This window comes from Desulfurella sp. (assembly GCF_049977265.1).
Classification (GTDB): domain Bacteria; phylum Campylobacterota_A; class Desulfurellia; order Desulfurellales; family Desulfurellaceae; genus Desulfurella.
Map to the genome: position 1 here is coordinate 1 of NZ_JBMFGQ010000007.1, position 46,655 is coordinate 46,655.

General features: G+C 31.8%; 48 protein-coding genes and 1 pseudogene. 29 read left to right on the forward strand and 20 right to left on the reverse strand.

What is annotated here, in order from left to right; genetic code table 11:
• Positions 1-2 precede the first annotated feature (2 nt).
• The 18 genes from ACP5FO_RS02495 to ACP5FO_RS02580 form a co-directional block, all read right to left on the reverse strand.
• Positions 3-1,139: an acyl-CoA dehydrogenase family protein gene (locus tag ACP5FO_RS02495; protein ID WP_159427482.1), complete on the reverse strand. Its 1,137-nt coding sequence runs from the start codon at positions 1,137-1,139 to the stop codon at positions 3-5.
• A gap of 64 nt (positions 1,140-1,203) precedes the next feature.
• Positions 1,204-1,965: a 3-hydroxybutyrate dehydrogenase gene (locus ACP5FO_RS02500; RefSeq protein WP_025391851.1), complete on the reverse strand. Its 762-nt coding sequence runs from the start codon at positions 1,963-1,965 to the stop codon at positions 1,204-1,206.
• Positions 1,966-1,978: 13 nt separating this feature from the next.
• A complete protein-coding gene (locus tag ACP5FO_RS02505) occupies positions 1,979-3,475 on the reverse strand; it encodes a sodium:solute symporter family protein (protein WP_428110847.1) in 1,497 nt (498 codons plus the stop codon).
• Between the two features lie 14 nt (positions 3,476-3,489).
• Positions 3,490-3,966: a hypothetical protein gene (locus ACP5FO_RS02510; RefSeq protein ID WP_291490564.1), complete on the reverse strand. Its 477-nt coding sequence runs from the start codon at positions 3,964-3,966 to the stop codon at positions 3,490-3,492.
• Positions 3,967-3,987: 21 nt separating this feature from the next.
• The gene (locus tag ACP5FO_RS02515; protein ID WP_428156967.1) at positions 3,988-4,764 is read right to left on the reverse strand and encodes a CoA-transferase subunit beta; all 777 of its coding nucleotides are present in this window, start codon (positions 4,762-4,764) and stop codon (positions 3,988-3,990) included.
• Complete coding sequence (locus ACP5FO_RS02520) at positions 4,761-5,744, reverse strand: CoA transferase subunit A (protein ID WP_272979151.1); 984 nt, start codon at positions 5,742-5,744, stop codon at positions 4,761-4,763. Before ACP5FO_RS02520 ends, ACP5FO_RS02515 begins: the two co-directional genes overlap by 4 nt.
• A gap of 9 nt (positions 5,745-5,753) precedes the next feature.
• Positions 5,754-7,235, reverse strand: coding sequence for a 4-hydroxyphenylacetate 3-hydroxylase N-terminal domain-containing protein (locus ACP5FO_RS02525; RefSeq protein ID WP_428156968.1), 1,482 nt, complete (start codon positions 7,233-7,235; stop codon positions 5,754-5,756).
• Positions 7,236-7,246: 11 nt separating this feature from the next.
• The gene (locus ACP5FO_RS02530) at positions 7,247-8,008 is read right to left on the reverse strand and encodes an SDR family NAD(P)-dependent oxidoreductase (protein WP_428156969.1); all 762 of its coding nucleotides are present in this window, start codon (positions 8,006-8,008) and stop codon (positions 7,247-7,249) included.
• A 12-nt stretch (positions 8,009-8,020) separates the two neighbouring features.
• Positions 8,021-9,205, reverse strand: a complete 1,185-nt coding sequence (locus tag ACP5FO_RS02535; RefSeq protein WP_428156970.1) for a thiolase domain-containing protein — start codon at positions 9,203-9,205, stop codon at positions 8,021-8,023.
• Between the two features lie 13 nt (positions 9,206-9,218).
• Positions 9,219-10,550, reverse strand: coding sequence for a short-chain fatty acid transporter (locus ACP5FO_RS02540; protein WP_428156971.1), 1,332 nt, complete (start codon positions 10,548-10,550; stop codon positions 9,219-9,221).
• A 216-nt stretch (positions 10,551-10,766) separates the two neighbouring features.
• Complete coding sequence (locus ACP5FO_RS02545) at positions 10,767-12,083, reverse strand: sigma-54 interaction domain-containing protein (protein ID WP_428110574.1); 1,317 nt, start codon at positions 12,081-12,083, stop codon at positions 10,767-10,769.
• A gap of 18 nt (positions 12,084-12,101) precedes the next feature.
• Complete coding sequence (locus ACP5FO_RS02550) at positions 12,102-12,971, reverse strand: MBL fold metallo-hydrolase (RefSeq protein ID WP_428156972.1); 870 nt, start codon at positions 12,969-12,971, stop codon at positions 12,102-12,104.
• A 25-nt stretch (positions 12,972-12,996) separates the two neighbouring features.
• Complete coding sequence (gene metG / locus ACP5FO_RS02555; protein ID WP_428156973.1) at positions 12,997-14,850, reverse strand: methionine--tRNA ligase; 1,854 nt, start codon at positions 14,848-14,850, stop codon at positions 12,997-12,999.
• Positions 14,828-15,658, reverse strand: coding sequence for a PSP1 domain-containing protein (locus ACP5FO_RS02560; RefSeq protein ID WP_428110577.1), 831 nt, complete (start codon positions 15,656-15,658; stop codon positions 14,828-14,830). The genes metG and ACP5FO_RS02560 overlap by 23 nt, the downstream gene beginning before the upstream one ends.
• Position 15,659: 1 nt before the next feature.
• The gene (locus ACP5FO_RS02565) at positions 15,660-16,256 is read right to left on the reverse strand and encodes a hypothetical protein (RefSeq protein ID WP_428110578.1); all 597 of its coding nucleotides are present in this window, start codon (positions 16,254-16,256) and stop codon (positions 15,660-15,662) included.
• The gene (tmk, locus tag ACP5FO_RS02570; protein WP_428110579.1) at positions 16,237-16,803 is read right to left on the reverse strand and encodes a dTMP kinase; all 567 of its coding nucleotides are present in this window, start codon (positions 16,801-16,803) and stop codon (positions 16,237-16,239) included. The genes ACP5FO_RS02565 and tmk overlap by 20 nt, the downstream gene beginning before the upstream one ends.
• Positions 16,804-16,807: 4 nt before the next feature.
• A complete protein-coding gene (locus ACP5FO_RS02575) occupies positions 16,808-17,773 on the reverse strand; it encodes a 3'-5' exoribonuclease YhaM family protein (RefSeq protein WP_428110580.1) in 966 nt (321 codons plus the stop codon).
• 14 nt (positions 17,774-17,787) lie between these two features.
• Positions 17,788-18,546: an SDR family NAD(P)-dependent oxidoreductase gene (locus ACP5FO_RS02580; protein WP_428110581.1), complete on the reverse strand. Its 759-nt coding sequence runs from the start codon at positions 18,544-18,546 to the stop codon at positions 17,788-17,790.
• Positions 18,547-18,666: 120 nt separating this feature from the next.
• On the opposite strand from ACP5FO_RS02580, the gene htpX reads away from it, so the two are divergent.
• A complete protein-coding gene (gene htpX / locus ACP5FO_RS02585) occupies positions 18,667-19,515 on the forward strand; it encodes a zinc metalloprotease HtpX (protein ID WP_428110582.1) in 849 nt (282 codons plus the stop codon).
• Here the strand turns inward: htpX and miaA are convergent.
• Positions 19,492-20,403 (reverse strand): tRNA (adenosine(37)-N6)-dimethylallyltransferase MiaA, encoded by a 912-nt coding sequence (miaA, locus tag ACP5FO_RS02590; protein ID WP_428156974.1) that lies wholly within the window; start codon positions 20,401-20,403, stop codon positions 19,492-19,494. The two genes, htpX and miaA, sit on opposite strands and share 24 nt — an antisense overlap.
• A gap of 232 nt (positions 20,404-20,635) precedes the next feature.
• Between miaA and ACP5FO_RS02595 the strand changes: the two genes are divergently transcribed.
• The 22 genes from ACP5FO_RS02595 (at position 20,636) to ACP5FO_RS02700 (ending at position 41,025) form a co-directional block, all read left to right on the forward strand.
• On the forward strand, positions 20,636-21,847 hold the full coding sequence (locus ACP5FO_RS02595) for an L-lactate MFS transporter (protein WP_428156975.1): 1,212 nt from the start codon (positions 20,636-20,638) through the stop codon (positions 21,845-21,847).
• 92 nt (positions 21,848-21,939) lie between these two features.
• Complete coding sequence (locus ACP5FO_RS02600; RefSeq protein WP_428156976.1) at positions 21,940-22,698, forward strand: basic amino acid ABC transporter substrate-binding protein; 759 nt, start codon at positions 21,940-21,942, stop codon at positions 22,696-22,698.
• Positions 22,699-22,767: 69 nt separating this feature from the next.
• Positions 22,768-23,445, forward strand: coding sequence for an amino acid ABC transporter permease (locus tag ACP5FO_RS02605; RefSeq protein ID WP_428109254.1), 678 nt, complete (start codon positions 22,768-22,770; stop codon positions 23,443-23,445).
• Positions 23,432-24,154, forward strand: coding sequence for an amino acid ABC transporter ATP-binding protein (locus tag ACP5FO_RS02610; RefSeq protein WP_428109247.1), 723 nt, complete (start codon positions 23,432-23,434; stop codon positions 24,152-24,154). The genes ACP5FO_RS02605 and ACP5FO_RS02610 overlap by 14 nt, the downstream gene beginning before the upstream one ends.
• Positions 24,155-25,039: a DMT family transporter gene (locus ACP5FO_RS02615; RefSeq protein ID WP_428109242.1), complete on the forward strand. Its 885-nt coding sequence runs from the start codon at positions 24,155-24,157 to the stop codon at positions 25,037-25,039. It begins immediately after the preceding gene.
• 43 nt (positions 25,040-25,082) lie between these two features.
• Complete coding sequence (locus tag ACP5FO_RS02620; RefSeq protein WP_424662832.1) at positions 25,083-25,787, forward strand: Bax inhibitor-1/YccA family protein; 705 nt, start codon at positions 25,083-25,085, stop codon at positions 25,785-25,787.
• Positions 25,788-25,857: 70 nt separating this feature from the next.
• On the forward strand, positions 25,858-26,511 hold the full coding sequence (locus ACP5FO_RS02625) for a GntR family transcriptional regulator (RefSeq protein ID WP_428109237.1): 654 nt from the start codon (positions 25,858-25,860) through the stop codon (positions 26,509-26,511).
• Complete coding sequence (locus tag ACP5FO_RS02630) at positions 26,508-27,404, forward strand: glycyl-radical enzyme activating protein (protein ID WP_428109233.1); 897 nt, start codon at positions 26,508-26,510, stop codon at positions 27,402-27,404. Before ACP5FO_RS02625 ends, ACP5FO_RS02630 begins: the two co-directional genes overlap by 4 nt.
• A 2-nt stretch (positions 27,405-27,406) precedes the next feature.
• The gene (hypD, locus tag ACP5FO_RS02635; RefSeq protein ID WP_428156977.1) at positions 27,407-29,812 is read left to right on the forward strand and encodes a trans-4-hydroxy-L-proline dehydratase; all 2,406 of its coding nucleotides are present in this window, start codon (positions 27,407-27,409) and stop codon (positions 29,810-29,812) included.
• Positions 29,805-30,686 carry a DMT family transporter gene (locus ACP5FO_RS02640; RefSeq protein ID WP_428109222.1) on the forward strand — a complete coding sequence of 294 codons (882 nt, stop codon included), beginning with the start codon at positions 29,805-29,807 and terminating at the stop codon, positions 30,684-30,686. Before hypD ends, ACP5FO_RS02640 begins: the two co-directional genes overlap by 8 nt.
• A 37-nt stretch (positions 30,687-30,723) precedes the next feature.
• Positions 30,724-31,260 (forward strand): glycine cleavage system protein R, encoded by a 537-nt coding sequence (locus ACP5FO_RS02645; RefSeq protein ID WP_428156978.1) that lies wholly within the window; start codon positions 30,724-30,726, stop codon positions 31,258-31,260.
• Positions 31,261-31,755, forward strand: a complete 495-nt coding sequence (gene def, locus ACP5FO_RS02650) for a peptide deformylase (RefSeq protein ID WP_428109212.1) — start codon at positions 31,261-31,263, stop codon at positions 31,753-31,755.
• Positions 31,745-33,721, forward strand: coding sequence for an excinuclease ABC subunit UvrB (gene uvrB, locus ACP5FO_RS02655; RefSeq protein WP_428156979.1), 1,977 nt, complete (start codon positions 31,745-31,747; stop codon positions 33,719-33,721). Before def ends, uvrB begins: the two co-directional genes overlap by 11 nt.
• Positions 33,722-33,746: 25 nt before the next feature.
• On the forward strand, positions 33,747-34,469 hold the full coding sequence (locus ACP5FO_RS02660; protein ID WP_428109203.1) for an ATP-binding cassette domain-containing protein: 723 nt from the start codon (positions 33,747-33,749) through the stop codon (positions 34,467-34,469).
• Positions 34,466-35,428: a SufB/SufD family protein gene (locus ACP5FO_RS02665; RefSeq protein WP_428109200.1), complete on the forward strand. Its 963-nt coding sequence runs from the start codon at positions 34,466-34,468 to the stop codon at positions 35,426-35,428. Before ACP5FO_RS02660 ends, ACP5FO_RS02665 begins: the two co-directional genes overlap by 4 nt.
• Positions 35,428-36,627, forward strand: a complete 1,200-nt coding sequence (locus ACP5FO_RS02670; RefSeq protein ID WP_428156980.1) for a hemolysin family protein — start codon at positions 35,428-35,430, stop codon at positions 36,625-36,627. Before ACP5FO_RS02665 ends, ACP5FO_RS02670 begins: the two co-directional genes overlap by 1 nt.
• Positions 36,627-36,851 carry a PP0621 family protein gene (locus ACP5FO_RS02675; RefSeq protein WP_428109189.1) on the forward strand — a complete coding sequence of 75 codons (225 nt, stop codon included), beginning with the start codon at positions 36,627-36,629 and terminating at the stop codon, positions 36,849-36,851. Before ACP5FO_RS02670 ends, ACP5FO_RS02675 begins: the two co-directional genes overlap by 1 nt.
• Positions 36,852-36,853: 2 nt before the next feature.
• On the forward strand, positions 36,854-37,501 hold the full coding sequence (gene fsa, locus ACP5FO_RS02680; protein WP_428109183.1) for a fructose-6-phosphate aldolase: 648 nt from the start codon (positions 36,854-36,856) through the stop codon (positions 37,499-37,501).
• Positions 37,485-38,060 carry an RdgB/HAM1 family non-canonical purine NTP pyrophosphatase gene (gene rdgB / locus ACP5FO_RS02685; protein WP_428109169.1) on the forward strand — a complete coding sequence of 192 codons (576 nt, stop codon included), beginning with the start codon at positions 37,485-37,487 and terminating at the stop codon, positions 38,058-38,060. The genes fsa and rdgB overlap by 17 nt, the downstream gene beginning before the upstream one ends.
• Positions 38,057-38,572 (forward strand): lipopolysaccharide transport periplasmic protein LptA, encoded by a 516-nt coding sequence (gene lptA, locus ACP5FO_RS02690; RefSeq protein ID WP_428156981.1) that lies wholly within the window; start codon positions 38,057-38,059, stop codon positions 38,570-38,572. The genes rdgB and lptA overlap by 4 nt, the downstream gene beginning before the upstream one ends.
• Positions 38,573-39,949, forward strand: a complete 1,377-nt coding sequence (gene gltX, locus ACP5FO_RS02695) for a glutamate--tRNA ligase (protein WP_428156982.1) — start codon at positions 38,573-38,575, stop codon at positions 39,947-39,949. It abuts the gene before it with no gap.
• Complete coding sequence (locus tag ACP5FO_RS02700) at positions 39,946-41,025, forward strand: glycosyltransferase family 4 protein (protein ID WP_428109156.1); 1,080 nt, start codon at positions 39,946-39,948, stop codon at positions 41,023-41,025. The genes gltX and ACP5FO_RS02700 overlap by 4 nt, the downstream gene beginning before the upstream one ends.
• On the opposite strand, the gene ACP5FO_RS02705 is transcribed toward ACP5FO_RS02700, so the two are convergent.
• A complete protein-coding gene (locus ACP5FO_RS02705; RefSeq protein ID WP_428109152.1) occupies positions 41,018-41,782 on the reverse strand; it encodes a hypothetical protein in 765 nt (254 codons plus the stop codon). The genes ACP5FO_RS02700 and ACP5FO_RS02705 overlap by 8 nt on opposite strands.
• A gap of 131 nt (positions 41,783-41,913) precedes the next feature.
• On the opposite strand from ACP5FO_RS02705, the gene ACP5FO_RS02710 reads away from it, so the two are divergent.
• The 6 genes and pseudogenes from ACP5FO_RS02710 to ACP5FO_RS02735 all read left to right on the forward strand — a co-directional run.
• Complete coding sequence (locus ACP5FO_RS02710; protein WP_428156983.1) at positions 41,914-43,530, forward strand: ArnT family glycosyltransferase; 1,617 nt, start codon at positions 41,914-41,916, stop codon at positions 43,528-43,530.
• 79 nt (positions 43,531-43,609) lie between these two features.
• Positions 43,610-43,909, forward strand: a complete 300-nt coding sequence (locus tag ACP5FO_RS02715) for a hypothetical protein (RefSeq protein WP_428156984.1) — start codon at positions 43,610-43,612, stop codon at positions 43,907-43,909.
• Positions 43,910-43,911: 2 nt separating this feature from the next.
• Positions 43,912-44,466 (forward strand): isochorismatase family protein, encoded by a 555-nt coding sequence (locus tag ACP5FO_RS02720; protein ID WP_428109141.1) that lies wholly within the window; start codon positions 43,912-43,914, stop codon positions 44,464-44,466.
• Between the two features lie 39 nt (positions 44,467-44,505).
• Positions 44,506-45,372, forward strand: coding sequence for an N-acetylneuraminate synthase family protein (locus ACP5FO_RS02725; protein ID WP_428109136.1), 867 nt, complete (start codon positions 44,506-44,508; stop codon positions 45,370-45,372).
• The gene (locus tag ACP5FO_RS02730; RefSeq protein ID WP_428112227.1) at positions 45,357-46,169 is read left to right on the forward strand and encodes a cytidylyltransferase domain-containing protein; all 813 of its coding nucleotides are present in this window, start codon (positions 45,357-45,359) and stop codon (positions 46,167-46,169) included. Before ACP5FO_RS02725 ends, ACP5FO_RS02730 begins: the two co-directional genes overlap by 16 nt.
• A gap of 28 nt (positions 46,170-46,197) precedes the next feature.
• Positions 46,198-46,655, forward strand: a pseudogene (locus tag ACP5FO_RS02735) (hypothetical protein); the annotation flags it as partial.

Here is a 46,655-nt window from a genome sequence, read left to right on the forward strand (position 1 = left end):
ATTTACCCTATTGCAGCCCTTGCAATAATAACCATCATAATATCGGATGTTCCAGCAGATGGCCCAAGTACAAAAGAATCTCTTAAGAATCTAGTGACGATAGATTCTTCAACTACGCCATAGCCACCATGTATATCTACAGCCATTTTTGCACACTTTTGAGCTGCTTCTGTAGTGTAGTATTTTGCCATTGCAAACTCTAGATCACACCTTTGGCCTTTGTCTTGCATACTGGCTGCTCTATAGCCAAGTAGTCTTGAAATCTCAAGATCCAGTTTCATCTGTGCAAGTTTATTTTGTATTGTTTGAAGGTTGCTTATAGGCTTGCCATACAATATGCGTTTTTTTGAGAAATTAACCGATTGCTCTAAAAGCGTAGAAATTATGCCAAGACCTACGCCTACCATACCCCCTCTGCCTACTTCGCCAATTGCGCTCATTGCTACCCTCATACCTTTACCTTCTTCACCAAGTAGGTTTTCTTGAGGGACTTTACAGTTTTGGAGCAAGATCTCACCTACACTGCACCCATGAAGCCCTATTTCATTCCAGTCTTTGCCCCTTTTGAAACCTTCAAAATTATCTTCAATAATGAATGTAGAAAAAGCTTTTGGGTTATTTGGGTCTTTTGCCAATACTACAAATGTATTGGCAACAGGGGCATTTGTTAGCATTATTTTTCTTCCGTTTAGTATGTAGTAATTGCCTTCTTTAGTGTAAGTTGTTTCTATGCCAGTTGGATCTGATCCGCCTGTAGTTTCAGTTACTGCTACCGTAGCGAGTTTTTCACCACTTGAAAGACCTGGAAGGTACCTTTGTTTTTGATCATCATTGCCTGATTTTAAAATAGGCTCAATGCCCAGGCCAAATATTTGAAGCATCATGGAAACACCAGGTGAAACTTTAGCTATTTCTTCTAGAGCAATAAGCCTTGCAACATAACCAAGACCTAAGCCGCCATACTCTTTTGGTATAAATACACCTGTAAGCTTTGCCTGCTTTATAGCTTCTACCACTTCTTTGTCTGCAGTTTTGTTTTGTTCCATTTCTTTTACTTTAGGTGCAATTTTGCTGGCTGTAAAGTCTGCAACTTGTTTTCTAAAATCTTCCTGTTCTTGTGTAAAAGTGAAATCAATCATAAAAACCTCCAAAAAAATACCAATAAGATTATATTTAATATAAACCTTATTGGTATCAAATCAATTAAGTAGCACTCCATCCACAATCAATTGTCATCATCGAGCCAGTTATGTAGTCGGCTGCAGGCGTACATAAAAATTTTGCTACTTCTGCTATGTCATCTGGCTCAATAAGTTTTTTTATTGCTGCTTTTTTAAGCATAATTTCTTCTATAACCTTTTCTCTTGGTATACCATGTGTTTTAGCCTGGTCATCAATCTGGTTATCAACAAGTGGTGTTCTAACATATGATGGACAAATAGAGTTTACAGTAATACCGTATGGAGCACCTTCCAAAGCTGCTACTTTTGTTAAACCAGAAAGACCGTGTTTTGCACTAATATAGGCAACTTTGAATTCTGAAGCCCTAATGCCATGCACGGAATTTATGTTTATTATTCTTCCCCATTTTTGAGCTTTCATTGAAGGCCAAACGTATTTTGTAAGTAAAAAAGGTGCAGTTAGCATCAAAGAGATTATAAAGTTCCATTTATCTTCGGGGAAATTTTCAATTGGAGATACATGTTGAATACCTGCATTATTTACAAGTATATCTACTTTGGAGTATTTTTTTAATACATAATCCACTAAGTCTTTACATCCTTTTTGTGTACTTAAATCTGACGCAAAATAATCGGCTTTTATTTTATCTGATTCCTGACTTAGTGAAGCTTGATTAATATCAGACATTATAACATTAGCACCTTCTTTTGCAAAACTTTGAGCTATAGAAAGACCTATCCCGCTTGCTGCACCCGTTACTATGCAAACTTTGTCTTTTAACATTTTTACCTCCTATTTATTCCATATGCTTAAAATAAAGTTTCATTTTTTCTGGCAAATAGTCTCCTGCAGACTGTTTTGTAAACAAAGAAACAAAAATCATTATTATAAAAACAAACATAATCATGTAAGAGTATCCAGCAATTCCGCCTGGAAGTTTTTGTTTTAACACTTGTTCATAAACTATGGATACAAAAATGCTCATAAACAGAACAATTATTTCTGAGGTGATAGCTGCTTGGGTAGATGCTTTTTGCCATTGATATCCAATAATAACTGGTAGAGATGCACCGATAAATGTTCCAAGTCCAAGCACACCTAAAAGAGCAACCATATACCCACCATATAATCCAAAAATACCAGCTCCAATAGTTAAAATAATCAGTGCCCACCTACCCCAAATTACTTCTTCTTTTTGCGATAATGTCTTTTTGAAGGATTTAGGAATATCTCTTGTTATAATTGAGGAACCTATAACTAAAAATGAACTTGAAGTAGACATAGTAGCTGCAAGAAGCCCGGCAAAAAGTATAATAGCTAAAACAGGCGGTAAATGATTAAAAAAATGAAATATGGTTTCATCAGGTACTTTAAATGGTTTAACCTGACCTGAAGCTACTAAATATAAAACTGCTGTTCCAGGCAGTATGTATAAAAGACTCATTATGCCATAACCTACTCCACCTACCAGTCCAAATGTTTTCAGGCTTTTATAACTTTTTAGAGAATATAGCTTTGTATTTACATGTGGTTGACCTATAACGCCAATTGCCAAAACAAAAACCCACGACATAGCAAGCGGTAGCATAATATTATCCGGATGCCCTATTGGATCTATAAACTGAGGTCCAAACAATTTACTTGATGCAATTGTTATGGTTGCATGACCCATCCCACCTGTGATATAATAAAACCCAATAATAATGCCTAATATGCTAAATAATTTTAAGATACCTTGTAAAAAATCAACCTTTATGCTTCCAACCATACCACCGTAAACAGTGTATATAAGAGTAAATATTAATAGCGCTATACCACCAGCTTTTACTGAAATTCCAAAAATAGAATTTAAAATGTATCCGCCGGCTAAAATTTGAGCTCCAAGGTAGGCAAATATACAGATAATTAAATTAATAGCTATCAAAAACCTTAAAGTTCTGCTTCCATATCTGACATCTCCTAAATCTGCAAATGTCTCGATATTAGTAATTACAGACATCATTCTCATTGGTTTACCATTTAGCCACATCATTAAACCGTAACTTACAGTAAAAAATATACCCATGTACATTACTGCTGATCCAAATTTGTAATTAAGACCAGGTCCACCAACAAAACCAAAACCGCTCATGCCAGTCGTTGCAGCGGCAAGACCGGCTACTAAAGCACCGAACGTTTTACTGGATGCAAAAAATTTAGCACCACTTTTATCAGCCTGTTTTTTAGCACTTATTGCCCACCATAAAACTATAAGTGAATATAATAGCGTTATAATTATCTCCGCTGTTTTCATAAAAGGTCCTCCGATTATTTAATTTCTTCTTCCGGTTTTTCTTCTTGTTCATGCTTTTTATTAAAATCCTCTACATCAGAAATAAACGCATCCCATTCTTTTTGCGAAATTACATTTTTCTCAAAAAGCACTGTGTATGAGAGAATAGTTGTAAGAAAGCCACCTAATACAAGAAAAACAACCCATAAAATAGCTGTTCCTGGGTGCATTCCAAGAAATAGAGTTTTTGGTATTGCATTATAGTAAAGCTTCCAATAGTAGAATAAGCCTAAAAAACCTCCCCAGAAAATTACCAAAAATGTTCCATAAGGATAAATCAAAAACATTTTATCTACCCTTGAGCCGGCTCCAATTAGCATAAAATTTGCTAAGAGTAGAATACTAAAAAATACTGTTAGAGTTGGTAACTTAGCAAAAAAAAGTATGGCAATGACGATAGCCAAAGCACCCTCCAGGATCCATATTGCGTCTTTTACTTTACCTTTTATCATAAAATACCCCCTTTTATAAAATTATTCAGCTTTTCTTTCTATTACAGCTTTAAATGGATCTACTTCTTCACGAAGTATTCTTAATTCTTCTTGTGTGGGTGGTTCAGTTTGTTTAGGTGTTTGCTTGATTATTAATTCAAAACCCGTGTTGTTTTTAACATCATCAATACTAACACCTGGATGAATGGATTCAAGCGTCATTCTTTTAGTTTCTTCATCAAAGCCCATAACTGCTAAGTTAGTAATAATTTTGTATGGACCTGTATTTGGTGGCAAACCTGCCTGCTCTCTAGCACCTGGTCCTGTTAGATAGCCAGGTGTAGTGATAAAGTCTATTTTGTTTGTAAATCTTCTTATTGAGTGAGGCACTACCATAACAATTCTCCATGCCATAGAAGCAAAATCGTTTGCTCCTCCTGAGCCTGGAAACCTTACCTTTGGTTTTTTGTAATCGCCGATGACTGTGGAGTTAATATTGCCATAGGAATCTATTTGGGCACCCCCCAAAAAACAGTAATCGATAAGGCCTCGTTGAATCATTTCCATTTGATCACATGTAGAGCCAGTTTGAAGAGCTTTGTGCATTGTTGTTGAATCACCAACTGATATTGGCATAGCAGGAAGTACTGGAGCAACGGCACCTGCTTCAAATGTTATCAGTATATTTGGTGCATATAGTTTTTGGGCAAGCATAACAGCAGCGCACGGTATACCTGTGCCTACAGATACGCTTGCTCCATCTTCAAATATCCTTGAGGCTACGCATATCATTAATTCTATATCGTTGTAAGTGTTCATCTTAGGCCTCCTTCTATGATTATTTGACTTTCTAAATCTTTTAGATACTCAAGCCTTCTTATGCCACCACAGTTATCCAGATACTCATAAAAATCATTGCAGTTGTATATGTTTTTATCTAAATACTCCTGGAAGGTTTTTTCGTCTTCTGCAGCTTTTAGAAATTCTCTTAAATGATCTACATCCATAAAATATTCATATGGCATATTGCATGGGTAACTCCCGTATGGTGTAACCACAACTGCATCTACCTGGTAAAATGGTATAGTGGTGTTTTGCGGGTTATCTCTAAAGAATTCTGTTGGTACAATTTTTTCTGTGGTAATAATTACCTTTTTTGAAGCTTTTGCTATATCCACATCAGCTACAAGAACACCTCGTATATAACTATTCCCATAAATATCTGCTGCATGGACATGTATAACTGCTACATCAGGATACAGTGCAGGGACAGCTAAATACTTCATGCCGGTAAATGGACACGTGACTTCTTTTGCTGCTGAGTATTTTTGCGTATCTGTTCCAAGCATTGACCTTACGGGCAAGTATGATAAACCCATGGCAGCTGCCTTATAGCGCCATCCCATTGCACCATTGGACCACTCTGTTAACTGAATTGATCCACTTTCAAAGTATTTTTTTAATACCTTTGGTGCTCCAAGTGCTTCAAATGAAATAATGTAAGATGCATCAGCTTTATTAAATGTTTTACCTGCAGCTAAAAGGTCTGTATCTACATTAGATGTAAAACATGCTGCTATTAGGTTTTTTTTCTTTGCCCTTAAAAGCTCATGTATAAAAGCTGTAGGTATTCTTACAGTACCAAAGCCACCTATAGATATATAGTCGCCTTCTTTAACAAGAGAAACTGCTTGCTTTAAATCCATGAGTTTACTTGTCATTTTTTTAGATTTTTTTCTAAAAAACTCCCGCATTTCATCTGGATGATGAAATCCCAATAGCTCACCAATGCTTTCCATATTTGCCTCCTATTTAATATCGTTTGGTTCTAAATTTAGCTCTTTTGATTCATCGTATGAGTCATCAATACCTGCAAGATAGCGGGCTAAATTTTTTCTTGTTTCAAAATCGTATTCAATGCTTAAAGCTATTGTTTCCATAATTGGCGAACCACCCCCATGAACTCCAGCTATTTCATACCACGCTGTCATAGGTGATGCCCCAACATCTTCTATAAACTTCCATAACTTTAATGAGTAATCAGCAGTTAGATTTGGATTTCTTACTATGAATTGTTCTAAAAATCCTTTTGTTTCTTCAGCAAAAAAATCTTCTTTAAATGGTAAGGTAACGCTTATACCACCTGCTATTTCCGTTAAAAGATTATATTCATGATAGATAAGTTCTCCTGTTAGTCTCCTGCCTACATTTGCATAAATCGGGTTTGGGAAAAATACACCGGATTTTGTTTTTTCGCCAAATACAGCAGCAGCAATTCCAGCTGCATATGCAAGCTCAGCCGCACCTGCATACTCTGTTAGTTTTTCTTTTACATGAGGTACTTTTTCTATATTGTTAGCTTGTGCTGCCAAAGAAGCTGCGCCGCATAAGATGTCGGAAACTGCAGGTTTACACCCAGAATAACTATGCCTGTGGGAATCTGCAAAAAGCAACGCAAGCCTTCTGCCAAATTCCCACTCACCACACATAAACACTCTTTCTTTTGGTACGAATGTATTGTCAAATACAATAACAGAATCCGATACACCATATGTACAAAAAGGTGGTGCATTTTTATCATCTTTGTCTCTAAGCCATACGGGTCTTGTTATTAGATGCATATTATCCCAATCTCCAGGCAAGGCAAAAGCTACGGCAAAATCCCTATCGTCTGCTTTAAGTGCACGCGTGGGGATTACTATTATCTCGTCTGCGTAAGCTGCTTGTGTAACAGACATTTTGAAACCGCTAACTATTATTCCATCTTTTCTTTCTTCTACTATATGAACATAATGGTCTTTGTTTTGTTGTTCGTTGGGTCTTTTTAATCTGTCACCTTTTGAGTCCGTCTGGGCACAACAACCAACAAGGTCATTTTCCTGGTAATCCTTTAAATAATTCATAAATCTTTCATGGTAGTTTGTACCTTTTGCTTCATCTATTTCTTTTGTGCAAATAGCTAAAGCATTTATGGCATCATGCCCCATACAGCGCTGAATACAACCACCTACTCTCCTTGCGGCAAGCCTTATTAGCTTTTGTTTTTGCATCAAATCGTATGGGTTTTGAGGCAGGTAAGCCCAGCGGTTTACTTCTTTATTTATTAGATTTGAATGAGCCGTTGCTACATTTTTCCATTTTTCATCTTGAGCTAAATCAAATGTCACTCCAAGTACATTAAGGCCAGGTCTGAGCCTGGGGTCATCCCTTGTAACCTTTTTGCCACCTATGTATACATTGGGTTTCATAGAAAATAATTTTTCAAAGTATTGTTCTTTTGTTCTAAGCATTAAAGCCTCCTTTAGATAATTGTTTGGGCGCCATCTATAATAATTTCTGCGCCTGTTAAAAAGCCAGGAGCGCTTGCCAGATAAATAAATGTACTTTCAAGTTCACTTAATTCTCCAACCCTTTTTACTGGTATGCGCTCTTTTATGTATTCTTTTCCTTTTTGTGTATTAAAAAATGATTTATTTATGTCTGTTAAAAAATATCCGGGACAAACTACATTGACCTGGATATTGTATTTTACAAGTTCTAATGCTAGGACTTTACTAAAGTGTATAATAGCTGCTTTACTTGTGCAGTAACCACTCATGTATGGTGTTGCAAGTTTTCCCAAGATCGAAGCAATGTTAATAATTTTGCCACTATTTTGGGCAACCATTATTTTTGCGACTTGTTGGGATACAAAAAATGTTCCTTTGAAATCTATATTGAATACTTCATCAAATTCAGACTCGCTTAGCTCAATCACAGGTTTTTGAACGCCAGAAATGCCCGCTGCATTGATAAGTATATCGATTCTTCCAAACTCTTCTTTTACTTTGTTTACAGCATTTTTTACACTTTCCAAATCGCTTACATCCATCTTTACTGCAAGACAATTAATACCAAATATGGATCTTAACTCTTTTGCTTTTTGTAGACACAATTCATAGTTTCTTGCAGCAATTACTATATTTGCTTTTGCTTTTGCAAGAGCTATACTTGCAGTGTAGCCAATGCCCCTATAGCCTCCAGTTACTAAAGCATATTTGCCTTTCAAATCAATCTCGTACATACAACACCCTCTTTAGGATATTCTTTTAAATACTGTTGCAAAATTGCTTGCAGCAGATCCACCAATATTGAATGTTAGTCCTATTTTTGGATTATTTAACTGAAAGCCAAGTGCTTTACCAGTAAGCTGTCTTGTTGCAATAACAGCCATTGATACGCCAGTTGCACCAACTGGATGTCCTTTGGCTTTAAGACCACCGGATAAGTTTATAGGTATTTTTCCATCTTTATAAACAATACCTTCTTCTAAAGCTTTGTATCCTTCTTTATCCGATGTTATGCCAAGGGCTTCGTATGCCAATATTTCTGCAATTGTAAAACAGTCATGAACTTCGGCAAAGTCTATATCGTTTAGCGTTATTTTTGCTTTTTCATAAGCCCTTTTTATTGCAACTTTGCCTGCTGTAAATTCATAGTTAGGCCTTTTGGATAAAGATAGGTAATCGCAGGCAGACTCCAGAGCTGCTATTTCTACAATTTCATGTTTTATTGATCTAGCATTTTCTATATTGGTCATAACTACAGCAGCTGCGCCGTCTGTTATTAGAGAACAATCAAAAAGCCTTAAAGGATCAGCTATTATCGGATTTTTGCTATCTGGCATATTGAGGATATCTTCATAAGAAATATCAAGTGGCATTTGTGCAAGCGGGTTTAAAAGTGCATTTTTGTGGTTTTTTGATGAAACCTTTGCAAACATCTGTCTTAATTGTTCATTGCTAAAACCAAAATGAGCTTGATAGCCTTTTGCATACTCGGCAAAAAGTCCTGGGAAAGTCATACCCATCTGACCTTCTTGTGGCCAGTAAGATCCTTTTGCTAAAACTTCTGTTATACCTTTTGTATTTAGTGATGTCATTTTTTCTGCACCAATAACCAAGGCAAATTTTACTCTGCCAGATTCGATTGCGTTTATGGCTTGCAGTATTGCAGCAGAGCCGCTTGCGCAGGCACTTTCAACTTTAACACACGTTTTAAACCTTATAGACTCGTCTATTTCTACACTAACAGGACCAAGGTGGCCCTGATTGTTAAAATCAAGGCTACCATAGTTTGCAATCCATATAGCATCTATTTCTTTTGCGTCTATTTGTGCATCTTTTATAGCGTTTTTACCTGAACTTACTATAAGCTCATAAATGTTTTCTGGCAACTTGCCGAATTTTGTATGAGAAGTACCAATAATACATACACTCATGTTTCTCCTCCTTTTAACCGACTATTATTAACATAGAGCCAAAAATAATTGTTCCAATAAATAAAGCTAAAGTACAATAGCCCATTATATCTTTTGCACCAAGCCTGGCTATAGCTAGTATAGGTAATGCCCAAAATGGCTGCATCATATTTGCTACCTGTTCGCCGTAAGCTATTCCCATCGCTGTTAAGGCTTGAGAAGAGCCAAGGGTTTGTGCAGCAGGCACCATAATAGGTGCTTGTACTACCCAGTGTCCTCCACCAGATGGTATAAATAAACTAATGATTATGGATGAAATAAATGACCAGAAAGGTAAAGTGTGAGCTGTAGAAAAACTTACAAACCATCCTGCCATAACAGCTGCAAGACCACTGCCAGTTATAAGTCCCATAATGCCACCATATAGAGGATATTGCAAGATTAATGGGCCAGTAACTTTGGCTGCATTATTAAAAGTTTTTACATAAACGATGGGTTTCCAGTGGAGAATAAGTCCAACTAAAAACATTATGAATATAAATTTATTTATATCTAATTTAAACCCAAATTTAAAAAGATAGATCAAACCAATTAAAAATACTATAACGTTAAGTATCCAGGCATTTTCAAGTTTGGAGGCAAAAGTGTTATCTTTTTTAACTTCTTTTGCTTGTTCTAACTCTTTATCTTGTGCTTCAAGTATTGATTTATCAATTATTTTGAGGTCTTTTTTTGGTTGTGTAAAGTATATTACAAAAGAAAGAATAATCACCGTAATTACAGTAGCTATTAAGTTATACCAGGCAAAAACAGTTTGCGATAAACCAACGATTACATGTGTATGTTGCTCAATTATATTCATCGGGTTGCCTTTTGATGCAATAACTAATGCAATTGAACTTGATAGGCCTCCTGCCCATACTATAAAACCTATGTAAGCACTAGCAACCAGGTACCCAAAATCTGCTTTTTCCACTCTTTTGGCTATTTCTCTGGCTAATATTGCTCCCGTAATTAACCCTAATCCCCAATTAATAAAAGAAGCTATTGCTGCAATCAAAAATATCATTACTGCAGCATTTGCTTGATCTTTGGGTATGCCAGCTAAAAAAGTTAAAAATTTTTTAATAATTTTTGTTTCAGCTAGAGTATATCCAGTTACTAATATGAGTACCATTTGCAAACCAAATGTTAATATAGCCCACAAACCTTTGTACCAATCCTCAACCATTTTTATAAATGGCGTTGGCGTAAGCAACAATGCCATAACAAAAGACAATAAAGTTAAAACGATAACAAATAAAAATGGATCTGGCATATACTTTTGCATAAGTTTTACAAAAAAGTTTGAAATTTTACCTAACATATAAACCCCCCTTTAAAATTTTGTTCGATATTAACTAAAGCAAAAACCGTTCCTAATTATTTAACTATATGTTTTCATTATATTGTTAATATTTTATAAAAAGTAATTTATAATTTAAATCTTAAAAAATGGCAATATTCTAAATATTTTGAATCAATACTTAGAATTTTATTTTTTATATAGCATAAACTTTGATTTATTTTTGTATAATTTGATTCACTTTTGAATCGATATATTATGTTGTTTTAGTTTTCTTACAATTGTAGGTTGCGATACGCCAAACTTTTTGGCAAGCTCACGCGTATTTTTGCAAGTTGGTAAAAGATTAAGCAAAAGCTCTTTTTCATAGTTTTTTAGTATGAATTTTGGGTTTACATCGTATTGTTGAATATCTTCTATTGAAGTATAGTCTGTTCTGGTTATTATGTTTTTGGTTGTTGTTACAAGAAGTTTTTCAATAACATTTTCTAATTCTCTTACATTACCTTTCCATGGAAGTGACTTAAATAAATCAATTAGCTCGGAATCGAGCTGCTTATTAAAGTTGTATTTACTGTTTATCCTGGAAGCTACATAATTAACAAGAGGCTCTATATCATCTTTTCTTTGTCTAAGTGGCGGTATATGTATTGGTATAACGTTCAGTCGATAGTATAGATCCTCTCTAAAAAGTTTATTTGATATCATATCTTTTAAGTTCCTATTGGTTGCAGCAATTATTCTTACATCAACATTAACAATTCTAGGAGAGCCAACTCGCGTGAATTGTCTATCCTGCAAAACCTGCAGTAGTTTTGCCTGGACATTTAAAGGCAATTCTCCAATTTCATCTAAAAATATTGTTCCTTTTTGAGCTGCTTCAAAAAAGCCTTTTTTGCCTTTAGGGTTAGCACCTGTAAAGGCTCCACCTTCATACCCAAAAAGCTCTGTTTCAATTAGATTTTCTGGGATGCTTGCACAATTTACTTTTACAAAAGGATAATTTTTGCGTGGGCTTGCATCGTGAATGAATTTTGCTATAACCTCTTTTCCAACACCAGATTCACCTGTAATTAACACAGTGGAATCAACATTTGCAACCCTTAGTGCAAAGTCTACAATATTTACCATCTGAGAGCTAAATGCAATAATCTGATTATTGTTATTTTGTTTGCTGTCATAATCAATGTCACCCATATAGTGCACTTCACTTAAATCATAAACTGTATTTACTACGTATTTCAAATTTCCACTTTGGTCAAAAAAAGGTTTGCCTCTAGCTAAAAGTTTTCTATTTGTTTTTGTAATATAAGAAACCGCAGCAGGTTTTTTTGTTTTTATAACTAGTAGTGTTGCAGATGCTGTAAAGTACTTTTGTTTTACTAACTCTTCAAGTGTTTTCCCCACAAGTTCTTTAGCTTTTATTAAAGACATTTCTTCAAATGCTTTGTTTACGTACAGTGTTTTGCCTTTTTCATCTGTAAAATAAATTCCCACAGATAAATTATCCATTATTATATCTTTTGTTGTGCTATTTAAAATAATATCAATCATTTACTTTAAATTTTTAGATTAAAATTCTACAATATCAGAATTTCCTACATACAGTTTGCTTTGACTGCCAAATTTTGCACTGCCTCCGACTACATTTATACCTTTTTTTATCATATGTTCGACGGCAACCACACCTGTACAGTGATTCGCGGCAACTTTTTTTAAACCCCAGCTACTAAGTTTTTCTATTTCTTTAGCTTTTTGATCATTCCAATCTTCCAGTAGCGAGATGTGTAAACCGCCATATAAACCATAAAGATTATTTCCATAATTGTTTTTTACATATTCCATCATTGCGTTAACACCTGGATGACAGCAGCCAGTGATTGTAACAAATCCTTTATCTTTTAGATTGAATACTAAAATTTGCTCATTTTTTACGCCTAGAATTATATCCATTTTATAAACAAAAGAAGAAAGTTCATCGTTTTGAAATCTATCATAAACCTCTATTAGTTTGCCTTTAAAATTGCTTTTTTCAATTATATCATAGCCTTTTGCGCTAAAACCAACCGGTATATACAAATTAAAATCCTTTCTAATTTTAGTTATACTGTTTAGACCCCAAAAATGATCCATATGTTCGTGGCTTATAAAAACATCGTTTAATTTATCTTTTTTTAAAAGTTCAAGAACACCTTCTCTGTCAAATACCCAATCCATATATTTTTCTCTCCAGCCAACATCAAGTAGAGCGTAACCTTTTTGTTCGTTTTTTGTGTATTCTATCAAAGCACTGTAGCCGCCAGCATTCTTATAATCCCAGCTAATCAAATATTGGTTTGTATTCATCCCGCCTGCTTTTTTAATATCGCTCATAAGCAAATCTGTATCAAACCAGCTTGTTTCAGATAAGCATGTAACTTTTAAGCTATCTACGCTAAACATAAAAACCCCCTAAAAAATATAAGTGCTAGCTAATTTTACTTCCTGGCTTAATGTCACCGTTAATAGTTAATAATTTTAAAGTTTTTCCATCTTTTGCAGCAAGCAACATGCCATTTGATTCTACATTCATTAATTTTGCCTTTTGCAAGTTTGCTACCACTATTATTGTTTTTCCAACTAAATCTTGTGGTTCAAAGTATTCTTTTATGCCTGCAACTAAAGTTCTTGGTTCTTCTTCGCCAATGTCTATTTTAAGTTTCATTAATTTATTTGATTTTTCAATGGGTTTTGCTTCTAAGATTTTTGCAACCCTAAGGTCTATTTTTTTAAATTCATCTATGCTAATCCGCTCCTGGCTTTCTTGAAGTTTTTGCTCATATTCGTACCTTTTAAAAAGCATTTCTTTTTTTCCAATTTTTACAGTATCTGCTTTCCAGTTTAAAAAAAAGTCAATATCTTTTTTGCTAATATCGTCATCAAAGCCTATTTGATTGTAGATTTTTTTTGCTGTATCTGGCATGAAAGGCAAAATTGCCCCACTAATAAATTTTATTACACAATATATATTAAATAAAACATTATCAAGTTCGTTTTTATCTTTAATTGTCCAGGGCTGTTTGTCTGTAATATATTTGTTTGCAAATCTTACAAAGTTCATTATTGATTCAAGTGCTTCGTCAAATCTGAAAATATCAAAAGCAGTTTTTATGTTTTCAAATGTTGATTGGGCTAAATTTTTTATTGTATTATCCACAGTTGCTTCTTTTACAATACCATTATTGTATTTTTCTATCATTGTAAGAGACCTATTGATTAGATTTCCAAGGTCATTTACAAGATCACTATTTATTTTTTCAACAAATTCTTTTTCGCTAAAATTGCCATCCATACCAAACGGAACGGCTTTTAACAGATAATATCTGTATGAATCGCGCGGGTATTTTTCTATCATTTCGTTTGGATCTACAACATTGCCAAGTGATTTACTCATCTTTTTGCCATCAACTGTCCACCAGCCATGCGCTACAATATGCTTTGGCAGAGGCAACCCAAGGCTCATTAAAAACGCAGGCCAATATACAGCGTGAAATTTAAGTATGTCTTTTCCTACAAGATGAACATCAGCAGGCCAGATTTCAAGGAAATTTTCATTTGGATAGCCAAGAGCAGTTAAATAGTTAAATAGTGCGTCAAACCATACATATATCGTGTGTTTTTCATCAAAAGGTACTTTTATTCCCCAATCAAGATTTATGCGTGTAACACTTAAATCCTTAAGTCCACTTTTAACAAAACTTACAATTTCATTGTTACGAGATTTTGGCATTACAAAGTCTGGGTTTTCTTCGTAAAACTTAAGCAATCTGTCCTGATATTTTGATAATTTAAAAAAATAAGATTCTTCTTTTATTAGCTCAAGTGGTCTATTGCAATCTGGACATGTATTGTTTGGGCCTGGTTGTGTATGAAATGTTTCGCATGGCACACAATACCAGCCTTCGTATTCATCTTTGTAAATATCTCCATTTTTATAGACTTTTTCAAATATTTGCGCAACAGCTTTTTTATGGTAGTCATCTGTTGTTCTTATAAATTTTGTATTTGTTATATCAAGTTTTTTCCATAAATTTTGAAATCTCACAACAACTTCGTCTGCCAACTGTTTTGGTGTTTTGTTTAACGCTTTAGCTGTATTTTCTATCTTTTTTCCATGCTCATCTGTGCCTGTCAAGAAAAATACATTTTCTTTCATTAACCTGTGAAAACGAGCAAGAGTATCTGCTGCAATTGTAGTATATGAATGGCCAATATGTGGCACATCGTTAACATAATAGATTGGGGTAGTTACATAGTAATTACTCTTCTTCAATAATTTCATATTCTTCTCCTTTTTCTTCTGCAATTTTTATTACATTTTTTATAGCATTGGCACTAACTTCTATCATTTTTCCATCTTGGTCCTTTATTATAATCGTGTTTTTTATAGGATTTGCAAGTATCAGTTCACCTTCTTGCTCATCTATTTCAACAATTGAGCCTTTAGGTGGTAAATTTTTTAAAAAATCTGAATAAATATGCTCTTCGTAATACAAACAACACAGTAGTCTGCCACATATACCAGATATTTTTTTAACACTTATGCTTAAGTTTTGGTCTTTAGCCATTTTTATGGATACAGGTTCAAAGTTTTGCAAAAAGCGCTTGCAGCAAACAATTTGACCACATAAGCCAATCCCACCAATAAGTTTAGCTTCATCTCTAACACCAATCTGACGCATTTCAATGCGTGTTTTAAAGTAAGAAGCAAGTTTTTTTACCAGGTGTCTGAAATCTACCCTGGTTGGTGATGTAAAGTAAAATATGATTTTGCTATTGTCTATGGTATACTCAACATCTACCAGTTTTATGTCTAAATTAAGATTTTTGGCTTCCTGAGCACAATATCTTTTGGCTTTTTGTGCCAGGATAAGATTTTCATTGTATTTTTGGTAATCAGCTTGCGTGGCAACTCTAACTATGCTTTTTAACTTGTCATCTTTCTCATGGGAAATTTTTATAACCCTGCCAAGATTTAAACCTCTTTCTGATTCAGCAATTACAAAATCGCCAACATTTAAATCAAATTTTGAATATTTAAAAAGAATTATATTGTTAGAATGCTTAAATACCACATATGCAATGCTCATATTATATCCTCCAAAGCTCAACACACAAATTAGCAATAAACAAATCAATATCTAAATTGTAAGTCCTCAAATTTTTGTATTCTTCAATTAAAAGTCTTGACTTATTAGGATAAATATTTGAAAGTGTATTGATTAAGCTTTTAATATATTTTAAAAAAATCGTTTTATTTTTATTGCTTTTGTTTTTTATATTAAGTAATTCTTTTAAAAAATTACTCCTATCGTCATTTTTGAAAAGATTAATTAACTCGTCAATATTTACATTTTCGATCTTAAAACTAACAATTTGCGATCTCGAAATTATAGTATCAATTATGTATTCGGTTTCATAGAAAATAAAAAAATTATGATTAATAGGTTCTTCTGTTAGTTTTAATAAAGAATTTTGCGACTCTAAATTTGCTTTTCCAATTAAAAACGCGTTTGGTTCTTCACTAAATTCGTAGGATTTTGCTCTAATTTCTCCAACGTCTTGGAGTTTTAGATCTGGGTACTCATACAAAACATCTGCACCTATGCTTAAAGAAAACTCTTTAGCATCTTCAAGGTTAGCATTTATGAGGGCAAATGTTGTAAACTTATTTAAATTTTCTTTCATATTGCTCTAATAGACTTGCGAAGGCCTTGTCTAAGTTTAATTGCGAGTTAATTGTAAAAAAATTATATTTTTTAGCAAGATCTAAATAACCTTGCCTTACATTTTCAAAAAAAGCTAAATCTTTATTTTCTATGGCGTCAGGTTTTTTTATTCTATTTAATGCAGTTTTTACATCACAATCTAAATAAAATACTGCATCAGGAAATAATCCATCAATCACAAATTCATTTAAACTTGTTACAAAATCAATATTTATATTACCACCATAGCCTTGGTAGGCAATCGTTGAGTAAAAAGACCTATCGCTTACTATAAAATCAACATTTTGCTTTTTGAGATTTTGAATGTGTATTGATCGATCTGCCAAAAATAAAAAAAGTAGCGTTTTATTGGCTTGGTTTTGTCTAATTAGAGAGTCTATTTCCTTAGTATAAGGTTCTTTTGTGTAAAAAACGTTATAGTTTTTATCAAATAGATACTGAACAAACATTTTAGATATTGTAGTTTTGCCACTACCATCAATACCTTCAAAAACAATATATTTCATAAAATTAAAATAGCGTAAGTTCTTCGGTTTTGTTAGTTTTTGGTACAAAAAAACTTCTGCCCAATATTTTAATTGATTCACTCCAATTAGTTTCATTGGCTTGTATATTTTGCAAAGGCTCCATTTTTGAATCCATTGTATCAATTAAGTGAAGTAATAAGGCTTCTTTAGTTTTTGGAATTTTTGGAGAGCCATACTCATATTCACCATGGTGAGCCAATATGCAGTGCAAGATCTGAACCTCTTGTTCATTAGATAGTTTTATATTCTTGATTTTTTCTTTAACAAGATTATATCCAATCACAATATGTCCAATTAGCTTTCCTTCGTTTGTGTAATTAAATGTTGAAGCATCAATTTCATATACTTTACCAATATCATGAAGTAAAGCACCTGCAACTAATATATCAGTATCAATAGGCATATAAAATTTAGCAATTTCTTTGGCTATTTTAGCAACTGAAATGGTATGTTCCATTAATCCACCAATATAAGCATGATGCATGCTTTTAGCTGCAGGGGCTTTTTTAAACTTTGCAAAAAATTCATCTTCTTCAAAAACGCTAAGGAGTAATTTTTTTATCGCTTGATTTTGAGTACCATTTATAATAGCGAAAAGCTCTTTGGTTAAAACTTCAATATCTTTTTTTGTCTTTGGTAAAAACTCATCTTTTATTGTTTCATCAACTTCTATTTTTTCAATATTTTCTATAATTAGCTGCCAGTTATCTTTATAATAATTTGTTTTTGCCTTAAGTTTTACAAAATCCCCTTCTTTAAAATTTTCGTGCAAGTGGTATAAATTTTTCCAGATTTTTGCTTCTATAATACCGCTTTTGTCTTTTAATTTTAAACCAATATATTTATCTCCATTTTTTGCATCAAGAAAATGTTTTTCCATAACAATAAACATCTCACCATTTATTTCTTGATGTTTTTTCTCTTTGATTTCTTTAATTATTTCAAACAAAACGCCTCCCTTCCCTATTTATTGTAGTCTCTATCGTTTATTAAAACACTTGCCTGCTGTGTTGGCATTATAATAACATCTTGTATGTTAACATGCTGAGGTCTTGTGGCCACATAGAATATAACATCAGCAATATCTTTGGCATATAAAGGTTTAATGTTTTCGTAAACCTTTTTGGCCATTTGTTTATCCCTAAATCTAACCTCGCTAAATTCGGTTTCTACCATACCTGGATCTATACTTGAAACACGTATATTCGTCCTAATTAAATCCATTCTTAAGCTTTTTGTCAAAGATTTTATAGCAGCTTTTGTAGCACAATACACATTGCCACCAGGGTATGACTCATGTCCTGCAATAGAGCCCAAATTTATTATGTGTCCAAAGCCTTGTTTTTTCATTATAGGTATAATAAGTTTTGTTATATACAGCACGCCCTTAACATTTGTATCTATCATTTCATTCCAGTCGTCAATATTGCCTTGATCTAATGACTCTAAACCACGTGATAAACCAGCATTATTTATAAGTATATCGATTGGATAAAATTCTTTAGGTATTGATTCTACAAAATTAAATATTTCGTCTTTATTGGACATATCGGTTTTTTTATAAAATATATTAACGTTTTCTTTTTTAAGCTCTTCTGATATTTTTTCAAGTTTGTCTATTCTTCTAGCATTCAATATTAGATTATAGCCATTTTTTGCAAAAACTTCAGCGCAAGCTTGGCCTATACCACTTGATGCTCCCGTGATAAGAACACTTCCCATAGTACACCTCCTATTTCGATTTTTAATTATACTACAGGAAACCAACATATTCAAGGATGCTTGACAATTTTTAATAATGTTTTATAATAATTAAAAAATCATGAAATGGAGGTAAACATTATGATAAATACAGTCAAGACAGCGCTTTTACTGGGCTTGTTGACTGCACTTTTTGTGATAATTGGCAATGCAGTTGGAGGTAAAAGTGGTGCATTGATAGCCTTTGGCTTAGCTATTTTGATGAATTTTTTCAGTTACTTTTTTTCAGACAAAATTGCGCTGTCAATGTATCATGCGCAAGAAGTTACAGAAAGCGAATATCCTGAGTTATTTAGGATAGTAAGAAGGCTTGCTCAAAATGCTGATATTCCGATGCCACGTATATATATAATACCTCAAGATGCACCAAACGCATTTGCAACTGGTAGGAATCCAAAGCATGCTGCAGTTGCTGTAACAGTTGGTGCTCTTAAACTTTTAAACGAAAATGAACTAATGGGTGTTTTAGGGCATGAACTCGGACATATAAAACACAGGGATATATTGATATCTTCTATTGCAGCTACAATTGCTGGTGCTATAATGATTATTTCAGATATGATAAGGTGGGCTGCATTGTTTGGAGGACTATCAAGGGATAGGGATTCTGAATCTAACCCATTTGTTTTGATTGCTTTTGCAATATTTGCTCCACTGGCAGCTACTTTGATACAGCTTGCCATATCAAGAGCCAGAGAATACGAAGCTGACAGAGCTGGAGCTGAATTTAGTGGAAACCCGCTGTACCTTGCAAGCGCATTGGAAAAACTTGATAATTACTCAAAACAAATACCGCTACAAGGAAACTCTGTAACGGAAAATCTATTTATTGTAAATCCATTTAGTGCAAAAGGTGTCATGAATCTTTTTTCAACCCATCCACCAATTGAAGAACGTATCGAAAGATTAAGGAGAATGGCTTTGAGTTAAGATTGATAAAATTCTATCAAAAGCGTTTTTATAATCAATCTGTATGCTTTTTTCTTTAAATTTTGAATTAAAAAATGTTTTTTGCCGTTTTGCGTATTGTTTTGTTTCTTTAATTATGCTTTGTATCATTTCATCTTTGCTTAGTTTGCCGTTTATATAAAGCAATGCCTGTCTATAGCCGATTGACTGCATGGGCTTTGTGTGGGCAAAGCCCATTTTAATAATATTTTTTGTTTCAACTATTAGATCATCAGCCATGTTTAGTGTTCTTTCAGTAATTTTTTGTTCTAAGTCCACGTCTGTAATCTGCAATGAAAATATCAAACAATCTTTAAAAAAATCTTCTTTTTTTCTCATATTAAAGAATTTTGTTAAACTTGTTTTTGTTTGCAAAAAAACACTTAAAGCTCTATTTATCCTTTGTTTATCGTTTTTATTTATTTTTTGTGCCCATTTTGGATCTATAATTTTTAGCCATTCATACAAATTAATAAAATTATCTTCACTAATGTCATTAAAAAAATCTTTAATTTTTAAATCAACCTGAGGTATTATGTCCAGTGAATTTAATAAAGCATCAAAATAAAACAATGTGCCACCACATAGGATGGGAATCTTATTTTGTGATTTAATTTTTTTAATTATTTGTTTTGCCAAAACGGCAAATTCTTGTGCACTAAAATCCTCATTTGGTTCTTTAATGTCTATTAAATGGTGTTTTACATCATTTAAATAATTTTTGGGTGGCTTTGCAGAACCAATATCAAAGTATTTATAAATTTGTATTGAATCTACAGAAATTATCTCACCTTCTAAAGCTTTTGCAAGTTTATATGCTAATTCTGATTTTCCCGTCGCTGTTTGTCCCAAAATTACTATAGTTTTCATTGCTCTTATGTTACCAAAAATTGCAAGATTTTCAATATATTGTCAATAATTTTTACCAATAAAAATTATTGCTATAAAGTAAATTGTTAATTAAATGATAGAGTCCAAATTAATACATTTTTTTTATCTCACTTATTATTTTAAAATATTTAAGTAAAAATTAGTTGACAAATTAAATTTTATTTGATATATTTCTTACAAATAATTAATTTATTTGTAAGGAGGTCTTAGTATGGCACAAGACTCTGCACAGGTAGGTGGTGGTAGATGGCTTTATGTTATACTTGGTTTAATTGTCAATATCATGCTTGGAGCTATTTACTCTTTTAGTTTGTTTAGGGTTCCACTCGAAAAGCTCTGGAACATATCTGCAACAGCAAGCGGTTACCCTTTTATGTTATTTTTGGCTGTTTTTGCTGTAGCTATGCCTATTGGCGGTAACTTGATGCAAAAGTGGGGACCAAGGAATACCATGATACTAGGGAGCATACTTGTTGGTATTGGTTGGATTTTAGCTGGATTGTCCACAAGCATTGGGATGCTTGCTTTAATCTACGGTATAATTGGCGGTTTTGGTGTAGGCTTAGTTTATGGCTGTCCAATTGCTGTTGCTGCTAAGTGGTTTCCAGATAAAGGCGGCTTGGCAATAGGATTAACTGTTGGCGGTTTTGGGCTTTCTGCTTTAATTATGGCGCCAATTATTAAAGCATTGATAGCGTCTTCTGGTCCGCTTAATACATTTTTATATTTAGGTGTGGTTTTTTTGATAGTTAATGTACTTTTATCTTTACCGTTTAAGTTCCCGCCGCCAGATTTTAAAGTGACTTCAGCTATATCTTCGCAAGCCCAAACAGTAACTGCTGTTAAGGATTACGACCGACCAGAAGCTATGACAAAGTCTACATTCTGGGTTTTGTGGTTTTTATATATAATAGGGGCAATGGCTGGTATAATGGCAATTGGCATTGCAGCGCCGGTTGGAAAAGAATTAAAGTTATCTGCTGCATTAGCAGCTTCTGCACTTCAATTATTTGCTATTTTCAATTTTGCAGGCAGACCTTTGTTTGGTTGGCTTACAGACAAACTAAAGCCAAGAAATACAGCAGCTTTATCTTTTGTAGTTATTGCTTTAGCTACAGGATTATTATATACTTCAAAAAGCATTGGAATGTACTTTGTGGCATTCTCACTGTTATGGTTTACTTTGGGCGGATGGCTCGCTATTGCACCAACCGCTACAAAAACTTTTTTTGGAACAAAGTACTATGGCAAAAATTATGGCGTTATATTTACAGCATATGGTATAGCAGCAATATTGGGAACGCTTTTATCTGGTAAAATTAAAGATATGACAGGATCATATTATTCAGTGTTTCCAATAGTAATGATAATAGCAATCGTAGGTATCATAATCTCATTGGCCTTAAGACCTCCCAAGTCTTAAACATTAGAGGGGATTTCAGCCCCTCTAATTTATAATTGACATTTTTATTATAATTTGTTAAAATTTAAGTAGAAAATTAATAGGGGGTTTGTATGTTGCGTAAGTTGTTTTTATTTCTAGTTTCATTTGCATTTATTTTTTCTTTTGGCTTGGCAAATCTGGCGCAAGCTGAGCAGGTCGTAAAGGTTGGGGTGGATACTACTTTCCCACCATTTGAGATGGAAGAACATGGCAAAGTTGTAGGGTTTGATGTGGATTTAGTGAACGCCATTGCAAAAGCAGAAGGATTTAAAGTAGAATGGCACACAATGGATTTTCAGGGTTTAATTCCGGCTTTGCAAACTGGCACAATCCAGATGGCAGTAGCTGGTATGACAATTACTCCACAGAGAGCGCAAGTTGTGTATTTTTCAAAACCTTATTATCATTCTGGACAATCAATATTGGTAAAAAAAGGTAGCCCTATTAAAGATTTGGCTGATTTAAAAGGTAAAACTGTAGCTACAAAACTGGGTACAACAGCTGATATAATGCTATCAAAAATGAAAGATATTAAAGTAGAGCGCTTTACCAATATCGATGATGCTTACAATCAATTGCAAAACGGTGGTGCTCAGGCAGTTGTATTTGATAACCCTGTTAATATTAACTATGCAAAAACTCATAAAAATGTACATACAGTTGGAAAATTATTGACAGGTGAAGATTATGGTATAGCTGTTAGCAAACAGGACCCAAAATTACTTGAAAAAGTTAATGCTGGACTTGAAAAAATCATTAAAAATGGCGTTTATTTAAAATTATACAGAAAATATTTTGGAGATGACAACGCAGGTCTAATTACAAATTAAAAAATAATAAAAAAGCCAGACAATTTGCATAGTGTTGTCTGGCTTTAATTTTGTAAAGGGATAAAGTTGATGAGTAGTTTTTTTAATGTTATTTGGCAAAATTTACCGCAATTGCTCTATGGTGCAAAACTAACGCTCTTTTTTTCTGTAGTTGTGATAATAGTAGCAACAATACTGGGACTTATTTTTGCATTATTTAAAATTTCACACAATCCTGTATTTAAAAAAACAGGTGAAGTGTATGTCCATATTTTTAGAGGTTTGCCTTTACTTGTAGAAATTTTTTATATTTACTTTGCACTTCCAATGATATTACCATTACATAAGTGGTTTCATCCTTATTTCACACCGATTGCAGGTATACTAGCACTTTCTTTAAACGAGGGAGCATACATTACAGAAATTATAAGGGCTGGTATTTTATCTATAGGAAAGGGTCAAACAGAAGCAGCCTACAGCATTGGTATGACAAAATATAAAACTATGAGATATATTATATTACCCCAGGCTTTTAAGCGTATGATTCCTCCTTTAGTTAATCAATTTATACAAACTATTAAAGACACTTCCCTATTATCTGTGATTTCTATATCAGAGCTAACAAGACAAGGTCAAATTATTATTTCTACGACATTTGCATCACTTCAAATCTGGACTGCAGTAGCCATAATTTATTTAGCAATAATTTTTACATTAACTGGGATTTCTGGTTATCTAGAAAGGAGATTTAAAATTGATAGACGCTAAGAATGTTAAAAAAAGTTTTGGAAAAAATTTGGTACTAAAAGGTGTGTCATTGTCAATTAAGCCAAAAGAAGTCGTTGTTATAATGGGAGCATCTGGTTCTGGTAAAAGTACTTTTTTGAGATGTTTGAATGGATTGGAAAAAGTCGATAGCGGGGAAATTTATATTAACAATGTCGAGATTACACACAACAAAACTAACTTAAATTTAGTAAGAAGAGAAGTTGGTATGGTTTTTCAGCATTTTAACTTATTTGCTCATCTATCTGTGCTTGATAATATTACAATTGGACCGGTTAAAGTGCTTGGAAAGTCTAAAGAAGAAGCCGAAAATATAGCCATGAATTTGCTAAAAAAAGTTGGTTTGGAAGAAAAAGCTAACAACTACCCGGATGAGTTGTCTGGTGGTCAACAACAGCGTGTTGCAATTGCCAGGGCGTTGGCAATGAACCCCATTGTAATGTTGTTTGATGAACCCACAAGTGCTCTTGATCCTGAGATGGTAGGAGAAGTGCTTTCTGTTATGAGAAATTTAGCCAAAGAAGGCATGACAATGATTGTTGTAACTCACGAAATGGGATTTGCTCGTGAAGTTGGAGATCGAGTTGTTTTTATGGACGACGGTCAGATTGTGGAAGAAGGTTCACCACAGGAAATTTTTACAAACCCAAAACAAGAACGCACTAAAGCTTTTATTAGCAAAATTCTCTAGATGCAAAACACTAAAAAAGGTTATTTATACTTAACAATTTGTATTGCATGCTGGGCGCTTATACCAATTGCTTCAAAAGAAATTTTAAGTAATCTGGATAATATTCAGATGCTTTTTTACTCAAGTGTCATATCTACATTTGTCCTTTTTTTATTTGTAATTTTTCAAAAAAAAATTAAGCTTTTATTTTCATATAAACTTGAAGATTATTTCTATATGGCTTTGATTGGATTTATTGGAATTTATTTTAATTATCTCATGCTTTATAAAGCTTTTAGTATTGCAGATGCTGCTGTAGTTTTTATATTAAACTACACATGGCCAGTATTTTTGTTTATTTTTTCAATATTTGTATTTAAAGAAAAATTAACAATAAGAAAAGTTTTTGCTATTTTAATAAGTTTTTTTGGCATAACTATTATTATAACGAAAGGAAATATAGCTAAAATTAACTTTGGGAATATTGAAGGGGATTTTTTTGCAATACTTGCAGCTTTAAGTGCTGCAACATATTCTATTATTGGTAAGAAAAAAAATTTCGAGAAAACCACAAGTGTCTTTTTTTATTTTTTATTTGTTTTATTTTTTATCACTCCAACATTATTTATACTATCTTCTTTTAAAATTCCTGACATAAAGAGCTTATTTTGGTTATTTATAAATGGTACATTTATAAATGGTATTAGTTTTATATTTTGGTTTAAAGCTCTTGAGAATTTAAAAACGCATATTATATCAAATGTTATATATTTGACACCATTTTTATCTTTGATTTATTTAAATATCTTTTTGGGTCAAAAGATATTTATTTCATCAGTGATTGGGTTGATGTTTATTGCAAGCTCAATTATAATCGTGTCTATAAAACCACACACTCTTGATTAATTTGCAAAAGTGATTATAATTTGAAAATAAAAGGAGGTAAGGAATGCCAAACAGTATTTTAAGAACACAAGAACAAGCAATAAGCGCGTCAAGCTTTATAAGTAAAGTTTACTTATGGATGTTTTTCGGTCTTGGCTTAACATTTTTGGTATCTTATGCAGTTTCTATTAATAAGCAAATTACGATGGCTATTGCAGCAAATCCTATATTATTTTGGGTATTAATTATTGGAGAGCTGGGTTTAGTTTTTACAATTAGTGCCGGGATAAATAAACTCAATGCCCAGGTGGCAGCTTTTTTATTTATTCTATATAGTTTACTAAACGGTGTTACTTTGTCTTTTATTTTTTTAGCATATACGCAAACCGTGATTGCTTCAGCTTTTGGAACAAGCGCTTTAATGTTTTTAATAATGAGTTTATTTGGATTAACCACTAAGAAAGATTTAACTGGATTTGGGCATTTTTTGTTTATGGGTTTGATTGGCGTTATTATTGCAAGTGTCGTTAATATATTCTTAAAAAGTCCAATGATGTACTTTGTTATAAGTGTAATCGGTGTAATTGTGTTTGCGGGTCTCGCAGCCTATGATAATCAAAAATTAAAACAAATGAGTTATTCTATCGATGTAGAAGATAGCTCTGGTGTATTGAAAGGATCAGTAATTGGAGCACTTGCTCTATACCTTGACTTTATAAACCTATTTTTAATGCTTTTGAATTTGTTTGGAATGGGGAAAAGAGAATAAGTACTAAATTAGTATGAATTCTTAAGGTTGTTATTTTTTGTTTTTTAAAATGTGATATATCAGATATCAGATGGAAATAAATTTAAAGTCCTTGCGAGAGCAGGTATATGAATACTTAAAAGACCAAATAAACAAACAAAACTTAAAAGGTGGTGACTATATTGATATAAATGCTTTATCGAACAAGCTCAAAATAAGTAAAACACCTTTAAGAGATGCTCTTTTACAGCTTGAAATGGAAGGTTTTGTTACGATTAAACCTAGAAAAGGCATATTAATAAACGAATTGAGCCTGGAAGAAATTAAATATTTTTATGAAATTATTGGAGCTTTAGAATGTTCTATAATACACCAGGTATGTAGTCATATTGATACCAATATAATTGAAAAACTAAAAGAATTCAACACAAAAATGCAAAAAGCAATAGATGATTCAGATTTTGACCTTTACTATAAAAACAATGTAGATTTTCATAATACTTACCTTTGTTTGAGTAAAAATCACCACGCGCTTAAGATAATTGATAACTTGCGCCAGAGGCTTTACGATTTTCCAAGAAAAAAATATTATTTACCAGAATGGGAAAAAAGGTCTATAAAAGAACATGATATATTTATAGATCTATTGCAAAATGATTGTTTAAAAGCTGCATTATTTATCAAAGATGTACATTGGTCATTTGATGTTCAGAAAAAATTTATTATGGAATATTATTTTAAATGAAAGGTTTAATTTTCGATATAAAAAAATATTCCATACACGATGGTGAAGGTATTAGAACAACTGTTTTTTTTAAAGGTTGCCCATTGAATTGTTTGTGGTGCCATAATCCGGAAAGTCAAAGTTTTAAGACTCACATTGTTCATTATAATGATAAATGCATTAATTGTAAAACCTGTGAAATTGTTTGTAAAAAACATGCTATTAAAGTAATTGACAAAAAGGTATATATTGATAATTTTTCTTGCGATTTATGTATTGATTGTACAAAGAGTTGTCCTACGGGTGCGCTATCTTCAATTGGCACGCTCTACAGTGTAGATGAAATATTAGATGAGATACTAAAAGACAAAGTATTTTACACAAACGGTGGTGTTACAATTTCTGGCGGAGAGCCTTTTCTGCAAACAAATTTTTTAATAGCTCTTCTTAAAAAGCTTAAAGAAAACCATATACATATTGCAATAGATACATGTGGTTATACAAAATTTTCAAATATAAAAAATGCGGCTGTTTATGCTGATCAATTTTTATATGATTTAAAAATAATGGATCCAGTTTTGCACATAAAATATACTGGTGTTTCCAATGAAATCATACTTGAAAATTTAGAAAAGCTATCAAACATTGCAAGAGACAAAATTAATATAAGGCTCCCAATAATCCCAACAATTAACGATAATCTTGATAATCTTTCACAAACAGCTAATTTTTTAAAAAAAATAAAAATATCAAAAATAGATATACTTGCCTATCATAATTTTATGGTTGATAAATACAAAAGACTCAACATGGACTTTAAACTAAAACACATCAAAAAGCCAAAAGATGAAGAAATTAACTCAATAGTAAATTTTTTTAGATCTCAAGAATTTACAGTTGAGGTAGGAGGCTAATTATGCAAATAAATTGTTCTATAGTTGATTTTAAAAAACCGAAAACATTAAGAGGCTGCACCAAGCGTGTAAAAAATCTCTACAAACAAAGTATTCAGGCTCAAGAAAAAATATCCGTAGAAAGGGCAATGCTTTTAACAGAGTTTTATAAAAATAATAATATTAATAGTATACCTTTAAAACGAGCTGCTGCATTTGATTATATATTGGAAAACAAAAAAGTAACAATATTTGAAGAAGAACTTATTGTTGGGGAAAGAGGTGAATTGCCAAAAGCAACACCAACTTACCCTGAAATAAATCTACATTCTTTAGAAGACTTAAAAATTTTAAATGAAAGAGAAAAAGTACCATATAGGGTAGATAAGGAAGTGTTTGAGTTGTACAAAAATGTAATAATTCCATATTGGAGTGGTAAAACCATAAGAGAAAAAATATTTTCAAACATGGATAATGCATGGTTGAACGCATTTGAAGCTGGTATTTTTACAGAATTTATGGAACAAAGAGCGCCTGGACACACAGTTTTGGGTGATAGGATATATAAATTTGGTATGCTGGATATAATTGATCAGATAGATCAGATAATAATTGATTTAAAAAACGATTCAGATAGCTTAAGCAAAATTGAAGAGCTCCAAGCAATGAAAATTGCTGCAAAAGCAATAATCAAATTTGCCCGCAGGTATGCTGAACAAGCTTTGGAGCTTTCAAAAACCGAGCATGACCAAAAAAGAAAAGAAGAGTTATTAGAAATTGCAAGAATTTGTAATAAGGTTCCAGCCTATAAACCAGATAGTTTTTATGAAGCCCTTCAATATTACTGGTTTGTCCACCTGGCTGTTGTAATTGAGCTTAACGGTTGGGATTCGTTTAGTCCTGGTAAATTAGATATGCATTTGTATCCATTTTATAAAAAAGATATAGAAAATGGTAAACTAACAAAAGAAAAAGCTAAAGAGTTGTTAGAGTGTTTATGGATAAAATTCTATAATCATCCGGCTGTAGCAAAAGTTGGAGTAACAGCACAGGAAAGCGCAACATACACTGATTTTGCTCAAATAAATTTAGGGGGATTAGATGAAAAAGGCAACCCCAGCGTTAATGAGTTGTCTTATTTAATACTGGATGTAATTGAAGAAATGCGACTTGTACAACCAAATCCATCAATCCATGTAAGTAAAAAAACGCCAGATGAATTTATCAAAAGAGCCATAGATATAATAAAAACCGGTTTTGGACAACCTGCTATTTTTAATGCTGATGCTGTTGTTCAAGAATTGCTAAGGCAAGGTAAATCTATAGAAGATGCAAGGCTTGGTGGTACAAGCGGTTGTGTGGAATCAGGTGCTTTTGGTAAAGAAAGTTATACTTTAACAGGTTATTTTAGTCTTCCAAAAGTTTTGGAAATTACATTAAATAATGGTATAGATCCCTTAACAAACAAACAAATAGGTTTAAAAACAGGTGATTTTAAAGATTTTGAAACATTCAATGAATTATTTGATGCTTTTAAAAAACAATTAAAATACTTTACAGATGTGAAAATTAAAGGTAACCTTGTTATTGAGCAGATATATGCAAAATACTGCCCTGCCCCATTTTTATCAATTTTAATTGATGATTGCGTAAAAAAAGGCAAAGACTTTAATGCAGGCGGCGCAAGGTACAATACCTGTTATATACAGGGTACAGGCATTGGTACAATTACAGATAGTCTTTCAAGTATAAAGTATCTTGTATTTGAGAAAAAAACAATAAAACCACAAGATTTACTTTCAATGCTAAAATCCAATTTTGAAGGTTTTGAAGTTCAAAGGCAAATTATGCTCAATAAAGTGCCAAAATATGGAAATGATGATGATTATGCAGATACTATTATGCAAGAAGTATTTGAAGAATTTTTTAATAATATTGATGGTAAAGCAACATACAAAGGCGGGACATTTAGAATAAATATGCTTCCCACAACTGTACATGTTTATTTTGGATCAAAAATGCTTGCAACACCTGATGGTAGACTAGCATATGAGCCGATTTCTGAAGGTATATCACCAGTGCAGGGTGCAGATAGAAAAGGACCAACTGCTGTTATAAAATCTGCATCAAAGATGGATCACATAAAAACTGGCGGAACACTGCTTAATATGAAATTTACGCCAGATTTGTTGAAAGACAAAAAAGGTACAGATGCATTAGTTAGTTTAATTAGAGCTTACTTTAAGCTAGATGGTCATCATGTGCAATTTAATGTTGTTGATGCGCATACTCTAAGGCAAGCTCAAAAAAAACCTCAAGATTACTCTGATTTGATAGTAAGGGTAGCAGGATACAGTGATTATTTTTGCCATTTAAATGAACAGTTGCAAAATGAAATCATAGCAAGAACAGAGCATAGTTTTGAATAAGAATAAAATAGTTTTAGCAAGTTTAATTGGTATAATAGGCGTAAGTTTTGCATCTATTTTTATAAAAGAATGTGCAAATGTCCCAAGTATTGTTTTATCAATGTACAGACTTGATATTGCAGCTTTTATATTGCTTTTAATGAATTTTATAAACAAGAACAAATTATTTCCTTTATCTAGAAAAGAACTTTTATTGGGTTTTGCAAGCGGTGTATTTTTGGCTTTGCATTTTTATTTTTGGATTGCTTCATTGAAATATACGTCTATTGCAAGTTCTGTTGTGCTTGTTAGTACAAACCCATTTTTTGTTGTAATATTGTCTTTAATTCTAATGAAAGAAAAAATTTCGCCAAAGGTAGTAATTGCATTAATCGCATCTTTTGTTGGTACAGTTATTATAACAGCAAGCGATGGCAATCTTTTAAGTGAAAAAATTGACAAAACAGCTTTATTTGGAGATATTTTAGCAATTATTGGTGCTTTTAGCGTAAGTTTTTACTTTATTATTGGCTCCAAACTAAGAAAAAATATGGATACAAACAGATACGTTACTTTAGTATATACTTTTGCTGCAATTTTTATAACTATATTGGCTATATTTGCAAATGAGGATATTATACATTACTCAAGCAGAGATTTTTCTTTTATTTTTTTACTTGCAATCGTACCACAGCTCATTGGACATACGGCATTTAACTGGGCATTAAAGTATTTAAAAGCAACTGCTGTAGCAATTACAACTTTAGGTGAAATTATTGGCTCTACGGTGCTGGCTTATATTTTTTTTCAGCAAACAATTGATTTGTGGCAATCAATTGGCATTTTGTTCATTATGAGTGCTATAGTTATATCCTTTAGGTATGGAAAAGTTTAATTTGTTTTTTATAAAAAAATACTTATAATTATTTAACATGAAGCATTATTACGCTTTAACCGTTATTGGTAAAGATAAACCAGGTATTGTAAGCAGTGTGGCAAAGGTTTTATACGAGTGGGATTTTAATATAGAGGATTCTTCGTCAACGCTTTTGAGGGATCAGTTTTCTATGATACTCATTGTGTCAACAGAAAAAGAAGTGGGTTTAATTGACCTTAAAAAAGCTTTTGCAAAAGCAAGAAAAAACTTACAACTAAGTATATCTGTTCGAAAAATCGAAGTTTTAGATGAACAAAAGCAACAAGCCAGGCATTATATGATATCAATATACGGCAGCGATAAAAAAGGTATTGTTTATAAAACCACAAAGGCTTTAAGTGATTTAGATATAAATATTGTTGATTTAAAAACAAGGGTTTCAGGCGCAAAAAAAGATATATACATAATGATCTTGGAAGTTGAAGTGCCACCAAAAGTAAATATAGGCAAAGTAAACGAGATTTTAGATGAGATTGCAAAAGAAATGGGTGTTGACTTTTCAATCAGACCTGTTGAGTCTTACAATATATGAATGATAGAAATCGTAAAGTTTCCAGATAAACTTTTAAAAAAACAATCTGTCCGTATAGAATCAATTGATAGTAGTGTGTTATCTGTAATTGATAAGTTAACATTTGTACTTGACTTTTATAATCATTGCGTAGGCATTGCTGCTGTTCAAATTGGCCATTTGGTAAGAATTGTTGCTGTTGATGTATCAAAGACAAAAAATAAAAATCATGGCAGGCTTATTATGATTAATCCTGTTATTTTAGAAAAAAGCTCAGAAGAAATAGTTACAAAAGAAGGTTGCCTTAGTGTGCCAGATTATTTGGGCTATGTTGCAAGGCCAAAAAAAATAACCATGGAATACATTGATTTAAATGGTAAAAAACAGATTCTGGAGGCAAAAAGATTTGAAGCAGTTGTTATTCAACATGAGATAGACCATTTGGATGGTGTATTGTTTTTAGATAAAATTGTGCCTTCAACCCAATTAATTAAGAGGTTGCAAAATGATATATAAGCTTTACTCAGACTATAAACCCACGGGCGATCAGCCACATGCAATAAAAAATGTAAGCGAAAATATAAAAAAAGGTATTAAATTTCAAACATTAATTGGTGTAACGGGAAGTGGTAAAACCTTCACAATAGCAAATGTAATTAAAAATATAGATAAACCTGTGCTTGTTATTTCACACAACAAAACTCTTGCAAGTCAGCTTTATACAGAATTTGCAAATTTTTTTCCAGAAAATGCAGTTGAATACTTTATTAGCTATTACGATTATTATCAGCCAGAAGCATATGTACCAAGAACAGACACATACATTGCAAAAGACTCATCCATAAACGACGAAATAGATAGACTAAGGCAAAAAGCTACAATGAGCCTACTTACAAGAAAAGATGTTATTGTTGTTGCAAGTGTTTCCTGCATTTACGGTATAGGCGAAAAAGAAGACTATGAAGGTATGTCTTTTAAAATTAATGTAGGAGATAAACTAAATATAAGAAAATTTTTGGAGATTTTAGTTGAACTTTTATATAAGAGAAATGATATTGATTTTATAAGAGGTAATTTTCGTGTGAGAGGCGATATTGTTGACGTGTATCTTTCATATTTTAAAAATATGGCTTTGAGGGTTGAGTTTTTTGATGATACAATTGAAAAAATATCAATTTTTGACCCACTTACAGCCAGGTTAATTGAAAAAAAAGATTCTGCTGTAATTTTTCCAGCTAGCCATTATGTATCAACAAAGCAAAAAAGAGATATAGCCATTCACAGAATCAGGGAAGAGCTAAGAGAGCGTATTCAATACTTTAAATCTCAAAATAAACTTTTGGAAGCCCAGCGTATAGAAGAAAGGGTTAATTTTGATCTTGAGATGATTGAACAAGCAGGTGCCTGTAGTGGAATAGAAAATTATTCGTTACACTTTTCAAATAGAAAACCAGGCGATCCACCTATTTCATTAATCGATTACTTTAATAAAAACTTTTTGTTAGTTGTAGATGAATCACATGTAACAATTCCTCAAATTAAAGGTATGTATGCGGGTGATTATTCCAGAAAAAAAACACTTGTTGAATATGGATTTAGATTACCGAGTGCTTTGGATAACAGACCGCTTAAGTTTGATGAGTTCATGCAAAAGATAGATCAGGTAATATTTGTTTCTGCAACACCTTCTGATTTTGAGCTTGAGCTTTCAAGACCATACATTATAGAGCAAATCATACGCCCAACCGGTCTTATGGATCCGGAAATTATTGTAAAACCAATGGATAACGCCATAGACGATTTATTTTCTGAAATTAAAAATAGTACAAAAGCAGGTTACAAAGTGCTGGTTACTACGCTTACAAAAAAAATGGCAGAAGATGTAAGCGAATATTACAACAATTTAGGTATTAAGGTAAAATATATGCACTCAGAAATCGATGCAATTGAGCGCGCTAAAATTATATGGGATTTAAGAAACAATAAATTTGATTGTTTGGTAGGTGTTAACTTGCTAAGAGAAGGCCTTGATATTCCAGAAGTGAATTTAGTGGCAATATTAGATGCAGATAAAGAAGGTTTTTTAAGAAGTAAAACAAGTCTTATACAAACAGCAGGAAGAGCAGCCAGAAACGCTACATCCAAAGTAATTTTTTATGCTAACAATATTACAAAATCTATGCAGGAAGCAATTAATGAAACTCTAAGGAGAAGAAAGATTCAAGAAGACTATAATATTAAAAATAATATAACCCCAACCACAATAATAAAAAATAAAAATAGCAAAGTTTTAGAGATGTGTGATTTAGATTATTTAGAAAATCCTCAAATTGACAATGTAAAAAAGAAAGATATACCAAAAATTATCAGCAAACTTTATAGACAGATGAAAGAAGCATCCCAGAAAATGGAATTCGAAAAGGCAATTGAGTATAGAAACGAGATTGAAAGATTAAAGAAACTTGACATGGAGTTGGTTTAGGATACAATTAAAACCAGGAGGTATTATGCTTAGATTAGAAAATATCAAATATTCTCGCAATTCGAAAGAAATAATAAAGGGTGTTACTATAAATTTTGAAGATAATAAGATTACATCTATTATAGGAAGCAACGGTGTAGGAAAATCTACACTTGCTTATATTATAATGGGTTTGTCGGATTATAAGCCAAATGATGGCAAAATTTATTTAGATGATAAAGATATAACAGATTTCAGTATTACTGAGCGAGCCAGGTTGGGTATAAGTTTGCTGTGGCAGGAACCTGCCAGATTTGAAGGTTTAACTGTAAAAGATTATTTGAGCCTGGGCGGAAAAATAAAGCTTGATGTTATAAAAGATGCATTAAACCTTGTAAGATTAAATCCAAATGTTTATCTGAGTCGTTTTGTAGATAAAAAGCTATCTGGAGGCGAGAGAAAACGGGTTGAAATTGCAAGCTGTATTTTGTTAAAACCAAAGTTTTTAATTATGGACGAACCAGATTCTGGTATAGATTTAATGAGCCTTGATATGATAGTTGATATTATGAAGTATTTGAAAGATAATGGCACAGGTGTTATAGTTATAACTCACAGAGAAGAGATTGCAACTCACAGTGATTATTCTTATCTAATTTGTGATGGCAAAGTTCTGAAAAGTGGTGTATGTAGCGATATTATTGATTATTATAGAAGTACATGTGATATATGTGATAATGTCAATGCACCAAAGGAGAACCTAATATGATTGATATAGTAAAAGCATATGAAGATGAATTTAATCAGCTAGTTGAGTTATATGAGAAAAATACAAACGATAATTCTTTAAAAAACAAAGGTGTAGCATCTATAATTGTTAGTGGAAATAAAGTTGTTGGCTTAAATACGCTTAAAGGAATAGATGTAAAATCTAAAACACGTGGCGATGGTGTCGTAATAATTGATGTTGATATACAAGATAACACAGTTATTCCCATACCTGTTCATTTATGCACAGGTTTTTTGGAAAAAAAAGGCGAACAGTTGTTGCAGTTCAACTACAATATTGGCTCCAATGTTAAAGTTAAGTTTAAGTCGCATTGCATATTAACAAAAATTGAAAAGCTGCATCATAAAATGATCTCACAAATGTATATTGGCAAAAACTCATTTGTTACTTACGAAGATGAACATTTTCATGATGAAAATGGAGGAATATTTGTAGAGACTATAACATATGCAAAGCTGGATAAAAATGCATTTTTTCAAAGCAAATTTTATGCTACAAAAACCCGCATTGGCAGGATTAATGTGGTTATGGATTTCGACTTGGATGATTATGCCAAAGCTGATTTAGAAAGCAAGATTTATGGCAAAAAAGATGATAAAATAGATATCCAGGAGATTTTAAGATTAAATGGACAGTACTCATCAGGTATTGCAAAATCATCCATATTTGCAACGGATTCCACTGAAGCAAATGTAATAAATGAAGCCTACGGCAACGGTGCTTATTCTAAAGGCCACATTGAATGCAATGAGGTTGTAAAAGGCTCTAGTGTTCTTGTATCAACAGTGCCTATTTTAAAAGTGGTAAATGAAAAATCAGAATTAACTCACGAAGCAAGTGTTGGACGCATTAGACAAGATCAGCTTGATATTTTGATGTCAAAAGGTTTGGATGAAGAAGAAGCAGTAAATATAATTGTAAATGGTTTGATTAGTTAATGATTTCCATTCTTTTAATTAGCATTATAACACTTACATTGCTTGAAGCTATATTTGATGGAGCAGAAATTGGAATTTTATCCTTAAACCCAGAACATATAGACTCAAAATCAAAAATTTCTTCAATAATTCTAAATTATGCGAGAGATCCTCAAAAATTACTTTCAGCTTCTTTGGTTGGTACAAATATTAGTCTTGTAGTATCTTCATATATTGGAGCTTATTTAAGTGAAAAAATTTTTAATAACTCATTTGTATCAATAATTTTTTTGTGGCCAATAGCCGTTATTTTTGGTCAAATATTGCCAAAAATACTGTATCGAAATTATCCGCTTTTTTTAACAAGAAAAACAATTCTTGTCGTTTATGTATTCAACTTAATATTTTATCCAATTATCGTATTGATGTTTTATTTATCAAATATTTTACAAAAAAGTTTTTCCAGTAAATCAAGACAAAATCAAACTACGCTCGATGAAATTAAAATGATTATTAAAAGTAAATATTTTAAGCGTAACATTTCGAATTTAGAAGCAGACATGATAAACCAAATTGTAACATTTAAAGAAAAGAAAGCCCAAGAGATTATGATACCTTTAAAAAAAGTTTTTATGCTTGAAGAAAATCAAACAATACAAGAATTAGCTTTAGCTAACAAAAATAACGATTACACGAGAATTCCAGTATTTAGAGAAAGGGTTGATAATATTGTTGGGATTATAAATATTTACGAATTAATAGATGCAAAAATAGATGAGCCTTTAAAAAAATATGCCCAAGAACCCACTTTTTTTACAGAATACACACCTTTGAAAAAAATCTTTTCTAGAATGAAAAATAAAGGTTTGAGAATGGTAGTAATAGTCGATGAATATGGCAGCTGCAGCGGAATTTTAACTATCGAAGACTGTCTAGAGGAAATTTTTGGTGAAATAGAAGACGAGTACGATGTTATCGAGCAAAAAATTATATCAACTAAGGATGGTTTTTTGGTTAACGCAGATATAGAAATTGAAAAAATAAATGAAGCTTTAAACGTTAACATCGAAAAAGAGCCTGACTACGAGACATTAGGTGGTTTTTTGCTCTATAAGTTTGGATATATTCCTATAAAGGGTGAAAAACTTACTTATAACGGCTTTGTTTATGAAATTAAATCATGTGATAGTAAAAATATTAAACAAGTGTTAATAAAGTAATGTTTAAACTGTTTTTGCTGATTTTATTTGTAATTTATATTTACTATGTTGTAAGAAAAAGAAAAAAATTGAAAAAGAATGTTAGCAATTCACATTTGGATGAGTTGGTAAAATGTGAGAATTGTGGCATATACTTTTCAAAAAATAAAGCAATTCGTTACAAAAATTTGTTTTTTTGCTCTAAAAAGTGTAAAAAACAATATGAAGATAAGGTAGGGAGGTAAATATGAAGTTTTTTTTAGACACAGCAAATTTAGACAAAATTGTCTATTTTACAAGTCTTGGTTTGGTTGACGGCGTTACCACAAACCCATCTTTGATTGCAAAAGAAGGTAAAGAATTTTTACCAACAATTAAAGAAATTTTAAAAATTGTAAATGGTCCAGTTAGCGTTGAAGCCATAGGCTCTAGCTCTATTGAAATGATTAAAGAAGCCAGAGAGTTTTCTAAGTTAGCTAAAAATGTAGTTGTCAAAATACCATTTACTAAAGAAGGTATCAAAGCAACACAAATTTTGGGCAAAGAAAACATTAAAGTTAATATGACTTTGATTTTTAGTGCATCTCAAGCACTAATTGCTGCTAAATCAGGTGCAAGCTATGTAAGTCCGTTTATCGGAAGACTTGATGATATCTCTTTTGAAGGCATTGAGTTAATTGAGCAAATAAAAACTATTTTTGATAATTACAATTTTAAAACTGAAATCATAGTTGCAAGCGTGCGAAGTCCAAAACATGTAGTTGAAGCAGCTGAAATTGGAGCAGATATTGCAACAATACCACCAGAAGTTCTTGAATTAATGTTTGGACATCCTTTGACAGATGTTGGTATAAAAAAATTTATGAAGGATTGGGCAAATGCCTTTAGCACCTAAAATAATTATTGCAACATCAAATGAGTATAAATTAAAAGAAATAAAAGAAATTTTTAACGCCTTTGAAATCGTTGGATTAACAAAAGACTACAAAGCCCCAGAAGAAATCGGACACACATTTTGTGAAAATGCTTTAATAAAAGCAAAAAGTATTGAGCATTTAGGTGAGATTGTGTTGGCTGATGATTCTGGTATTGAGGTGCAGGCATTATTAGGTTTGCCTGGCATATACTCTGCACGCTACTCGGGTGGTGATGATTACCAAAACAACATAAAGCTTCTTGAAGAGCTAAAACATCATGCAAACAGGAAAGCACGCTTTGTTTGCTGTATGGTAGCAATAGTAAATAAAAAAACAATAAGTGCAGAAGGTTTACTTGAAGGCGCAATTGCATTCGAACCAAAAGGTAAAAATGGTTTTGGCTACGATCCAATTTTTATACCTTCTGGATTTAATCAAACATTAGCAGAGCTTGGAAGCGATATTAAAAATAAGATTTCTCATAGAAAAAAAGCACTTGAACAAATAAGAAAAAAGATTATGGAAAATTTAAAATGAAAAAAATATTAATTTTTATTATTGGTTTTTTTATTTTAACAAATTTATCATTTGCACAAAATTCTATCGACAGCGCTAAAAAAGAAAAGGTACCAATAAACATAACGGCCGATAAGCTAATAGCCCAGGAAAATATTGGTTTGTATACATTTATTGGTAATGTAGTAGCTAAAAGAAAAGATGCAACGCTTTATGCAGATAAAATGGATGTATACAAAGATAAAACTACTGGCGATGTGTCAAAGATTGTATGTATTGGCAATGTAGTTATAACACAACCAGATAAAATAGCAAAAGCAGACGAAGGCATTTATGAACTTAAAGACCAAAAAGTTACATTAATTGGCAATGCATACGTTAAAAGTGGAAAAAATGTAATAAAATCTAATATGATAGTTTATTATTTAGATAAAAAGTATGCGGTAGCACAAGGAACAAAAAATGAGCGCGTTGATGTAACAATTTACCCAAACGAAAAGCAAACTCCAAATCAGACGAAGGAGCAAAAGTAAATGGTAAGACTTAGGTTTGCCCCATCACCTACTGGAAATTTGCATATTGGTGGTTTAAGAACAGCGCTTTATAATTATTTATACGCCAAAAAAAATAAAGGTGTATTTGTTTTGAGAATAGAAGACACAGATCTTGAGCGCTCAAGTCAGGTATATACTGAATCAATTCTCGAAGCCTTAAAGTGGTGTGGCCTAAATTGGGATGAAATATACTATCAAAGCCAGAGAACCCATATTTACCAATCATATATAGACAGTATGCTAAAAAATGGCACAGCCTACAAGTGTTATTGCACAAAAGAAAGACTTGAAGAGTTAAAAAAAACACAGATGGAAAAAGGTGAAAACCCGCACTATGATGGATTTTGCAAAAATATTAAAGAAGATTTAAATAAACCTTATGTTGTAAGAATAAATTTGCCACAAAAAGATGTAAGTTTTGTTGATAGTGTGCATGGAGAGCTTAAGTTTTCTTACCAAGAATTTGACGATTTTATACTACAGCGTTCTGATGGCAGTTTTATGTATAATTTTACAAATGTAGTAGATGATATAGATATGAAAATCACTCATGTTATAAGAGGAGACGACCACATAACAAACACAGCCAAGCAATTGTATATATATGAAGTTTTAAGTGCTAAAGTTCCTCAATTTGCACACATACCGATGATTTTAGGACCAGATAAAAAAAGGCTTTCAAAAAGGCATGGCGCTCAAAGTGTGCTAGAGTATAAACAAATGGGTTTTTTGCCTCAAAGTTTACTTAATTATCTGGCTCGTCTTGGATGGTCATCTGGTGATGAAGAAATCTTTAGTATGCAAAAATTACTTGAATTATTTGACTTAGAAGGGCTTAATAAATCACCAGCTGTTTTTGATCAAAAAAAGCTTTTATGGCTAAATGGTTACTATATAAGAAACACACAAGCAGAAGAATTACTAAATTTGTCAAATGATTTTCTTAGTCAGAACTGTAAGTCGCATGAAAAAAAATATTTAGAAAAAGCAATTGAAGTTATGAAACCGCGTGTTGAAACTTTAGTTGAGCTTGCACAATCAATTGAGTTTTTCTGCACAAGGCCGATTTTCTATGAAGAAAAAGGTATCAAAAAGTACACCAACCAAAACACAAAGCAGATTTTACTTGACTTTATTGACAAAATCAAAAACATTGAATTTACGCATGATAATTTTCAAGCTCTAATAAACGATCTGGCATCAAAATACAATGAAAAAGTAGTTAATGTAGCTCAAGGAATAAGGATAGCTCTAAGTGGAAAAAGTGCAGGACCTGCTCTATTTGACATGATAGAGATTATGGGTATTGATGAATCCATTTATAGAATAAAGCAGTTTTTGGAAAAATTAAGTTGAAGGTTGCTATTGTTTTAGGCTCAATTCCTTATGGTGGTATAGAAAATCTAGTTTATGATATAGCACTTTACTCAAAAAGTTATAATGATTTGGAATTGAAAATTATAAATATTGCTGGTGTTGGTGAAAAACTTGGTGAGTTTTATGATGCAAAAATTGATGTTTTAAATATATGTAATTCCACGAAAGATTTAAAAGTTTACAAATTATCTACTTTAAAAAGGGTAAAAAGAGTTTTTAATCAATTAAAACCGGATATAGTTCACACAATGAACTTTAGTGCTGATTATTTTTCTAAATTGGCTTTGATTGGCTCTAAAACACCAATTATAACACATATCCACAACACAAAAATAGAAGAACACCTTCATAGAAGACTGATTAATAGATGGCTATCTTTCAGGACCAATCTTTATATATCCGTATCAAAAGCAGTGTACGATATGGTTGAAAAATTTCACAATATATTTAAAAGAAAGCATATTGTTTTATATAATGCCATAAATCTAAATAATTTCAAATGGATTAAAAGGACATATCCAAAAAACCACTTTAATATTGTAACGACAGCAAGGCTTATGCCACAAAAAAATTTAGATAATTTAATGAAAGCTTTTGCCAAAATTCACAAAGAATATAGCAACACCACACTAACTATTGTAGGTGATGGAAAAGAAAAAAATAATTTAGAAAATCTCGCAAAATCTTTAAAAATAAATGTATTTTTTGCTGGCTACCAAAAAGATGTATCAATTTACCTGTATAAAGCGGATTTGTTTGTTTTGCCATCAATTTATGAAGGTTTTGGAAATTCACACATAGAGGCAATTGCTACAGGTTTGCCTTCAATTGTTTCAAAAAATGTACCAAGTATTGAAGTAACAAAAGATTGCACATTGATTTGCGATACTGATGTTGAAAGTATTTACAATAATATAAAAAATATTATATCAAATCCTGCTCTTTACGAAAAATTGTCGGGTAATACAAGAAGTGTTGCCGAACAATTTGACATAAAAGTCTATATTGAAAACCTCTACAATATTTACAAAAAGTTGTTATCCAGCACTATATGACAATATCTATGTAACTTATGGTTTTTAGTGTTTCAATTGATGGTTTTTCTTGTTTTAGTATGATTTTTATAGGTATTTTAACATAATCTTTAAGCTCTTTTTTGCAAGAATAAAGCAATTCATACGATTTTTTATCATAAACACATAAGTTTGCCCACGTAAACTCCATTTTTGTTATATCTATTTTTATTAACCCGATGGGTGTTTCACTGAAAATTGTCAGTGTTTGCCTTAGCTTTTTTTGTTTTGTAAGTTTTTTTCTAGATTTTACGTAAATGTTGAATCTTTTAGTTTCAATATAATAAGCTATTGCAATAAATACATTTTCATTTATGTGTATATTATTGTTTAATAAAGCATTTGAAATGGTTTCAAACGATGTTTTGATGTAATTGCCAAATGTTTTTTCATCAACATTTTCAAGTGTAGATTTTGCAATATTATCTAAAATTACTTTGTTAACTAAATTGTCCATTGTCTTTAAATTTAAGTTTTCTTTTGAGTCAATGTTTAAAATTTTTAGCTCAACAAAAGGCTCCAGTTTGGTTACAAGCAATTTAAGAGTACTATCTTTTTCTAAGTTTAGACTTGAGAAAGCTTTTATATTATTACCTTTAATATTTACAGTAGTCTGGCTATTTTCTACATTAAGCACTTTGGCATTAACGACCTCGCCTATTTTAAGCAGTTCTTGTAAATTTTTTAAGTTTATTGAGTCAATCTGGAGTTTTATTTCAGAAATATCACCAAAATTCATTTAAAAAATTATATTAAAAAACTCCTTTTTAGCAAGTGAGATTATTAATAATTTGAAATTTTTTTAAAATTTTCTTGACAGATAGAATGTGATATTATAAAAAAAATTGTAATTTTTTTTAAAGTTTTTTTATGTTTAAAACTAATTTTAGTGATAAAAAAAGATATTTTGCTTTAACTTTAACCTATATAGTGCTAATTGTGTTGTTTTCTTTTAGAGCACTTTCTGATGACAATGAAGGCCTATATGCAAATATAGCATTAAATATGCTTAAAACCTCAAATTTTTTAGTTCCGCATCTTGATGGACTCGTATATTTAGAGCAACCTCCGCTATTGTACTGGTTAAGTGCTTTATCATTAAAATTATTTGGTATATCAGAATTTTCTGTAAGATTGCCAGTAATATTGGCAGGAGTCTTATTAGTTATTTTTTCCTATTTTTTTGTAAAGAAATTTTTGAATAGTTTTTTTGCATCTACTTTAGCAGTAGTAATTGTAAGCCAGATTTGTTTTGATACGTCGATAAGTATGCTTATGTTTGATATGTTGCTAACTTTATTTTTTAGTCTAGCGATGTTTAGCTTTTATATTGGCTATAAGCTTAATAATAAATACTACAGATTATTCTACATATTTTTAGCTTTGGCAATTTTTACGAAAGGATTTGTATCGTTAGTTTTAGCTTTTTTGATTTTAACTCCATTTATAGCAATAAAAAAAATAAAACTTAAAGATCTTCATTTAATGTTTGGTTTTTTTGTTTTTTTGATATTGTCTATCTGGTTCGTTATTGTAAGTATTAAAATTCCGTCTTTTTTTTACTATTACTTTATAAATAATCAGGTTTTGCGTTTTTTGGGTAAAATGTATCCAAATGATACTATTAAAGGTCCTGTTTATTTCTATTTTATTAGACTGCTTGGATGTGATTTTCCATGGTCGGTGCTTTCTTTTTTTGCAATCTATAAGCTGATTAAACTAAAACTTTACAAAGATGATTTTAATTTTTATATGTTGCTATGGTTTTTTGCAATATTTATATTTTTTTCATTGTCAAGCGGTAAAGCAAATTATTACCTTTTGCCAGCAATATTTCCTATAGCTTATTTTGCTACATATACAATTTTTAATGCTAATTTGAAACCAATTTATTATGTTTTATTGGTAGCTGGTTTTTTATTGTTAAGTGGCAGTATTTTGGCTAAACTTGGTTATATCAGATTTACAGATAATGCCTATATTGAAAAACTGCCTTTAATTGAGTTATCATTTGCTATTTTTATAATATATTTTTTTGCTTTTTACAAAAAGAATTTTTTAGTAGAAAGTATCGCTTTATCAAATATTGTTATTTTAATATCCATTTATTTGTATTTTTCATTAAATGTCAATAATTTTAGTTCAAAATATGCAAGTATCTGGTTAAAAGCTAATATGAAACCAAATACTATTTTTGTTCAGTATGGACCATTTTGGCGTACTTCTTCAAGTATATTTTATCTAGGTAGGGATAGTATTTTATTGGACGATTTTGATGATGGCGATTTATACTACGGTATGACTCTTCTAAAAAATAAAAACGAAAAATTTATAGAAAAATCCGATTTAAAAAACTTACTTAAAAATCATAATGTTGCTATAATTGGTCAGAAAAAAAGACTTATAACATACTTAAATAAACAAAAATTTAATTATAAAATTAAATATTTTGGGAACAAATTTGTAATTATGTTAAATAAAACATAAAATGTAACCAACCATAATTTAATTATTGTTTCTTACTTGAAAATATACCAAATAAAGTTATAATAAATAAAGGTGTAAAATGCAAAAGTTATTTAACGCTTTAAAAGATAATGGCACCAAAATTATTAATTTATTAAATGAAAAAGAGTATAAAGGTGAAGAACTTTTAAGTGTATTAAACGAACGAAATAAACTTTTTGAAACAATATATAAAACAAAAATTACAAATCAATATTTAGATCAAATTAAAGAATTATTGGAACAAAACGCACAAATTGAATTTTTGGTTGAGCAAAAGAAGAAAACTTTGCTGGAAGATTACATTAAATTTTACCAGAACTCAAAAAACATAATGAAATATTTAAAGCAAGGAGGTTGAAGATGAGCTTTTTAAGCAAGGAAAATTGTATTTTATGCGTAATTGACATGCAGGACAAACTTGCCAAAGTTATGAAGAATCTTGATGCTACAACTAAAAATATCTCGCTTTTGATAAAAGCTGCAAAAGAACTTGATGTGCCAATTTTTTACACAGAACAGTATCCAAAAGGATTAGGCGAAACGATAGAACCGCTAAAAAGCTTACTTTCTGATGTACAGCGTTTTGACAAGATGAGTTTTTCTGCTTTGGAAATTCCTGAAATTAAGACTTTCATTGTTGATTCTAGTAAAACAACAGTTGTATTGTGCGGTATTGAATCTCATATATGCGTAATGTCAACAACCATAGATTTAATAGAAAAAGGCTATAATGTGGTAATTGCAAAAGATGCAGTAACTTCAAGAGAAGAAGAATTTTATAAGACTGCTATTGCGTTTTATAACTCAATTGGTGCAAAAGTAATACCATCTGAATCTATTGTATTTTACTGGTTAAAATTTGCTGGCACTGAAAGTTTTAAAAAACTTCAAAAAGTAATTTTGGGTAAAGAATAATTTTTGGTTTCTAAATTTAATTATATCGGAGATAAATGAATGGTAGAATTTATTGCAGAAGTGTCAAGCAACCACAACAATGACTTAAATCGGTGTTTTGATTTTATTGAAACAGCAGCAAAAATTGGTTGTAGTGGTGTTAAGTTTCAACTGTTTAAAATTGACCAATTGTTTGACAGAAAAGCACTGGAGTGTTTTGAAGAGCTAAGAAACAGAAAAAAATGGGAGTTAAGCGAAAAGTATATACCAAAAATTGCTAAATGTTGTGCGGATAATAATATAAAATTTATATGCACACCTTTTTATCTTGATGCTGTAGATATTTTAGAGCCGTATGTGAATGCGTATAAAATTGCTTCATATGAAATTTTGTGGCAGGACCTATTATCAAAATGTGCTAAAACAAAAAAGCCAATGATCATATCTACCGGTATGGCAACACTTGATGAGGTAAAATTTGCAGTAGAAACAGTATTTGATAATCAATGCACAGATCTGACAGTTTTGCACTGTACTTCAAATTACCCTACCCTGCCACAGGATTGCAACTTAAGTGCAATACAAACAATGAGAGAGTCATTGCCTAAAAATATCAAATTTGGATGGTCTGATCATAGTGTTAATTTTGGCGTAATACATAGGGCTATACATAAATATGATGTTTCAATGGTTGAATTTCATATGGATTTAGACGGCAAAGGTAAAGAATACCAAATGGGTCACTGCTATTTACCAAATCAGGTTGAGTCTCTTATAAAAAGTGTTAAAGATGCATTTTTAGCCGATGGTGATGGCAAAAAAGAACCGCAGGATAGTGAGTTTAAAGAACGTCTTTGGAGAGCAGATCCAATAGATGGCTTAAGGCCTCTTAGAGGTATAAGGGATAGTTTATGCAAAAGACAATAGCTATAATTCAGGCTCGCATGTCTTCAACAAGGCTTCCAGGCAAAGTTATGCTTGATTTAGCAGGAAAACCTGTGATCTGGCATGTTTACAATAGGGCTTTGCATTCTAAATATGTAAGCGAGGTTATCGTAGCAACATCCAAAGACAAAAGCGACGATGAGCTTGTGGAGTTTTTGAAAGCAAATTCAATGAATTATTACAGAGGTAGCCTTGATAATGTGCTTGAGCGTTTTATGGATATAATTTACGATAAAAAACCAAAGTATGTAGTCAGAATAACTGCAGATTGTCCGCACATTTGTCCTGTTTGGATAGACAATCAAATAAGTGCGCTAAGTTTGTTTGATGCAGATGTGATTTATTGTGAAAATGTTGGTTGTGCATTTGAAGGCGCTGGCGTTATTAAAGCTGATGTTCTTGATTATATTTATAAAAATACAAATGATGCTTTAAATAAAGAACATGTAGGTGCAATCTACATTACACAAAATCCCGATAAGCTTCGCATAGTAGAAGTTTGTCCAAAAGATTCTCTTATTTTGCAAAACTGCAGATTGACATTGGATGAAAAAGAAGACTATGAGCTATACAAAATAATATATGAAAAGCTATACACTCAAAAGCATTTTATGTATTTAGAAGATATAGTTAATCTTTTAAAATCAAACCCTGAGTTTATAAACATAAACAAAAATATTCAACACAAGCCACTAAATATTGAATTACAAACTAAATACACAGACATATGGAAAAATGCAAAAAAAGTAGGCAAGTTTTTCTGGCAGGATAATCCTTAAAAGAATACTTTTTGCTATATTATTTTGTATGAAAAATGTACTGTTTAGATGCAATGCTTCAAGGGCTATTGGTTTTGGTCATCTGGTTAGATGCCTGGCGCTTGCGTGTGAATTTAAAAAAAGAAACTGTCAAATTACTTTTGCTGTAAATAAAAATCTCAAGGCAATAAAACTCATTCAAAAAGAACAATATACTATAATCGAAAAAGATGAAAAAAACTCCAAACAATGGCTAATTGACACAATTGAAAAATCAAAAGCAGACATATTAGTTTTAGACATAAGAGATGGGCTTGATAAAGAAACTCTTAATGAAATAAAACAAAAGTTTAATATTAAAATAGTAAGCATAGATGATCCTCAAGATAAAAGGCTTGTTTGCGATTACGTTTTTTACCCACCCGTATTTCAGGTCAGGCATCTTAGCTGGGAAGGTTTTAAAGGTAAACTTTATTCTGGGTTTGAGTGGGTGATTTTGCGCGATCA

Bases quoted from the DNA above. Each gene is read 5' to 3' on its own strand.
- ACP5FO_RS02515 (WP_428156967.1), bottom strand. From the start codon at position 4,764: ATGAACACTTACAACGATATAGAATTAATGATATGCGTAGCCTCAAGG.
- ACP5FO_RS02715 (WP_428156984.1), top strand. From the start codon at position 43,610: ATGCAAAAGTTATTTAACGCTTTAAAAGATAATGGCACCAAAATTATT.
- ACP5FO_RS02580 (WP_428110581.1), bottom strand. From the start codon at position 18,546: ATGGGAAGTGTTCTTATCACGGGAGCATCAAGTGGTATAGGCCAAGCT.
- ACP5FO_RS02625 (WP_428109237.1), top strand. From the start codon at position 25,858: ATGGAAATAAATTTAAAGTCCTTGCGAGAGCAGGTATATGAATACTTA.
- tmk (WP_428110579.1), bottom strand. From the start codon at position 16,803: ATGAAATATATTGTTTTTGAAGGTATTGATGGTAGTGGCAAAACTACA.
- ACP5FO_RS02705 (WP_428109152.1), bottom strand. From the start codon at position 41,782: ATGAATTTTGGTGATATTTCTGAAATAAAACTCCAGATTGACTCAATA.
- lptA (WP_428156981.1), top strand. From the start codon at position 38,057: ATGAAAAAAATATTAATTTTTATTATTGGTTTTTTTATTTTAACAAAT.
- ACP5FO_RS02545 (WP_428110574.1), bottom strand. From the start codon at position 12,083: ATGATTGATATTATTTTAAATAGCACAACAAAAGATATAATAATGGAT.
- ACP5FO_RS02520 (WP_272979151.1), bottom strand. From the start codon at position 5,744: ATGGAAAGCATTGGTGAGCTATTGGGATTTCATCATCCAGATGAAATG.
- gltX (WP_428156982.1), top strand. From the start codon at position 38,573: ATGGTAAGACTTAGGTTTGCCCCATCACCTACTGGAAATTTGCATATT.
- ACP5FO_RS02630 (WP_428109233.1), top strand. From the start codon at position 26,508: ATGAAAGGTTTAATTTTCGATATAAAAAAATATTCCATACACGATGGT.
- ACP5FO_RS02500 (WP_025391851.1), bottom strand. From the start codon at position 1,965: ATGTTAAAAGACAAAGTTTGCATAGTAACGGGTGCAGCAAGCGGGATA.
- ACP5FO_RS02535 (WP_428156970.1), bottom strand. From the start codon at position 9,205: ATGAGTGTATGTATTATTGGTACTTCTCATACAAAATTCGGCAAGTTG.
- ACP5FO_RS02530 (WP_428156969.1), bottom strand. From the start codon at position 8,008: ATGTACGAGATTGATTTGAAAGGCAAATATGCTTTAGTAACTGGAGGC.
- ACP5FO_RS02710 (WP_428156983.1), top strand. From the start codon at position 41,914: ATGTTTAAAACTAATTTTAGTGATAAAAAAAGATATTTTGCTTTAACT.
- rdgB (WP_428109169.1), top strand. From the start codon at position 37,485: ATGCCTTTAGCACCTAAAATAATTATTGCAACATCAAATGAGTATAAA.
- uvrB (WP_428156979.1), top strand. From the start codon at position 31,745: ATGATATATAAGCTTTACTCAGACTATAAACCCACGGGCGATCAGCCA.
- ACP5FO_RS02505 (WP_428110847.1), bottom strand. From the start codon at position 3,475: ATGAAAACAGCGGAGATAATTATAACGCTATTATATTCACTTATAGTT.
- ACP5FO_RS02620 (WP_424662832.1), top strand. From the start codon at position 25,083: ATGCCAAACAGTATTTTAAGAACACAAGAACAAGCAATAAGCGCGTCA.
- ACP5FO_RS02670 (WP_428156980.1), top strand. From the start codon at position 35,428: ATGATTTCCATTCTTTTAATTAGCATTATAACACTTACATTGCTTGAA.
- ACP5FO_RS02615 (WP_428109242.1), top strand. From the start codon at position 24,155: ATGCAAAACACTAAAAAAGGTTATTTATACTTAACAATTTGTATTGCA.
- ACP5FO_RS02540 (WP_428156971.1), bottom strand. From the start codon at position 10,550: ATGTTAGGTAAAATTTCAAACTTTTTTGTAAAACTTATGCAAAAGTAT.
- hypD (WP_428156977.1), top strand. From the start codon at position 27,407: ATGCAAATAAATTGTTCTATAGTTGATTTTAAAAAACCGAAAACATTA.
- ACP5FO_RS02495 (WP_159427482.1), bottom strand. From the start codon at position 1,139: ATGATTGATTTCACTTTTACACAAGAACAGGAAGATTTTAGAAAACAA.
- fsa (WP_428109183.1), top strand. From the start codon at position 36,854: ATGAAGTTTTTTTTAGACACAGCAAATTTAGACAAAATTGTCTATTTT.
- ACP5FO_RS02675 (WP_428109189.1), top strand. From the start codon at position 36,627: ATGTTTAAACTGTTTTTGCTGATTTTATTTGTAATTTATATTTACTAT.
- ACP5FO_RS02665 (WP_428109200.1), top strand. From the start codon at position 34,466: ATGATTGATATAGTAAAAGCATATGAAGATGAATTTAATCAGCTAGTT.
- ACP5FO_RS02660 (WP_428109203.1), top strand. From the start codon at position 33,747: ATGCTTAGATTAGAAAATATCAAATATTCTCGCAATTCGAAAGAAATA.
- def (WP_428109212.1), top strand. From the start codon at position 31,261: ATGATAGAAATCGTAAAGTTTCCAGATAAACTTTTAAAAAAACAATCT.
- ACP5FO_RS02565 (WP_428110578.1), bottom strand. From the start codon at position 16,256: ATGAAAGAAAATTTAAATAAGTTTACAACATTTGCCCTCATAAATGCT.
- htpX (WP_428110582.1), top strand. From the start codon at position 18,667: ATGATAAATACAGTCAAGACAGCGCTTTTACTGGGCTTGTTGACTGCA.
- ACP5FO_RS02605 (WP_428109254.1), top strand. From the start codon at position 22,768: ATGAGTAGTTTTTTTAATGTTATTTGGCAAAATTTACCGCAATTGCTC.
- ACP5FO_RS02720 (WP_428109141.1), top strand. From the start codon at position 43,912: ATGAGCTTTTTAAGCAAGGAAAATTGTATTTTATGCGTAATTGACATG.
- ACP5FO_RS02730 (WP_428112227.1), top strand. From the start codon at position 45,357: ATGCAAAAGACAATAGCTATAATTCAGGCTCGCATGTCTTCAACAAGG.
- ACP5FO_RS02525 (WP_428156968.1), bottom strand. From the start codon at position 7,235: ATGCTTAGAACAAAAGAACAATACTTTGAAAAATTATTTTCTATGAAA.
- ACP5FO_RS02510 (WP_291490564.1), bottom strand. From the start codon at position 3,966: ATGATAAAAGGTAAAGTAAAAGACGCAATATGGATCCTGGAGGGTGCT.
- ACP5FO_RS02560 (WP_428110577.1), bottom strand. From the start codon at position 15,658: ATGAGCATTGCATATGTGGTATTTAAGCATTCTAACAATATAATTCTT.
- ACP5FO_RS02725 (WP_428109136.1), top strand. From the start codon at position 44,506: ATGGTAGAATTTATTGCAGAAGTGTCAAGCAACCACAACAATGACTTA.
- miaA (WP_428156974.1), bottom strand. From the start codon at position 20,403: ATGAAAACTATAGTAATTTTGGGACAAACAGCGACGGGAAAATCAGAA.
- ACP5FO_RS02645 (WP_428156978.1), top strand. From the start codon at position 30,724: ATGAAGCATTATTACGCTTTAACCGTTATTGGTAAAGATAAACCAGGT.
- ACP5FO_RS02550 (WP_428156972.1), bottom strand. From the start codon at position 12,971: ATGTTTAGCGTAGATAGCTTAAAAGTTACATGCTTATCTGAAACAAGC.
- ACP5FO_RS02600 (WP_428156976.1), top strand. From the start codon at position 21,940: ATGTTGCGTAAGTTGTTTTTATTTCTAGTTTCATTTGCATTTATTTTT.
- metG (WP_428156973.1), bottom strand. From the start codon at position 14,850: ATGAAATTATTGAAGAAGAGTAATTACTATGTAACTACCCCAATCTAT.
- ACP5FO_RS02595 (WP_428156975.1), top strand. From the start codon at position 20,636: ATGGCACAAGACTCTGCACAGGTAGGTGGTGGTAGATGGCTTTATGTT.